This window comes from Rugamonas sp. GW822-FHT03B10 (genome assembly GCF_058801745.1).
In genome coordinates, this window is record NZ_JBXANP010000001.1 from 454473 (window position 1) to 510311 (window position 55839).

General features: G+C 66.6%; 51 protein-coding genes and 1 tRNA gene (2 of these 52 running past the window's edge). 39 read left to right on the top strand and 13 right to left on the bottom strand.

Going from position 1 to position 55839, the window contains the following annotated elements; genetic code table 11:
- From AC1RQG_RS02085 to msrQ, 5 genes are all read left to right on the top strand, one after another.
- Positions 1-415: the 3' portion of a c-type cytochrome gene (locus AC1RQG_RS02085; RefSeq protein WP_493127788.1), read on the top strand. The gene continues 266 nt to the left of window position 1, outside the view; only the last 415 of its 681 coding nucleotides appear in the window; its start codon lies beyond the left edge, outside the window; its stop codon occupies positions 413-415.
- Positions 416-559: 144 nt separating this feature from the next.
- Positions 560-2641: a cytochrome c biogenesis protein ResB gene (locus AC1RQG_RS02090; protein WP_493127790.1), complete on the top strand. Its 2082-nt coding sequence runs from the start codon at positions 560-562 to the stop codon at positions 2639-2641.
- 25 nt (positions 2642-2666) lie between these two features.
- Positions 2667-3830, top strand: coding sequence for a c-type cytochrome biogenesis protein CcsB (gene ccsB / locus AC1RQG_RS02095; RefSeq protein WP_493127793.1), 1164 nt, complete (start codon positions 2667-2669; stop codon positions 3828-3830).
- Between the two features lie 91 nt (positions 3831-3921).
- Positions 3922-4899: a protein-methionine-sulfoxide reductase catalytic subunit MsrP gene (gene msrP, locus AC1RQG_RS02100; protein WP_493127795.1), complete on the top strand. Its 978-nt coding sequence runs from the start codon at positions 3922-3924 to the stop codon at positions 4897-4899.
- Between the two features lies 1 nt (position 4900).
- Positions 4901-5557, top strand: a complete 657-nt coding sequence (gene msrQ / locus AC1RQG_RS02105) for a protein-methionine-sulfoxide reductase heme-binding subunit MsrQ (protein ID WP_493127797.1) — start codon at positions 4901-4903, stop codon at positions 5555-5557.
- 103 nt (positions 5558-5660) lie between these two features.
- On the opposite strand, the gene lysA is transcribed toward msrQ, so the two are convergent.
- Positions 5661-6938, bottom strand: a complete 1278-nt coding sequence (lysA, locus tag AC1RQG_RS02110; protein WP_493127799.1) for a diaminopimelate decarboxylase — start codon at positions 6936-6938, stop codon at positions 5661-5663.
- Between the two features lie 3 nt (positions 6939-6941).
- Positions 6942-7136, bottom strand: coding sequence for an LPS translocon maturation chaperone LptM (lptM, locus tag AC1RQG_RS02115; protein WP_493127801.1), 195 nt, complete (start codon positions 7134-7136; stop codon positions 6942-6944).
- A gap of 29 nt (positions 7137-7165) precedes the next feature.
- On the opposite strand from lptM, the gene cyaY reads away from it, so the two are divergent.
- Positions 7166-7507 carry an iron donor protein CyaY gene (cyaY, locus tag AC1RQG_RS02120; protein WP_493127803.1) on the top strand — a complete coding sequence of 114 codons (342 nt, stop codon included), beginning with the start codon at positions 7166-7168 and terminating at the stop codon, positions 7505-7507.
- Positions 7508-7558: 51 nt separating this feature from the next.
- Here cyaY and AC1RQG_RS02125 read toward each other — a convergent pair whose 3' ends face one another.
- On the bottom strand, positions 7559-9904 hold the full coding sequence (locus AC1RQG_RS02125) for a penicillin-binding protein 1A (RefSeq protein ID WP_493127805.1): 2346 nt from the start codon (positions 9902-9904) through the stop codon (positions 7559-7561).
- Positions 9905-10252: 348 nt separating this feature from the next.
- On the opposite strand from AC1RQG_RS02125, the gene AC1RQG_RS02130 reads away from it, so the two are divergent.
- The 9 genes from AC1RQG_RS02130 (at position 10253) to AC1RQG_RS02170 (ending at position 20917) form a co-directional block, all read left to right on the top strand.
- On the top strand, positions 10253-11329 hold the full coding sequence (locus AC1RQG_RS02130) for a pilus assembly protein PilM (RefSeq protein WP_493127807.1): 1077 nt from the start codon (positions 10253-10255) through the stop codon (positions 11327-11329).
- A complete protein-coding gene (locus tag AC1RQG_RS02135; protein ID WP_493127809.1) occupies positions 11329-11994 on the top strand; it encodes a PilN domain-containing protein in 666 nt (221 codons plus the stop codon). The genes AC1RQG_RS02130 and AC1RQG_RS02135 overlap by 1 nt, the downstream gene beginning before the upstream one ends.
- Positions 11995-12008: 14 nt before the next feature.
- The gene (locus AC1RQG_RS02140) at positions 12009-12668 is read left to right on the top strand and encodes a type IV pilus inner membrane component PilO (RefSeq protein ID WP_493127811.1); all 660 of its coding nucleotides are present in this window, start codon (positions 12009-12011) and stop codon (positions 12666-12668) included.
- Positions 12665-13219: a pilus assembly protein PilP gene (locus AC1RQG_RS02145; RefSeq protein WP_493127813.1), complete on the top strand. Its 555-nt coding sequence runs from the start codon at positions 12665-12667 to the stop codon at positions 13217-13219. The genes AC1RQG_RS02140 and AC1RQG_RS02145 overlap by 4 nt, the downstream gene beginning before the upstream one ends.
- Complete coding sequence (locus AC1RQG_RS02150; protein WP_493127815.1) at positions 13216-15432, top strand: type IV pilus secretin PilQ; 2217 nt, start codon at positions 13216-13218, stop codon at positions 15430-15432. The genes AC1RQG_RS02145 and AC1RQG_RS02150 overlap by 4 nt, the downstream gene beginning before the upstream one ends.
- Positions 15433-15489: 57 nt before the next feature.
- Positions 15490-17733, top strand: coding sequence for a beta strand repeat-containing protein (locus AC1RQG_RS02155; RefSeq protein WP_493127817.1), 2244 nt, complete (start codon positions 15490-15492; stop codon positions 17731-17733).
- A gap of 12 nt (positions 17734-17745) precedes the next feature.
- Positions 17746-19392 carry a bifunctional shikimate kinase/3-dehydroquinate synthase AroKB gene (aroKB, locus tag AC1RQG_RS02160; RefSeq protein ID WP_493127819.1) on the top strand — a complete coding sequence of 549 codons (1647 nt, stop codon included), beginning with the start codon at positions 17746-17748 and terminating at the stop codon, positions 19390-19392.
- Positions 19392-20528: a deoxyguanosinetriphosphate triphosphohydrolase gene (locus AC1RQG_RS02165; RefSeq protein WP_493127821.1), complete on the top strand. Its 1137-nt coding sequence runs from the start codon at positions 19392-19394 to the stop codon at positions 20526-20528. Before aroKB ends, AC1RQG_RS02165 begins: the two co-directional genes overlap by 1 nt.
- A gap of 92 nt (positions 20529-20620) precedes the next feature.
- Positions 20621-20917, top strand: a complete 297-nt coding sequence (locus AC1RQG_RS02170) for a hypothetical protein (RefSeq protein WP_493127822.1) — start codon at positions 20621-20623, stop codon at positions 20915-20917.
- Here the strand turns inward: AC1RQG_RS02170 and mutY are convergent.
- The 3 genes from mutY to mutM are packed head-to-tail and all read right to left on the bottom strand — an operon-like array spanning position 20914 to position 24883.
- Entirely contained in the window at positions 20914-22074 is a 1161-nt protein-coding gene (gene mutY, locus AC1RQG_RS02175) for an A/G-specific adenine glycosylase (RefSeq protein ID WP_493127824.1), read from the bottom strand. The two genes, AC1RQG_RS02170 and mutY, sit on opposite strands and share 4 nt — an antisense overlap.
- Positions 22075-22082: 8 nt before the next feature.
- Positions 22083-24011, bottom strand: a complete 1929-nt coding sequence (locus tag AC1RQG_RS02180) for a dynamin family protein (protein WP_493127826.1) — start codon at positions 24009-24011, stop codon at positions 22083-22085.
- 38 nt (positions 24012-24049) lie between these two features.
- Entirely contained in the window at positions 24050-24883 is an 834-nt protein-coding gene (mutM, locus tag AC1RQG_RS02185) for a bifunctional DNA-formamidopyrimidine glycosylase/DNA-(apurinic or apyrimidinic site) lyase (protein WP_493127828.1), read from the bottom strand.
- Between the two features lie 192 nt (positions 24884-25075).
- On the opposite strand from mutM, the gene AC1RQG_RS02190 reads away from it, so the two are divergent.
- The 7 genes from AC1RQG_RS02190 (at position 25076) to pth (ending at position 31102) form a co-directional block, all read left to right on the top strand.
- Positions 25076-26797, top strand: coding sequence for a tetratricopeptide repeat protein (locus tag AC1RQG_RS02190; protein ID WP_493128224.1), 1722 nt, complete (start codon positions 25076-25078; stop codon positions 26795-26797).
- Positions 26798-26803: 6 nt separating this feature from the next.
- Positions 26804-27409, top strand: coding sequence for a lipoprotein insertase outer membrane protein LolB (gene lolB / locus AC1RQG_RS02195; RefSeq protein ID WP_493127830.1), 606 nt, complete (start codon positions 26804-26806; stop codon positions 27407-27409).
- 67 nt (positions 27410-27476) lie between these two features.
- The gene (ispE, locus tag AC1RQG_RS02200) at positions 27477-28355 is read left to right on the top strand and encodes a 4-(cytidine 5'-diphospho)-2-C-methyl-D-erythritol kinase (protein WP_493127832.1); all 879 of its coding nucleotides are present in this window, start codon (positions 27477-27479) and stop codon (positions 28353-28355) included.
- A 76-nt stretch (positions 28356-28431) separates the two neighbouring features.
- Positions 28432-28508, top strand: a tRNA-Gln gene (locus tag AC1RQG_RS02205).
- Between the two features lie 156 nt (positions 28509-28664).
- The gene (locus tag AC1RQG_RS02210) at positions 28665-29615 is read left to right on the top strand and encodes a ribose-phosphate pyrophosphokinase (protein ID WP_493127834.1); all 951 of its coding nucleotides are present in this window, start codon (positions 28665-28667) and stop codon (positions 29613-29615) included.
- Between the two features lie 161 nt (positions 29616-29776).
- The gene (locus tag AC1RQG_RS02215) at positions 29777-30403 is read left to right on the top strand and encodes a 50S ribosomal protein L25/general stress protein Ctc (protein WP_493127836.1); all 627 of its coding nucleotides are present in this window, start codon (positions 29777-29779) and stop codon (positions 30401-30403) included.
- A gap of 114 nt (positions 30404-30517) precedes the next feature.
- A complete protein-coding gene (gene pth / locus AC1RQG_RS02220) occupies positions 30518-31102 on the top strand; it encodes an aminoacyl-tRNA hydrolase (RefSeq protein WP_493127838.1) in 585 nt (194 codons plus the stop codon).
- A 66-nt stretch (positions 31103-31168) separates the two neighbouring features.
- Here the strand turns inward: pth and AC1RQG_RS02225 are convergent, their stop codons facing one another.
- Both AC1RQG_RS02225 and AC1RQG_RS02230 read right to left on the bottom strand, forming a co-directional pair.
- Positions 31169-33010: a DUF885 domain-containing protein gene (locus AC1RQG_RS02225; RefSeq protein ID WP_493127840.1), complete on the bottom strand. Its 1842-nt coding sequence runs from the start codon at positions 33008-33010 to the stop codon at positions 31169-31171.
- A 51-nt stretch (positions 33011-33061) separates the two neighbouring features.
- Entirely contained in the window at positions 33062-33487 is a 426-nt protein-coding gene (locus AC1RQG_RS02230) for an acyl-CoA thioesterase (protein WP_493127842.1), read from the bottom strand.
- Positions 33488-33677: 190 nt separating this feature from the next.
- On the opposite strand from AC1RQG_RS02230, the gene ychF reads away from it, so the two are divergent.
- Positions 33678-34769, top strand: a complete 1092-nt coding sequence (gene ychF / locus AC1RQG_RS02235) for a redox-regulated ATPase YchF (protein WP_493127844.1) — start codon at positions 33678-33680, stop codon at positions 34767-34769.
- Between the two features lie 173 nt (positions 34770-34942).
- Here ychF and AC1RQG_RS02240 read toward each other — a convergent pair whose 3' ends face one another.
- The gene (locus tag AC1RQG_RS02240) at positions 34943-36640 is read right to left on the bottom strand and encodes an MORN repeat-containing protein (protein WP_493127846.1); all 1698 of its coding nucleotides are present in this window, start codon (positions 36638-36640) and stop codon (positions 34943-34945) included.
- Between the two features lie 279 nt (positions 36641-36919).
- On the opposite strand from AC1RQG_RS02240, the gene AC1RQG_RS02245 reads away from it, so the two are divergent.
- The 3 genes from AC1RQG_RS02245 (at position 36920) to AC1RQG_RS02255 (ending at position 40857) form a co-directional block, all read left to right on the top strand.
- Positions 36920-38566 (top strand): NYN domain-containing protein, encoded by a 1647-nt coding sequence (locus tag AC1RQG_RS02245; RefSeq protein WP_493127848.1) that lies wholly within the window; start codon positions 36920-36922, stop codon positions 38564-38566.
- 137 nt (positions 38567-38703) lie between these two features.
- The gene (locus AC1RQG_RS02250; RefSeq protein WP_493127850.1) at positions 38704-39558 is read left to right on the top strand and encodes an MOSC domain-containing protein; all 855 of its coding nucleotides are present in this window, start codon (positions 38704-38706) and stop codon (positions 39556-39558) included.
- Between the two features lie 129 nt (positions 39559-39687).
- On the top strand, positions 39688-40857 hold the full coding sequence (locus AC1RQG_RS02255) for a GGDEF domain-containing protein (protein ID WP_493127852.1): 1170 nt from the start codon (positions 39688-39690) through the stop codon (positions 40855-40857).
- Between the two features lie 21 nt (positions 40858-40878).
- On the opposite strand, the gene AC1RQG_RS02260 is transcribed toward AC1RQG_RS02255, so the two are convergent.
- Positions 40879-42858: a monovalent cation:proton antiporter family protein gene (locus AC1RQG_RS02260; protein ID WP_493127854.1), complete on the bottom strand. Its 1980-nt coding sequence runs from the start codon at positions 42856-42858 to the stop codon at positions 40879-40881.
- Between the two features lie 119 nt (positions 42859-42977).
- Here AC1RQG_RS02260 and AC1RQG_RS02265 point away from each other — a divergent pair, with 119 nt between their 5' ends.
- From AC1RQG_RS02265 to AC1RQG_RS02325, 13 genes are all read left to right on the top strand, one after another.
- A complete protein-coding gene (locus AC1RQG_RS02265) occupies positions 42978-43985 on the top strand; it encodes a KpsF/GutQ family sugar-phosphate isomerase (RefSeq protein ID WP_493127857.1) in 1008 nt (335 codons plus the stop codon).
- Entirely contained in the window at positions 43985-44524 is a 540-nt protein-coding gene (locus tag AC1RQG_RS02270; protein ID WP_493127859.1) for a KdsC family phosphatase, read from the top strand. The genes AC1RQG_RS02265 and AC1RQG_RS02270 overlap by 1 nt, the downstream gene beginning before the upstream one ends.
- Positions 44525-44533: 9 nt before the next feature.
- Positions 44534-45127 carry an LPS export ABC transporter periplasmic protein LptC gene (lptC, locus tag AC1RQG_RS02275; protein ID WP_493127861.1) on the top strand — a complete coding sequence of 198 codons (594 nt, stop codon included), beginning with the start codon at positions 44534-44536 and terminating at the stop codon, positions 45125-45127.
- Positions 45128-45144: 17 nt separating this feature from the next.
- The gene (gene lptA / locus AC1RQG_RS02280) at positions 45145-45717 is read left to right on the top strand and encodes a lipopolysaccharide transport periplasmic protein LptA (RefSeq protein WP_493127862.1); all 573 of its coding nucleotides are present in this window, start codon (positions 45145-45147) and stop codon (positions 45715-45717) included.
- A 2-nt stretch (positions 45718-45719) separates the two neighbouring features.
- Positions 45720-46475 (top strand): LPS export ABC transporter ATP-binding protein, encoded by a 756-nt coding sequence (gene lptB / locus AC1RQG_RS02285; protein WP_182217570.1) that lies wholly within the window; start codon positions 45720-45722, stop codon positions 46473-46475.
- 17 nt (positions 46476-46492) lie between these two features.
- The gene (locus tag AC1RQG_RS02290) at positions 46493-47968 is read left to right on the top strand and encodes an RNA polymerase factor sigma-54 (protein ID WP_493127865.1); all 1476 of its coding nucleotides are present in this window, start codon (positions 46493-46495) and stop codon (positions 47966-47968) included.
- A gap of 74 nt (positions 47969-48042) precedes the next feature.
- Positions 48043-48399 (top strand): ribosome hibernation-promoting factor, HPF/YfiA family, encoded by a 357-nt coding sequence (gene hpf, locus AC1RQG_RS02295; protein WP_493127867.1) that lies wholly within the window; start codon positions 48043-48045, stop codon positions 48397-48399.
- A gap of 307 nt (positions 48400-48706) precedes the next feature.
- Complete coding sequence (locus tag AC1RQG_RS02300; RefSeq protein ID WP_493127869.1) at positions 48707-49039, top strand: metalloregulator ArsR/SmtB family transcription factor; 333 nt, start codon at positions 48707-48709, stop codon at positions 49037-49039.
- Complete coding sequence (locus AC1RQG_RS02305; RefSeq protein ID WP_493127871.1) at positions 49036-49467, top strand: YeeE/YedE family protein; 432 nt, start codon at positions 49036-49038, stop codon at positions 49465-49467. Before AC1RQG_RS02300 ends, AC1RQG_RS02305 begins: the two co-directional genes overlap by 4 nt.
- A gap of 10 nt (positions 49468-49477) precedes the next feature.
- A complete protein-coding gene (locus tag AC1RQG_RS02310; RefSeq protein WP_493127873.1) occupies positions 49478-49888 on the top strand; it encodes a DUF6691 family protein in 411 nt (136 codons plus the stop codon).
- Positions 49889-50013: 125 nt separating this feature from the next.
- The gene (locus AC1RQG_RS02315) at positions 50014-51345 is read left to right on the top strand and encodes a DUF6861 domain-containing protein (RefSeq protein ID WP_493127875.1); all 1332 of its coding nucleotides are present in this window, start codon (positions 50014-50016) and stop codon (positions 51343-51345) included.
- A gap of 12 nt (positions 51346-51357) precedes the next feature.
- On the top strand, positions 51358-52113 hold the full coding sequence (locus AC1RQG_RS02320; protein WP_493127877.1) for an Imm52 family immunity protein: 756 nt from the start codon (positions 51358-51360) through the stop codon (positions 52111-52113).
- Between the two features lie 89 nt (positions 52114-52202).
- Positions 52203-53288: an enoyl-CoA hydratase/isomerase family protein gene (locus tag AC1RQG_RS02325; RefSeq protein ID WP_493127879.1), complete on the top strand. Its 1086-nt coding sequence runs from the start codon at positions 52203-52205 to the stop codon at positions 53286-53288.
- Here the strand turns inward: AC1RQG_RS02325 and AC1RQG_RS02330 are convergent.
- The 3 genes from AC1RQG_RS02330 to rapZ all read right to left on the bottom strand — a co-directional run.
- Positions 53239-54327, bottom strand: a complete 1089-nt coding sequence (locus AC1RQG_RS02330; protein WP_493127881.1) for a GlxA family transcriptional regulator — start codon at positions 54325-54327, stop codon at positions 53239-53241. The two genes, AC1RQG_RS02325 and AC1RQG_RS02330, sit on opposite strands and share 50 nt — an antisense overlap.
- Positions 54328-54389: 62 nt before the next feature.
- A complete protein-coding gene (locus tag AC1RQG_RS02335) occupies positions 54390-55559 on the bottom strand; it encodes a DJ-1/PfpI family protein (RefSeq protein ID WP_493127883.1) in 1170 nt (389 codons plus the stop codon).
- A gap of 107 nt (positions 55560-55666) precedes the next feature.
- Positions 55667-55839, bottom strand: the 3' end of a protein-coding gene (rapZ, locus tag AC1RQG_RS02340) for an RNase adapter RapZ (RefSeq protein ID WP_493127885.1). Its footprint extends 691 nt past the window's final position; only the last 173 of its 864 coding nucleotides appear in the window; its start codon lies off the right edge, out of view; it ends in the stop codon at positions 55667-55669.

The window sequence follows — 55839 nt, forward strand, 5'->3', positions numbered from 1 at the left end:
CAAGCAGCTGACCGATTTCACCGGTCCCGCGCGCGTCCAGGCCATCATGTCGACCTACGCCAAGGCCATGACGGACGAGGACAAGAAGAACGTCGCCGCCTATCTCGCCGCCCAGACCCAGAAGCCGGGCGCCGCCAAGGACAAGGACACGGTCGACCTGGGCAAGAAGATCTATCGCGGCGGCATCGCCGAGAAGAACGTGCCGGCCTGCGCCAGCTGCCACGGCGCCGGCGGCGCCGGCGTGCCGGTGCAATACCCGCGCATCGGCGGCCAGCACCAGGACTACACGGTGGCCCAGCTGGACCTGTTCCGCACGGACGCGCGCAAGAACAGCCCGCAGATGAGCACCATCGCCAAGCGCATGTCGGCCGACGAAATCAAGGCCGTGGCCGATTACATCGCCGGCTTGAAATAATCGATTGTTGTCCCGCGCCGGCATCCATATCGGGTGCGGTGACGGACACGGAAGTGAAAAAAGGGCGGCAGCGTAAGCGGGCTGCCCTTTTTGTTGGTATGCTGCCTGCTTCCGACCCCGCTCCTCCCTTTTAGACTGACGCGCATGAGTAGCCCGAGCACCACCGGTATCACACTGAAAACCCGCCGCCCCGTGGTGGCCGAAGTCGTCGAGCTGATCTCGTCGATGCGTTTCGCCATCGCGCTGCTGACGCTGATCGCCATCGCCGCCATGATCGGCACGGTGATGAAGCAGAACGAGCCCATGCCCAACTATGTGAACCAGTTCGGCCCGTTCTGGTTCGACGTGTTCGACAAGCTCAGCCTGTACTCCGTCTATTCGGCCTGGTGGTTCCTCACCATCATGGGTTTCCTGGTCGTGTCGACCTCGCTGTGCATCGTGCGCAACACGCCCAAGATGCTGCGCGACATGCGCAGCTGGCGCGAGCACGTGCGCGAGCAGTCGCTGCACAACTTCCACCACAAGCACCAGTGGCGGACGCCGCTGGCGCGCCAGGCGCTGGCCCGGCAGACCATGGACCGCCTGCACGACGCCGGCTACCGCAGCAAGGCCGTGGAAAAGGACGGCGCCACGCTGGTCACGGCCAAGAAGGGCGCGGCCAACAAGTTCGGCTACATCTTCGCCCACTCGGCCATCGTCATCATCTGCATCGGCGGCCTGCTCGACTCGGACATGCCGATCCGCGTGCAGGAATGGTTCCTGGGCAAGACCCCGTTCGCCGGCAACGGCGTGATCGCCGAGATCCCCAAACAGCACCGTCTGGGCCTGGGCAACCCCACCTTCCGCGGCAACACCATGATCCCGGAAGGCTCGGCCAGCGACGCCGCCATCATCCCGCGCGCCGACGGCGTGCTGATCCAGGACTTGCCGTTCACGATACAGCTGAAGAAATTCCACATCGAGTTCTACACGACCGGCATGCCCAAGCTGTTCGCCAGCGACGTGGTGATCCGCGACCACGACACGGGCGCCACGTTCCCCGCCACCATCGAAGTGAACAAGCCGCTGATCTACAAGGGCCTGGCCGTGTACCAGTCGAGCTTCGAGGATGGCGGCAGCAAGCTGCAACTGACGGGCTACCCGATGGCCGGCGGCAGCCAGCAGACGTTCAAAATCAATGGCGAAGTGGGCGCCAGCACCGCCATGGGCGACGCCTACACGGTCGAATGGTCGGGTTTCCGTCCGTTCAACGTGGAAAACCTGGCCAGCAACGACACGCGCGCCGTCACCAAGGGCCAGAGTTTCAACGAGCAGTTCGCCAAGGACCTGGACAAGCACCTCGGTTCGGCCGCCAAGAACGCCAACAACAAGGACTTGAAGAACGTCGGCCCGAGCGTGCAGTACAAGCTGCGCGACAAGACCGGCCAGGCCCGTGAATACCAGAACTACATGCAGCCGGTGACGGTCGACGGCGCCACCGTGTTCCTGGCCGGCATGCGCGTGAACCCGGGCGACCCGTTCAGCTACCTGCGCATCCCGGCCGACGACGCCCACAGCGTGACGGAATGGATGCGGCTGCGGGCCGCCATCCACAACCCGGCCCTGCGCTCGGCGGCGGCCCAGCGCTACGCCCAGCACGCCATGCCCAACGGCACCGACGCCCTGCGCGCCCAGTTGCAGCAATCGGCCGAGCGCAGCATGGCCATCTTCGCCGGCGACGACAAGCAGGCCGGTTTCGTCGCCATTTCCCGCTTCCTCGAGAAGGTGCCGCAGGCCGAGCAGGAAAAGGCGGCCGACATCTTCATGAAGATCCTCAACGGCGCCCTGTGGGACTTGTGGCAGGTGGCGCGCGCCCAGGACGGCGTGGCGCCGGCCCCGGCCGACGAGGCCCACGGCCGCTTCCTGCAGCTGGCCACCAACGCCCTGTCCGACAGCTTCTTCTACGGCGCCCCCGTCTACCTGCAGCTCGACGACTTCACCGAGGTGAAGGCGTCCGTGTTCCAGGTCACGCGCTCGCCGGGCAAGGCCGTGGTCTACTTCGGCTGCCTGCTGCTGGTGCTGGGCGTGTTCGCGATGTTCTACATCCGCGAGCGCCGGGTCTGGGTCTGGATCAAGGAGGCGGGCGGCGGCACGGATGCCGTGATGGCCATGAGCACCCAGCGCAAGACGCTCGATTTCGAGCACGAATTCACGAGTCTGAAAGAAAAACTGCCGCAATCGGCGTAAGCTGTCAAAAAAGCCGGAGATAGAAATGGAACTGTCGCACAGCACTACCCCCCCCACCACCTACAGCCAGGCGCCTGGCTATTTCAGGCGCCTCGGCCTGCTCGACTGGCTGTTCGCGGCCGGCCTGCTGGCCGCCGCCCTGTACGCGCTGAACCGCTTCGGCAACTACATGGACGTGTATGAAAAAGGCATCCTGCTGGCCGCCGCGCCCACCTTCGCGGCGCTGGGCTGGCACTGGAAGCCGGTGCGCTGGCTGATGCCGCTGGTGGCCCTGCTGGCGCTGTGGGCCATCTCGCTCTACGGCGGCGAACTCGACATGGGCACCAAGAAATTCCTGCTGCGCAACATGCTGTCGAGCCAGTCCGCGATCCTGTGGATGAGCGTGATGTTCTTCCTGTCCACCTTGTTCTACGGCATCGGCCTGGCCGCGCGCTCGGCCACCGGCGCCGCCATCGGCTCCAAGCTGTGCTGGACCGCCGTCGTGCTGGGCCTGACGGGCTTGATGGTGCGCTGGTACGAGTCCTACCTGATCGGCGCCGACGTCGGCCACATCCCCGTCTCCAACCTGTACGAAGTGTTCATCCTGTTCTCGCTGATCACGGCCATGTTCTACCTGTACTTCGAGCAGCGCTACGCGACGCGCCAGATGGGCGCCTTCGTGCTGCTGGTGATCTCGGCCGCCATCGGTTTCCTGCTGTGGTACACGGTCAGCCGCGACGCCTCCGACATCCAGCCGCTGGTGCCGGCCCTGCAAAGCTGGTGGATGAAGATCCACGTGCCGGCCAACTTCATCGGCTACGGCAACTTCGCGCTGGCGGCCATGGTGGCGGCCGCCTACCTGCTCAAGAGCTCGGGCCGTCTGGCGGACCGCCTGCCGTCGCTGGAGGTGCTGGACGACGTGATGTACAAGGCCATCTCGGCCGGCTTCGCCTTCTTCACCATCGCCACCATCCTGGGCGCGCTGTGGGCGGCCGAGGCGTGGGGCGGCTACTGGTCGTGGGACCCGAAGGAAACCTGGGCCCTGATCGTCTGGCTCAACTACGCGGCCTGGCTGCACATGCGCTTGATGACGGGCCTGCGCGGCCGCGCCGCCGCCTGGTGGGCGCTGACGGGCCTGATCGTCACCACCTTCGCCTTCCTGGGGGTGAATATGTTCCTGTCCGGTCTGCACTCCTACGGCAAGCTCTAAGCCAGCCCTAAGCACGGTCAACGACGGAATGGTGTAAGGTTTGCGCTTGGTGGACAGACCAAGCCTTACACCCGACCTCTCTGGAGTTGCCATGCTGATCAAACGTTCCCCCAACGGCCTCGATGTGCCGTTCCCCTCCGAAATCACGCCGCGCGCCGTGTTCGAATCGCGCCGTCATTTCATGAAACAGTTGGCGGCCGGCACCCTTGGCAGCGCCGCCCTGCTGGAACTGGCCAGCCGCGAAGCGTTCGCCCAGGGCGTCAACCCCAAGCTGGCCGGCGCGCGCAATCCCGCGTATTCGGCCATGGACAAGCCCACGGCCTACAAGGACGCCACCAGCTACAACAACTTCTACGAATTCGGCACCGACAAGTCGGACCCGGCCCAGTACGCGCACACGCTCAAGCCGCGCCCGTGGACCGTCACCATCGACGGCGAGGTGAAAAAGCCGCTCACGCTGGACCTGGACGCGCTGCTCAAGCTGGCGCCCATCGAGGAGCGCGTGTACCGGTTGCGCTGCGTGGAAGGGTGGTCGATGGTGATCCCGTGGATGGGTTACTCGTTCTCCGAGATCATCAAGCGGGTCGAACCGACCGGCAACGCCAAATACGTGGAATTCACCTCGCTGGCCGACAGGAAGCAGATGCCGGGCGTGGGCAGCCGCGTGCTCGAATGGCCGTACGTGGAAGGCTTGCGGCTGGACGAGGCGCGCCACCCGCTGGCGCTGCTGACGCTGGGCATGTACGGCGAAACCCTGCCCAACCAGAACGGCGCGCCGGTGCGCATCGTGGTGCCGTGGAAGTATGGTTTCAAGTCGGCCAAGTCGATCGTGCGCATCCGCTTCGTCAAGGACCAGCCGCGCACGGCGTGGAACGTCGCCGCGCCGCAGGAGTATGGCTTCTACTCGAATGTGAACCCGGAAGTGGACCACCCGCGCTGGTCGCAGGCCAGCGAGCGCCGCATCGGCGAGGACAGTTTCTTCACCCGCAAACGCAAGACGCTGATGTTCAACGGCTACAACGACGTGGCATCGCTGTACACGGGCATGGACCTGAGAAAGTATTTCTGACATGGACTTCCACCCCAACCCCCGCCAGCTCGGCTGGATCAAGGGCGCCATCTTCGCGCTGGCGCTGGTGCCGTTCGCGCGCATGGTGTACCTGACCGTGACCGGGCAACTGGTCGAACCGCTGGAATTCATCACGCGCGGCACCGGCGACTGGACGCTGTACTTCCTGTGCATCACGCTGGCCGTCACGCCGCTGCGCAAGCTGAGCAAGTGGAACTGGCTGATCAAGCTGCGCCGCATGCTGGGGCTGTACGTGTTCTTCTACGCGGCGCTGCACTTCACCACCTTCCTGTGGTTCGATCATTTCTTCGACGTGCAGGAGATGTGGAAGGATGTGCTCAAGCGGCCGTTCATCACGGTCGGTTTTGCGGCCTTCGTGCTGCTGGTGCCGCTGGCCGTGACCAGCACCAACGGCATGGTGCGCCGCCTCGGCGGCAAGCGCTGGCAGTGGCTGCACCGGCTGGTGTACATCGTGGCGCCGCTCGGTATTCTGCACTTCTGGTGGATGAAGGCGGGCAAGCACAACTTCGCGCAGCCCATCCTGTTCGGGGTGATCGTGGCGGTGCTGCTCGGGGTGCGGCTGCTGTGGCGTCAAAAGCAGGCGCGCGCGCAGCAGGCTTGTTCCTGCGCCATGCCGGCGGCGAAAGTGCGCGTTTGACCGGTGGTCCGCTCCCTGGTTGGTGGACGGGAGCGGGGTGGAGCGCTAAACCAGGGTCTGACCCGAGGGGCAGACCCTTTCCTGCTGCGGACGTCGCGGGCGGTTATTTGATGACCGATTCCAGCGCGTACAGCTCGGCCGGCGTCTCGCGCCGGCGCACCAGGTGGCAGACGTCGCCATCGACGATCACTTCGGCCGCGCGGCCGCGCGTGTTGTAGTTCGACGCCATCGTCAGGCCGTAGGCGCCGGCCTGCATCATGGCCAGCAAGTCGCCCGGCTGCACGGCCAGGTGGCGGTCGCGCGCCAGCCAGTCGCCCGATTCGCAGATCGGACCCACCACGTCGTAGGTCTGGGCCGGCGTGGCGCCGGGCGCCACGGCCTGCATGTCCATCCACGCCTGGTACAGGGCGGGGCGCATCATGTCGTTCATGGCCGCGTCCACCACGCAGAAGTTCTTCTCCTCGCCATGCTTGAGGAATTCGACCTTGGTCAGCAGCACGCCCGTGTTGCCGACGATGGAGCGGCCCGGCTCGAAGATGACCTTGATCGGCGCGCCGTGGTGGCGCGCGGCGCGCCACGCGTCCACCTTGGCGAACAGGCGGCCCAGGTAGTCGGCCACGGCCACCGGCGGCGCTTCGCCCGCCTCGCCGTAGTTGATGCCGATGCCGCCGCCGATGTCGAGGTGGTGCAGCACGATGCCTTCGGCGCCCAGCGTGTCGATCAGTTCGATCAGGCGGTCCAGCGCCTCCAGCAGCGGCGCGTCGTCCAGCAATTGCGAGCCGATGTGGCAGTCGATGCCCGTCACCTCCAGGTGCGGCAGCCGGGCCGCCGTGCGGTAGGTGGCCAGCGCGTCGTCGAAGGCCACGCCGAACTTGTTGGCCTTCAGGCCGGTGGCGATGTAGGGGTGGGTCTTGGGATCGACGTTGGGGTTCACGCGCAGCGAGATGCGGGCGCGCTTGCCCATGCCGCCGGCCACCTCGTTCAGCCGGTGCAGCTCGGGGATCGACTCGACGTTGAAGCACAGGATGTCGTGCTCGAGCGCCAGCCGCATCTCGTCCACGGTCTTGCCGACGCCCGAGAAGATCACCTTGCGCGGGTCGCCGCCGGCCGCGATCACGCGCAGCAGTTCGCCGCCGGACACGATGTCGAAACCGGCGCCCTGGCGCGCCAGCAGGTCGAGGATGGCCAGGTTGGAATTGGCTTTCATGGCGTAGCACACCAGCGCGTCGCGGCCACGGCAGGCGTCGGCGTAGGCGGCGAAATTGGCCAGCAGGGCGGCCTTGGAATAGACGTAGGTGGGGGTGCCGAACTGGGCGGCGATGGCGCTCAGCGGGACGCCTTCGGCGTGCAGCACGCCATTATGGTAAGCAAATTGCGACATGGATTAGTGTTCGATGGCAGGGGTGGTGGGGGCCGGTGCGGCGCTTGCCTGCCCGTTGCTCGTGGCGGGCTTGGCGGGTGCCTTGGGCAGGTACAGCGGGCCGGGTTGGCCGCAGGCGCTCAGCAAGGCGGACAGGCACAGGATGGTGCCTAAAATAAGGGGAATGCGCGCGACGGAGGACTTCACGATTAAAATCATGGTTTGACTAGAGAAGATGGGAGTGTAGCATGGGCGAATCGGAATTCCTGGCGCAGGCGGAAAGCGCATTGAGCGCCATCGAGGCGGCGCTGGACCGCCTGAACGACGAGGACATGCTCGACGTCGAGTGCAGCCGCAGCGGCAACGTGCTCGAGATCGAGTTCATCAACAACGGCTCCAAGATCATCGTCAACAGCCAGGCCGCCATGCAGGAACTGTGGGTGGCCGCGCGCGCCGGCGGCTTCCACTACAAGCAGCGCGACGGCCAGTGGCGCAACACGCGCGACGACTCGGAACTGTACGCGTCGCTGTCGGAACTGGTCACGGCCCAGTCCGGCTCGCCCGTCGTCATCTCGCCCGACGCGGACTGAGCCGGCGGACCGGGCCGGCATTGAACGGCGCGCCGCGCGCCGCGGCGCCCGTCAGAACAGCTCGTTCTTGACGGTGTCCCTGGCCTTTTCCTCGGCCGGCGTGCCGTGGCCGGGGCCGTCGAGGCTGTGCACGCCGGTGCCGGGCGGGTTCTCCGCGTAATAGTATTCGTCGCCGACCAGCACCATGCCTTCCGGCACGGCCCGTTCCTCGATCGGGATGCTCTTCAGCGCCTTCTGCATGTAGCCGATCCAGATCGGCAGCGCCAGGCCGCCGCCGGTCTCCCGGTTGCCCAGGTTCTTGGGCTGGTCGTAGCCGATCCAGGCGATGCCCACCAGCTTGGGCTGGTAGCCGGCGAACCAGGCGTCGATCGAATCGTTGGTGGTGCCCGTCTTACCGGCGATGTCGGGCCGTTTGAGCACCAGCGCCTTGGTGGCCGTGCCGTAGCGCACCACGTCCTTGAGCATGGAATCCATCAGGAAGGCGTTGCGTTCGTCGATCACGCGGTTCTTCTCGTCGCCGGCCAGGTCGGGCGCGGCCTGCGACAGCACCTTGCCGTCCGCGTCCGTCACCTTGGCGATCAGGTAGGGGCTGATCTTGTAGCCGCCGTTGGCGAACACGGCGTAGGCGCCGGCCATCTGCAGCGGCGTCACGTTGCCCGCGCCCAGCGCCAGCGTCAGGTAGGGCGGGTTCTTGTCGGCGTCGAAGCCGAAGCGGGTGCTGTACTCCTGGCCGTACTTGGCGCCGATCTTGTGCAGGATGCGGATCGAGATCATGTTCTTGGACTTGGTCAGGCCGCGGCGCATGGTCATCGGCCCCTCGTACTTGTTGTCGTAGTTCTTCGGTTCCCACGCCTGGCCGCCGGTCTGGCCGGCGTCGAACGAGATCGGCGCGTCGTTGATGATGGTCGACGGCGACAGGCCGCGCTCGAGCGAGGCCGAATAGATGAACGGCTTGAACGACGAGCCGGGCTGGCGCCAGGCCTGGGTCACGTGGTTGAACTTGTTGCGGTTGTAGTCGAAGCCGCCCACCATGGCCTTGATGGCGCCGTCCTGGGTGCTGGCCGAGATGAAGGCCGATTCGATCTCCGGCATCTGCGTCACCAGCCAGTCCTTGCCCTCCTGCATCACGCGGATCACGGCGCCGCGGCGGATGCGCTTGTTGGGCGGGGCCTTGTCCGACAGCCACGCGCGGCCCATCTCCAGGCCCGCGCCCGTGATCGCGATCTCCTCGCCCGAGGCGGTGACGGCCGTGATCTTCTGCGGCGAGGCCTGCAGCACCATGGCGGCCACGATGTCGTCGCTGTCGGGGTGGTCGGCCAGCTCGGTCTCGATGGCGTCGTCGGCCTCCTCCTTGTTGCCGGGGATGTCGATGTAGGCTTCCGGGCCGCGGTAGGCGTGGCGCTTCTCGTAATCCATCACGCCGCGGCGCAGCGCCAGGTAGGCCGCGTCCTGGTCGGCCTTGGTGATGGTGGTGAACACGTTCAGGCCGCGCGTGTAGGTGTCCTCCTTGAACTGCTCATAGACCAGCTGGCGCGCCATCTCGGCCACGTACTCGGCGTGCACGCCGAACTCGCTGCTGTCGGTCTTGACCTTGAGCTGCTCGGCCCTGGCCTGCTCGAACTGCTGGTCCGTGATGTAGCCGAGCTCGTGCATGCGCTGCAGGATGTACTGCTGGCGCGCCCGCGCGCGCTTGGGGTTGACCACCGGGTTGTAGGCCGACGGCGCCTTGGGCAGGCCGGCCAGCATGGCCGCCTCGGCCACGGAGATGTCCTTCAGGTTCTTGCCGAAATAGATCTGGGCCGCCGACGAGAAGCCATAGGCGCGCTGGCCCAGGTAGATCTGGTTCATGTAGACCTCGAGGATCTGGTCCTTGCTGAGGTTCTGTTCGATCTTCCACGCCAGCAGCGCCTCGTAGGCCTTGCGCTTGAGCGTCTGCTCGCTCGACAGGAAGAAGTTGCGCGCCACCTGCTGGGTGATGGTGGAGGCGCCCTGGCGCGCGCCGCCCGTCAGGTTGTGCAGGGCCGCGCGCGCGATGCCCATGTAGTCGATGCCGCCGTGCTCGTAGAAGCGGTCGTCCTCGATGGCCAGCACGGCCTTCTTCATCACGTCCGGGATGTCCTTGAAGCGCACCAGGTTGCGGCGCTCCTCGCCGAACTCGCCGATCAGCACGTTGTCGGCGGAGAAGATGCGCAGCGGCATCTTGGGCCGGTAGTCGGTCAGCGTGTCCAGCGCCGGCAGGTTGGGGTAGGCCAGCGCCAGGCCCAGCACGACCAGCAGCACGGCGCCCACGCCCAGGCCGACCATGGCGAGGGCGGCCATCAGGAGGAAGCGGCGGGGTTGGCCGCCCTTGCCGGCGGGCGGATTGTTGGCGGGGGGCGCGGTCGGAGTGGAAGTCATGCGTGCGTTCGCTTTCGGTGTCAGGTGCGGGCCATTATAAGCGAGCGGCCATGGCGGCGGCGCGATGCTGGCGCGGCACGGGAAATTTCTCCGTGAACAACAAAACAACTTAGTTATCCGGGGTGCCACAGCGTGGCGCGCGAGTGTGGCGCGACGGGCACACACGGCCAATTGTGCACAATAGAAATACCTTTACACTTATATTGCCAGCATTTAATGTACCAACTTATGTTCGCAGTCTAAACGCTGGTTTTACAACGAGTTCCCTATGCAAACAGTTCCAGTGCACGTCAGGCAGCGCAGCGGCGACGTCGGCCGTGCCGCCATCCATGACCGCGGGGGGCGGCGATGATCGATCTGCAAAACCTGCTGGGCCAGGGCACGCCGCCGCTGGTCGGGATCGACATCAGCACCTCCGGCGTGCGCCTGGTGGAACTGGCGCCGGCCGGCAAGGACGGCATCCGGCTGGAGCGCTACGCGGCCGAGCCGCTGCCGCGCGGCGCCGTGGTGGACGGCAACATCGAGAACATGGACCAGGTGGTCGACGCCGTGCGCCGCGTGTGGAAGAAGAGCGGCACGCGCGCCCGCCATGCGGCGCTCGGCATGCCGCCGGCGTCGGTCATCACCAAGAAGATCATCCTGCCGGCCGGCCTGTCGGAGGACCAGCTCGAAGTGCAGGTGGAGTCCGAGGCCAGCCAGTACATCCCGTTCGCGCTCGACGAGGTCAGCCTGGACTTCGACGTGATCGGCCCGGCCGCCGGCTCGCCCGAGGACATCGAGGTCATGCTGGCCGCCTCGCGCCGCGAGAAGGTCGAGGACCGGGTGGCCATCGCCGAGGCCTCGGGCCTGAAGGCGCTGGTGATGGACATCGAATCGTACGCCGCGCGCGCCGCGCTCGACCGCGTGATGGCGCTGCAGCCGGACGCCGGCGCCGGCCAGGTGGTGGCGCTGTTCCAGATCGGCGCCCAGGCCACCCACATCTCCGTGCTGCTCGACGGCGCCACCATCTACGAGCGCGAACAGGCGTTCGGCGGCAACACGCTGACCCAGGACATCGTGCGCGCCTACGGCATGGCGTGGGACGAGGCCGAGGCGCGCAAGAAGTCGGGCGAGCTGCCCGACAACTACCGCGACGACCTGCTGACGCCGTTCCTGGAGAGCGCCGCGCTGGAGGTGACGCGCGCGATCCAGTTCTTCTTCACGTCCACGCCCTACACCAAGGTCGACCAGCTGTACCTGGCCGGCGGCTGCGCGCTGATCCCCGGCCTGCTGGACCTGGTGGCCAGCCGCACCAAGATCTCCAGCGCCGTGGTGTCGCCGTTCAAGGGCATGACGCTGGCGCCGTCGGTGCGTGAATCGCAGTTGCGCACCGACGCGCCTGCCTACCTGGTCGCCTGCGGCCTGGCCTTGCGGAGGTTTGGCTGATGATACGGATTAACCTGCTGCCCCACCGCGAGGAAAAGCGCAAACAGAAGAAGGCCGCCTTCTTCGCCCTGCTGGGCCTGGGCGCCATCGCCGGCGCCGCCATCGTGCTGCTGGTGGGCGCCTACAACGCGCGCCGCATCTCGATCCAGAACGAACGCAACCAGGTGATCAAGGCCGCCATCGTCTCGCTCGACAAGAAGATCGCCGAGATCGCCACCCTGAAGCAGGAGATCGCCGCGCTCAAGGCGCGCCAGCAGGCCGTCGAGGATCTGCAGGGCGACCGCAACCAGCCGGTCTACCTGATGGACGAGCTGGTCAAGCAGACCCCGGCCGGGGTCTACCTGAAGGCCTTCAAGCAGGATGGCCAGAAGGTCGCCGTCAACGGCTACGCCCAGTCGCAGGAACGGGTGTCCGAGCTGCTGCGCAACCTGGCCGGCGCCTCGCCGTGGCTGGAGCGGCCCGACCTGATCGAGGTGCGCTCGACCGGCCTGGGCCAGGGCAAGACGGCCAAGAAGGTGGTGGAGTTCAACCTGACCGTCAACATCAAACGGCCGCGCGACAAGGACCAGCCCGCGCCGGGCGCCAAGCCCGGCGCCAACGCCGGCGCCCATCCGGCCGGCGTGGCCAGCGCGCCGGCGACCGGCTTGCCGCCGGCCAAGCCTTGAACACAGGAACCGACATGGCCGATCTGAAATTAATGGGGGAGTCGCTGGCGGCGCAGTTCCGCGGCCTGAACGACCGGCATCCGGGCCAGTGGCCGCTGGCGCCGCGCCTGCTGTGCGCGCTGGGCGTGCTGGCCGGCGTGGTGGCGCTCGGCTACTTCGCCTACTGGGACAGCCAGTTCGAGGAGCAGGACGCCGGCGCCCAGACCGAACTGAAGCTGCGCGACGAGTACCGCTTCAAGGCCGGGCAGGCCGTCAACCTGGACGCCCTGCGCGCCCAGAAGGTGCAGGTGGACCAGTACGTGGAGCGGCTGCAGAAGCAACTGCCGAGCAAGGCGGAGATGGCGGCCCTGCTGTCGGACATCAACCAGGCCGGCCTCGGGCGCGGCCTGCAGTTCGAGCTGTTCAAGCCGGGCCAGGTGGTGGTCAAGGATTACTACGCCGAGCTGCCGATCGACATCAAGGTCACCGGCAGCTACCACGACATCGGCGCGTTCACGGGCGACATGGCCAACCTGCCGCGCATCGTCACGCTCAACAACATGGCCATCACGGCCGGCAAGGATGGCGGCCTGACGCTCGACGCCGTGGCCAAGACCTTCCGCTACCTCGATCCGGAAGAGGTGGCGGCCCAGCGCAAGGCCATGGCCGACAAGAAGAAGGCGGCGAAGAAATGAAGACTGAGCTCCCCAAACAGCTGGCCATGCTGGCGGCGCTGGGCGCCACGCTGGCGCTGGCCGGCTGCGGCAACAGCGACGAGCAGGAAGTGCGGCAGTGGATGAAGGAGGTCGACGGGCAGGCGCGCGTGGCCGTGCCGCCGCTGACCCCGCCCAAGACCTTCATCCCCTTCGTGTACGCGTCCAACGACGCGGTCGACCCGTTCAATCCGAACAAGCTGCTGGTCGAGCTGGCCAAGGCCGCCAACCGCGGCGGCGGCGTGCGGCCCGACATGGAGCGGCGCAAGGAGTTGCTCGAGAGCTTCCCGCTCGACACCGTCAAGATGGTGGGCACGCTGCAGAAGGGCGGCGTGATCTACGCCCTGCTGCAGATCGACCGCTCGGTGTACCAGGTCAAGCCCGGCCAGCACGTGGGCCAGAATTTCGGCCTGATCACCAGCGTGACGGAGGGCGCCGTCAATATCAAGGAAATCGTCCAGGATGCGACCGGCGACTGGGTCGAACGCATGTCGAAGTTGGAGCTGCAGGAAAGCAAGGAGACCACCAAATGAGCCCATTCCTCCCCACCTTGGCCGCGCGCGCGCGCCGGGCCGGCCCCGCGCTGGGCCTGGCGCTGGCGCTGGCCTGCGGCGCCGTCTGGCCGGGCGTCGTGCTGGCCCAGCCGGCGGCCGCCGCGGCCGCCGCCGCCAACGCGATCGAGTCGGTCACGGCCAACCAGCAGGGGGCCAACGTGATCGTCAAGATCGCGCTGCGCAACGCGCCCGACAAGCTGCCGATCGGCTTCGCCATCACCAACCCGCCGCGCATCGCGCTCGACTTCGGCGCCACCGTCAACGCCACCGGCAAGACCACCCAGGAACTGAACCTCGGCGATCTGCACAGCGTGAACGTGGTGCAGGCCGGCGAGCGCTCGCGCCTGGTGTTCAACCTCAAGCGCAGCCTCAACTACGCCACCGCCATCGACGGCAACGCCATCATCCTCACCATCGACGGCTCGGGCGGCGTGGCCACGGCCGTCGACGCCAGCGGCCTGCCGGTGGCACCGCCCAAAACCGCCGCCACCCCGGCCGCCGGCAGCGGTCGTCAGCTGCTGCGCGACCTCGACTTCCGCCGCGGCGCCAACGGCGAGGGCCGGGTGGTGGTCGACCTGCCCAACAGCCAGGTGGCCGTCGACGTGCGCCAGGTGGCCACCGGGGTGGTGGTCGACTTCCTCAAGACCGGCCTGCCCGAATCGCTGCGCCGGCGGCTCGACGTGGGTGACTTCGGCACCCCCGTGCACCTGATCACCACCGTGCCCCAGGGCGAGAACACGCGCATGACGATCGAGGCGCGCGGCCTGTGGGAGCAGAGCGTGTACCAGAGCGAGACGCAGCTGGTGATCGACGTCAAGCCGATCAAGGAGGACCCCAACAAGCTGACCCAGGGCACCCAGGGCTACCGCGGCGAGAAGCTGTCGTTCAACTTCCAGAACGTGGAGGTGCGCGCCGCGCTGCAGGCCATCGCCGACATCTCGGGCCTGAACATCATCACCAGCGACAGCGTGTCGGGCAACCTGACGCTGCGCCTGAAGGAGGTGCCGTGGGACCAGGCGCTCGACGTGGTGCTGCAGGCCAAGGGCCTCGACATGCGCAAGAACGGCAGCGTGCTCTGGATCGCGCCCAAGGATGAGCTGCTGACCAAGGAGAAGCTGGAGCTCGAGCAGAAGGCCCAGATCGCCGACCTGGAGCCGCTCAAGTCCGAGATCTTCCAGCTCAACTACCAGAAGGCCGAGGCCTTCAAGACCGTGTTCGGGCTCGACGGCGGGGCCGGCGGCGACAAGAACCGCATGCTGTCCAAGCGCGGCAGCGCCATCATCGAGCCGCGCACCAACCAGCTGTTCGTGACCGACATCGCCTCCAAGCTCGACGACATCCGCAAGCTGATCGCCAAGACCGACATCGCCACCAAGCAGGTGCTGATCGAGGCCCGCATCGTCGAGGCCAGCGACACCTTCACCCGCAACCTGGGCGCCAAGCTCGGCTTCGCCGACCTGCGCACCATGCGCGGCGGCGACTCGGGCTACCAGATCGGCAACAGCAACACCCGCGTCGCCATCGGCGGCAACATCACGGGCGTGGGCCAGGTGACGGGCCAGACCCCGGACAAGGGCGACGGCTACACCAACAGCCAGTTGATCAACCTGCCGGCCGCCAACATCAACGGCGTGTCGGCCGGCAACCTGGCCGTCAGCCTGTTCTCGTCGGCCGCCAACCGCTTCCTGAACCTGGAACTGTCGGCGCTGGAGGCCGACGGCACCGGCAAGATCATCTCCAGCCCGCGCGTGATCACGGCCGACAAGGCGGTGGCCCTGATCGAGCAGGGCATCGAGCTGCCGTACCAGGTGGCCACCAGCAGCGGCGCCACCTCGATCGTGTTCCGCAAGGCCAACCTGCGGCTGGAGGTGACGCCGCAGATCACGCCCGACGGCAACGTGGTGGTGGACGTGGACGTCAACAAGGACAGCGTGGGCCAGGAGACCCGGGCCGGCTTCGCCATCGACACCAAGCACGTCAAGACCCAGGTCATGGTCGAGAACGGCGGCACGGTGGTGCTGGGCGGCATCTACCAGCAGGTCGAGCGCAAGGAGGTCAGCAAGGTGCCGTTGCTGGGCGACGTGCCGTTGCTCGGCTACCTGTTCCGCACCACGGGCCGCACCAATGACAAGACCGAATTGTTGGTATTTATTACGCCGAAGATTGTCGCCGAGCGGCTCTCGACGCGATAATGACAACGTTGCGCAGCAAACAAGGGTAATGCGATGATCACTACAGGAAAAAGCGTCATGAACAAATTCACCGGATGGCTGGCGCTGCTCGCCTGCTCCACGCTGCTGGCCGCCTGCGGCGGCGGCGGCGGCTCGCCCGGCACCAACAGCAACGGCGTGGCGCCGTCCAAGGCCGCCAGCGTGGTGCTGATCGCCAGTGCCAGCACCATCGACTCGTCCGGCATCGACGGCACCGAGGTGACGCTGACGGCCATCGTCAAGGACGCCAACAGCAACGTGCTGCCCGGCGAGACGGTCAGCTTCTCGGCCGATTCGGGCAACATCACCAACACCGTGCGCCAGACCAATTCCAGCGGCGCCGTGGTCGAGAAACTCAACACCAAGGGCAACAGCACGCCGCGCGTGATCACCATCACGGCCAGCGCCGGCAACGCCACCTCGGCCCCGGTCAAGGTGACCGTGGTGGCCGCCAGCCCGACCCTGGTGCTGACCGCCGATTCGGGCGTGCTGCAGTCGGCCGGCGCCTCGGGCAACGAGGTCAACCTGGTGGCCCTGGTCAAGGACGCCAACAACTCCGTCATGGCCGGCGTCAAGGTCGACCTGTCGGCCGACTCGGGCAGCCTGACGCTGACCAACCGCACCACCGACGCCAACGGCAAGGTGACCGAGAAGCTGAGCACGGGCGGCGACCCGACCTCGCGCACCATCACCGTCACGGCCCGCACGCCGGGCGCGAAGGACGCCACGGCCATCGTCAACGTGGTCGGCAACAAGCTGGTCATCAACAACAGCAGCACCGTCAAGGTGGGCGCCAGCACCGACGTCACCGTCAAGCTGGTCGACTCGGCCGGCAACGCGCTGGCCGGGCGCGCCGTCACGTTCACCTCGGGCGCCAACGCGCTGACCGTCAAGGGCGGCGGCGCGGCCGTCACCAACACGGCCGGCCAGCTGGTGCTGAGCTACTCGGCCATGACGGCCGGCGCCGACACCATCGTCGTCAAGGCCATGGGCGAGACGGCCACCTCGAGCATCAACATCAGCTCGTCCAACTTCAATGTGGCGGCCGTCGACGGCGCCGGCAACCCCGTCACCAGCGCCAACACCAACACCTGCCAGGCCGTGGCTATCCACTACGACGTGGCCGGCGTGCCGCAGGCCGGTTCGGTGGCCCTGAGCGCCTCGCGCGGCACCATCTACAGCGACCCCGGCTGCGGCGCCGTCCTGAACGCGCCGCTGACCCTGGTCAACGGCAACGCCACCGGCTACGTGTCGGCGCTCAGCCCCGGCGTGGCCACGCTGACGGCCAACGCGGGCGGCGTGACGGTGCAGGGCACGCTCGAATTCCTGGCGCCGCTGACGGCCAGCGCCACCATCAGCGTGCAGGCCGATCCGGCCGTGGTGGGCGCCAACCTGCCGGGCAGCACCGTGCAGCAGACCACGCTGCGCGCCATCGTGCGCGACGGCACCGCCGAGAACAACCTGGTCAAGAACGCCCAGGTGGCGTTCTCCATCGTGACCGACCCCAGCGGCGGCAGCCTGACCCAGCCGTCCGTGGTCACCACGGGCAGCGACGGCTCGGCCTCCGTCAGCTACATCGCCGGCACGGCCGACACCAAGCTCGACGGCGTGACCATCAAGGCCCAGCTGCAAGGCGCCTCCACCGCCAGCGCCCTGGCCACACTGACGGTGGCCAAGAAGTCGCTGTTCATCAGCGCCGGCACCGGCGCCACCATCGGCACGCCGAACTCGGCCACCTACCAGCTCGACTACGCCGTGTTCGTGACCGACGCGGCCGGCAACGCCGTGCCGGGCGTGAACATCACCGGCTCCGTGCGTCCGCGCAATTACTACAAGGGCCAGCTGTACTTCCTGGGCATCCAGGGACCGTGGGGCATCAGCACCGACGTCGACAAGATCCCGACCTCCTGCCTGAACGAGGACACCAACAGCAACGGCATCCTGGAATCGGGCGAGGACGTCAACGGCAACGGCCGCCTCGACCCCGGCATCCCGATCACCGTGACCTCCAGCGGCACCACGGACGCCAACGGCCAGGCCATCGTGTCGCTGATCTACCCGCGCGACCGCGCCAACTGGCTGGACGTGGACCTGACCATCCGCGGCCAGGTGTCGGGCACCGAGGCCCGCTATGTCGGCTACGCCAAATTGCCGGGCCTGGCGTCCGACTACACTTCCGTGACGACCACGCCGCCGGGCCGCTACAGCCCGTACGGCACCGTGCGCACCGGCGACACTTATAATGGCGTCGTCGTGGCCAACGGCTGTACGATCAACAATTAAGTTCGGAAGTCAATGCAAAATGTGTTCTTAGTGGGGCTGATGGGGGCGGGCAAGACGACGATAGGCCGCATCCTGGCCCGCAAGCTGGGTTTGAAGTTCATCGACTCGGACCACGAGATCGAGGCCCGCACCGGCGCCTCGATCCCGTGGATCTTCGAGATCGAAGGCGAGCAGAGTTTCCGCCGCCGCGAGGCGGAGGTGATCGGCGAGCTGACGGCCCAGCAGGGCATCGTGCTGGCCACCGGCGGCGGCGCCATCCTCAACGCCGACAGCCGCGCGTTCCTGAAGGCGCGCGGCACCGTGATCTACCTGCGCGCCAGCGTCAACAGCATCCTGGCCCGCACCGCCCACGACAAGAACCGGCCCCTGCTGCAGACGGCCGATCCGCGCAAGAAGCTCGAGGAATTGATGGCCCAGCGCGACCCGCTCTACCAGCAAGTGGCGCACATGGTGATCGATACGGGCCGACCTAACGTACAATCGATGGTTCAGACCATTTTGACCGAGCTGGACGGCCTGGCATGCCAGGCCGCGCCCGATTGCGTCACACAAGCCGAGCCATCGATGAGCGAACAAACCACCATTCTTTTAAACGTAGACCTGGGCGAGCGCAGCTACCCCATTGCGATCGGTCCCCGATTGCTGCACGACGGCGCGCTGCTGGCGCGCCACGTGGGCGGCCGCAAAGTGGCCATCGTCACCAACACCACCGTCGCGCCGCTGTACCTGGCGCGGATCGAGGAGCAGCTGCGCGCGGCCGGCAAGGACGTCACGTCCATCGTGCTGCCGGACGGCGAGGAGCACAAGAACTGGTCCAGCCTGATGCACATCTTCGACACGCTGCTGGCCAACAAGGCCGACCGCAAGACCACGCTGGTGGCGCTGGGCGGCGGCGTGATCGGCGACCTGACCGGCTACGCGGCGGCCAGCTACATGCGCGGCATCGACTTCATCCAGGTGCCGACCACCCTGCTGTCCCAGGTCGACTCGTCGGTGGGCGGCAAGACCGGCATCAACCACCCGCTGGGCAAGAACATGATCGGCGCGTTCTACCAGCCGCGCGCCGTGATCGCCGACACGGCCACGCTGGAGACGCTGCCCGACCGCGAACTGTCGGCCGGCCTGGCCGAGGTGATCAAGTACGGCGCCATCATCGACGCCCCGTTCTTCGACTGGATCGAGGCCAACATCGGCAAGCTGGTGGCGCGCGACAAGGTCGCGCTGGCCTACGCCATCGCCCGTTCGTGCGAGATCAAGGCCGACGTGGTGCGCCAGGACGAGCGCGAGGGCGGCCTGCGCGCCATCCTCAATTTCGGCCACACCTTCGGCCACGCGATCGAGGCGGGCATGGGTTACGGCCAGTGGCTGCACGGCGAGGCCGTCGGCTGCGGCATGGTGATGGCGGCCGACCTGTCGCACCGCATGGGCCTGGTGGACGCGGCCACGGTGGCGCGCGTGCGCGCGCTGGTGGCGGCGGCCGGCCTGCCCGTCAAGGCGCCCGACCTGGGCGTGGCGCGCTGGCTGGAGCTGATGGAGGTCGACAAGAAGAACGAGGGCGGCGCCATCAAGTTCATCCTGCTCAAACCGCTGGGCGCGCCCAGCATCACCAACGCGCCGCAGGAACTGCTGCTGGCCACGCTGGCGGCCTGCGTGCAGTGATGCATCCGGAAGCGCACCTGGCCCCGTACGCCGCCCACAGCGAGGGCGGGCTGGGGCGGCGCTATCCGGAGACGGCGCACGCCTCGCGCAGCCAGTTCCAGCGCGACCGCGACCGCATCATCCACAGCTCGGCCTTCCGCCGGCTCGAATACAAGACCCAGGTCTTCCTCAACCACGAGGGCGACCTGTTCCGCACCCGCCTCACCCACAGCCTCGAGGTGGCCCAGATCGGCCGTTCGCTGGCGCGCAACCTGCGCCTGAACGAGGATCTGGTGGAGGCGATCTCGCTGGCCCACGACCTGGGCCACACGCCGTTCGGCCACGTGGGCCAGGACGTGCTCAACGAATGCATGAGGGACCACGGCGGCTTCGAGCACAACCTGCAAAGCCTGCGCGTGGTGGACGAGCTGGAGGAGCATTACGGCGCCTTCAACGGCCTGAACCTGATGTTCGAGACGCGCGAGGGCATCCTCAAGCACTGCTCGCTGGCCAACGCCCGTTTGCTGGGACCGGTGGCCGAACGCTTCATCCAGCGCACCCAGCCCTCGTTGGAGGCGCAGCTGACCAACCTGGCCGACGAGATCGCCTACAACAGCCACGACATCGACGATGGCTTGCGCTCTGGCCTGATCACCATCGCCCAGCTGGAACAAGTCGATTTCTTCGCCCGATTGTGGCGCGACGTGCAGGCCACGTATCCGGGCCTGTCCGGCCGGCGCGCCATCTACGAAACGCTGCGCCGCCTGATCACGGCGCTGGCCGACGACCTGATCGTCACCTCGGGCCAGTTGCTGGCCGACGCGGCGCCGGCCGACATCGCGGCGGTGCGCGCCGGTCCGCCGCTGATCCGCTTTTCCGATGGCATGCGCAAGGATGCCACCGAGCTCAAGCGCTTCCTGCGCGCCAACCTGTACCAGCATTACCAGGTCAACCGCATGCGCGTGAAGGCCAGCCGCATCGTGCGCGAGCTGTTCGAGGCCTTCATGGCCGAACCCGTGCTGCTGCCGCCCGATTATCAGGACCAGTCGGGCGACGCCAACAAGCGAGCCCGCAAGATCGCGGACTACATCGCCGGCATGACGGACCGTTACGCGATCCGCGAACACCGCCGCTTGTTCTCGCTCGAGGAATTGTAAGCCCGCCTGACACCGCGCAAAGTCCTCCCGTGCGCCGCTTGATCTTTGTCTCGTTGTGGACAAAGATGAAAGTCTCGGACGGGGAGATAGCCATGGATGAGCAGACCAGCGGGCGTATCTATGCGATGGGGGAGCGGCTCAGCACGGTTGAAACCGAGGTGGCCGTGATCCAGTCCAACTACGTCAAGCGGGATGAGTTTGCCGAGACACGCAACGAAATCAGCGAATTGCGTGCTGATATGGCAGAGAATTTCCGCGCTGTCGAGCGACGGTTCGGCGATGTGCGTGTCGAAATCAAGGAACTCGGCAACAGCATGCTGAGGTGGATGGTCGCCACCCACCTCGCCTTCTTCGTCGCCATTGTCACCGTCGTCCACTACATGCGCTAGAACATGCGTTGCTGCGCCGCAGTCGCACTCCCCATTAATTCCACCAACAGTTTCTTGACCGGCGCCGGCAGCGCCGCTTCGGCCAGCGTGGCGCCGTCGTGCCACTGGTGGCCCGCGCCGGCCGTCAGCGCGTGGCGCCGTGCCAGCGTCACGCGGTAGGGCGCGATGTGCAGTTTGTAATGCGTGAACACGTGGGTGATGGTCGACAACCGTTCATGCGACTCCATCTCACCGAACGGCGCCACGGCCCGCATCAGGTCCGCGTCGGCGGCCGGCGCCACATTGTCGTCCTCGGCCGGCGTGTGGCCATCGAGTTCCGGCAGCGACAGCAGGCCGCCCCAGATCCCGCTGGCAGGCCGCTGCTGCAACAGCACCTGGCCCTGGTCGACGATGGCCAGCAAGGTCGCGTGTTTTTCCGGACTGGCCTTCTTCGGCTTGCGCACTGGCAGTTCGGCCGTGCGGCCCGTGGCGAACGCCACGCAGCGCGCTTGCAGCGGACAGCGTTCGCACGACGGGCTGCTGCGCGTGCACAGCGTGGCGCCCATGTCCATCAAGCCTTGCGTGTACGCTTCGATGCCCTGTTCCGGTAGCAGCGCCTCGGCGCGTCGCCACATGGCGTCCTCCACCTTCTTCTCGCCCGGATAAGCGTCGATGCCGAACGCGCGCGCGAACACGCGCTTGACGTTGCCGTCCATGATGGCGGCCCGCGCGCCGCTGGAAAACGCGGCGATGGCGGCCGCCGTCGAACGGCCGATGCCGGGCAGTTCGGCCAGCAGGCGCGGGTCGGATGGGAACACGCCGCCGTGCTCGGCCACCACGCGCTGCGCGCACTTGTGCAGGTTGCGGGCGCGCGTGTAGTAACCGAGGCCGGCCCACTGCGCCATCACATCCTCCACGGGCGCGGCGGCCAGGTCGTGCAGGGTAGGGAAGCGCTCCAGGAAGCGCGCGTAATACCCGAGCACGGCGCTCACCTGCGTCTGCTGCAGCATGATCTCGGACAGCCAGATCAGATAGGCGTCGCGCGTGTTCTGCCACGGCAGCGCGTGGCGGCCGTGCTGGCGCTGCCAGGCGATGATGGCGTCGGAAAAAGTGGGATCGGAGAGGGCTTCCAGATCCGCCGCGCCGGCCGGCGCGGGCGGGTGTTTCAAACGTGTCATGCTGTTCCTCAGGCGGCCGCGTCGAGCGCGACGAACTCCGCGTTGATCGCGATGCTGATATTGCCCGCCAATTCGTTGAGACGCGCCTTGCGCTGCTCCAGCTCGCGCTGGCCCGCTTCGAACGCCTCGATTTTCTGTTCCAGGCTGTCGGTCGCATCGTGGATGCGCTGGATCGACGCCAGCCGGTGTTTGAGCTGATCCTTGTGCTGCCGGATCTGCGCCTCCAGCGGCGCCATGATGACCTTGAGCCACGCGTCCGCGTCGGCGTTGGCGGCCTTGAAGCAGGTCCGCACGCGCGAGGCGATGGTGTCGAAGAATTTCTCCATCAGCACCACGCGGCTGGTGGTGAGCAGGGTGGCCGTGCCGAACTGGCGCGCGTACACGGCCTCGATGGCCGCCACCTCGTCGCGGTAGCGCTGCAGCGAGAACGGCATCGGCATGGCCAGCGTGAGCCCGTGCTCGTTGGAGAAGCGGCGGTACATCACGCCCATCATGTCGGCGATCTCCACCGTCTTGGCGTCGGCCGCGTCCAGGCTGGCGCGGATGCGCTCGAAGTACTGGCGCACGGCCTCGCGCACGCCGGTGAAGAAGCGGCTGCGCTGCATCTGCTCGCGCACCTGTTCGATGTCGTCGCGCACCAGGTCCATGCCCATGCAGGTGTACAGCTCCGTGGACAGGCGGGTGAACACGGCGCGCGTGGCCTGCAGCTTGAACAGGCTGGCGTCGAACTCCTTCTTCTCCACGTCGATGCGGCGCATCATGTGCGAGATCACGCTCTGGTTCTTGCCGCGCAGGCTTTTCAGTTCATGCAGCTGCTCGACGAGGTCGCGGATGCGGGTGGTGATCATCGACAGCTGGGCCGCGCTCAGCGCGTGCAAATCGGCGCTCAGCTGCTTGCGCACGATGTCCTTCTTGGCCGGGATCAGTTCGTTGAACAGCGCCTGTTCCAGCGCCGGCAAGCGGCTCCTGCCCAGCAGCGCCTGGTCGCCGTTGATCTTGGCCACCAGCGCCTTCTGGGCCGAGACGGGAAACACCTGGCGCGGCTCCAGCCCCAGCATGTGGGCCGCGTGCGTCTGCTGGCGCGCGATCTCGGCGTTCACCTCGGCGTCGCTGCGCAGCTCGTCCCACATGCTGTCGATCTTGTTGAGCACCACCAGCCGGCCCGCGCCGGCGCCGATGTGCTGGCGCCACACTTCGATGTCGCTCTTGGTCACGCCCGTGTCGGCGGCCAGGATGAACAGCACGGCGTGCGCGTTGGGGATCAGGTTCAGCGTCAGTTCCGGCTCGGTGCCGATGGCGTTCAGGCCCGGCGTGTCGAGGATCACCAGGCCCTGCTTGAGCAGCGGGTGGGGGAAGTTGATGATGGCGTGGCGCCACAGCGAAATCTCGACCATGCCCTCCTGGTCCAGCGTGACGGGCATGTCGGGGTCCTCGTCGTCGTACAGGCCGTAGCGCTTGGCCTCGGCCACCGGCACGTGGCGCGTGCGGCTCACCTGCTTGAACGCCTCGTGCATGTCCTGGCCCGCGTCCAGGTTCAGCGGGATCACGGTCCACGCGCCGGGCTGGTCGCGGTAGTCGCTGGTGGACAGGTTCTCGGCCCGGGTCTCGATCGGCAGCAGGCGGATCGACGGCGGCCAGGCCGGGTCGTACATCAGCTCCGTGGGACACATGGTGGTGCGGCCGGCGGCCGAGGGCAGGATGCGCTGGCCGTAGTCGGCGAAGAAGATGGCGTTGATCAGCTCCGATTTACCGCGCGAGAATTCGGCCACGAAGGCCACCGACAGCTTGTCGTCGGCCAGCCGCGCCAGCGTGCGCGCGATGCGCTGCTCGGCGGCCTGGTCGGCCAGTTCGGCGCTGTTGACCCAGGCCTGGTAGTTCCTCAGGGCCGTGACCACGCCTTCGCGCCAGGCGCTGTATTGTTGGAAATCCCGCACCATGATGCTCCCTTTGCCCGGCTGGTCCGTTGTTGTTTTGGCTATTTCTGGCATACGACGCAATAGAAGGTGGAACGTTGTCCCTGCTTGATCTGGCGCACCGGCGTGCCGCACACCCGGCACGGCACCCCAGCACGATCATAGACGAAATACGACTGCTGGAAATAACCGGACTGGCCGTTCACGCTAATAAAGTCGCGCAGCGTGCTGCCGCCCTGGACGATGGCCTCGGCCAGCACGGCGCGCACGGCGGCGGCCAGCCGCTCGTAGCGGGCCAGGCTGATGCGGCGGGCCGGCGTCTTCGGGTTGATGCCGGCCCGGAACAGGCTTTCCGACGCGTAGATGTTGCCGACCCCGACCACGATGTCGCCGGCCAGCAGCACCTGCTTGACGGCCGCGCCGCGCCCGCGCGTGTGGGCGTACAGCAGCTGGCCGGAGAAGCCATCCTCGAGCGGCTCCACGCCCAGGCCGCGCAGCAGCACATGTCGCGCCAGTTCGCCATCGTCGAGGCCATGCCACAGCACGGCGCCAAAGCGGCGCGGGTCCGTCAGGCGCAGCACCTGGCGCCCGTCGGGGCCGTCGACGACGAGGTCGAAATGGTCATGCTTGCCCGGCGCCACGCCCTCCGGCAGTACGCGCAAGTGGCCCGACATGCCGAGGTGGATGATCAAGGTGCCATGGTCGAAATGCAGCAGCAGATACTTGCCGCGCCGGCCCGTGGCGCGCACGGTGTGGCCGGGCAGCGCGTCGGGCAGCTGGGGCGGGAATGGCCAGCGCAAGCCGTCGCGGCGCTGCACCACGGCCCGCACGGTGCGGCCCTCCAGATGGGGCGCCACGCCGCGGCGGGTGACTTCAACTTCTGGCAATTCTGGCATCGGGCATCAGGTCTCGCTGTTGAGGGGGAAAGCGGGCATGGACGGGTGGAATATTTCGTTACACGGGGAGCAGACGCGGGCGCCGCGTTGAGCGTAAAATCTGACACTAGCGCCACCCTCAGCCCGTTCCGTCCGACCTGCCAGGATTTCCCTTTGAAAAACGCTTTCGCCATTGTAACCCTGTCCGTCCTCATGTCGGCGTGCGCCGTCGCGCCGCGCGCCCCGGTGGAGGGGGCCGCGCCGCCGTCGCCGGAACCGGCCGCGCCCGCCGCCGCCCCGGCCGAGGACGCGCTGCCCGGCGTGGAGCTGACCAGCGACATGTTGTACAAGCTGACCAAGGCGGAACTGGAGTTCAAACGCGGCCAGTGGCAGGGCCCGTACATGACGTTGATGACGCTGGCCCAGCAAACGCGCGACCCGCGGCTGGCCAAGCGCGCGGCGGAAATGGCGCTCACGGCCAAGCAGGGCCCGGAAGCGCTGGCCGCGATCCGCCTGTGGCGCGAACTGGCGCCCCATTCGGAGGAAGCGGTGCAGTACTTCCTGGGCTTCGCCGTCGTCAACGACGACCTGTCGGAGGCGGAGCAGATCTTCGCCCAGCGCCTGCAGGCGGCCGCGCCGGCCGCGCGCGGCCTGGCCATGTTCCAGATGCAGCAGTTCCTGCTGCGCGCCAAGGACAAGGCGGCCGCCTACGCGCTCACCGAACGCGTGCTGGCGCCGTATGGCGACATGCTGGAAGCCCACCTGATCCTGGCCCAGAGCGCCTTCGCCAACAACGACAGCGAGCGCGCCCGCGCCGAGGCGGCCGCCGCGTTGAAGTTGCGGCCCGACTCCGAGCTGGCCGTACTGACCCAGGCCCAGGTGGCGCCCGACGTGGAAGGCGCGGTCAAGGTGCTGACAGGCTTCCTGGCGCGCCGTCCGGGCGCGCGCGAAGTGCGCGCGGCCTACGCCCGCATCCTGGTCGACAACAAGCAGTACGACGAGGCGCGCAAGCAGTTCCTAGTGCTGCTCAAGGACCAGCCCGACAACCTCGCCACGTTGTACGCGCTGGGCGTGACGGCCATGCAAAGCCAGGACCTGGCCGGCGCCGAGGATTACTTCAAGCGCTTCATGGCCGTGCTGGGCGACCATCCGTCCGATGAGCGCGACCCGTCCAAGGTGCTGATGATCCTGTCGCAGCTGGCCGAGGAGCGCGGCGACTTCGACGCCGCCGCGCAGTGGCTGGAGAAGGTGGAGACGAACGACAGCCGCGTCTACCTCACGGCCCGCCTGAAACGGGCCCAGCTCACGGCCCGCAAGGGCGAGGTGGACGAGGCCCGCAAGCAGCTCGACGCGCTGCAGACGTCGGACCCCGTGGAGCAGGCCCAGATCATCCAGACCGACGCCCAGATCCTGCGCGACGCCGGCGACAGCCGCACCGCGTTCACGGTGCTGAAGAACGGCCTCAAGCGCTTCCCCGACAACGCCGACCTGCTGTACGACTTCGCGCTGGCGGCGGAAAAACTGGGCGAGCTCGATGTGATGGAAAAGAGCCTGCGCCAGGTGATCGAGACGGTGCCCGACAACCACCACGCGCTCAACGCGCTCGGCTATTCGCTGGCCGAGCGCAACGTGCGCCTGACGGAAGCGTTCGCGCTGATCGACAAGGCGCTCAAGATGGCGCCCGGCGACCCCTTCATCATGGACAGCATGGGCTGGGTGCAGTTCCGGCTTGGCCATCTGGAGGAGGCCGAGCAGATGCTGCGCCGCGCCTACGCGCTGCGCAACGATCCCGAGATCGCCGTCCACCTCGGTGAGGTGCTGTGGGTCAAGGGCGACCAGGCGGGCGCGCGCAAGATGTGGTCGGAAGCCAAGGCCAAAGACCCCAAGAACGACGCGCTCAGGAACACGCTGGCGCGCCTGAACCAGAACCTGTAAGCACCGATGATCGAACTTCGCCTCCCGCTGGCCGCGCTGGCCGCATGCGCCGTGCTGGCCGGCTGCGCCACGCCGTCCGCGCCGCTGTCGACCGCCGCCGTCGCGCCTTACCGGGCCGCCATCGAACTCAATGGCCGCCTGTCCGTCAACTACAGCAAGGATGGCAAGCGCGAAACGCTGTCGGGCAAGTTCAACTGGCTGCAGACGGCCGACCGCACCGACGTCAGCCTGGCCTCGCCGCTGGGCTCGACCATCGCCACCATCACCGTCGCGCCCGGCTACGCCAGCCTGACGGAGGCGGGCAAGGCGCCGCGCGTGGCCGACGACATCGACAGCCTGAGCGCGCAGGCGCTGGGCTGGACCTTGCCCGTGTCCGGCCTGCGCGACTGGCTGCAAGGCCACGCCACGGCCGCCGACGGCCGCCGCTACACGGCCAGTCCCGCGCACAGCAGCGTGACCACGCGCGACGGCTGGCGGCTCGACTACGTGTCGTGGCAGGACGACGGCGCCGCCGTGCCCCGGCCGCGCCGCATCGACCTGGCGCGCGGCGCCGTGGGCGGCCTGGAGGACATGCAGATCCGCATCGTCATCGACGCCCCCGAAGAGAAATAGGGGACGTCACACATTTTAAAGAATGGTGTGGCGCGCCCGGTTGAACCTATCCGATCCCTCTCAAGACATGCAAAGCCTGAATAATTGCCCGGCCCCGGCCAAACTGAACCTGTTCCTGCACGTGAACGGCCGCCGCGCCGATGGCTACCATCTGCTGCAAACCGTGTTCCAGCTGATCGACCATGGCGACACGCTGCACTACACGCTGCGCGGCGACCACGAGATCCACCGCGTGACGGACGTGGCCGGCGTGCCCGAGCAGCAGGACCTGATCATCCGCGCGGCCTTGCTGCTGCAGGCCGAGGTGCAGCGCCGCACGGGCGCCTTGCCGCCCGGCGTCGACATCGCCATCGACAAGCGATTGCCGATGGGCGGCGGCCTTGGCGGCGGCTCGTCCGACGCGGCCACCACGCTGATGGCGCTCAACCATTTGTGGCGGGCCGGGTTGACGCGCGAAGAGTTGATGGCGCTGGGCCTGCCGCTGGGCGCCGACATCCCGTTCTTCATCTTCGGCCAGACCGCGTTCGCCGAAGGCGTGGGCGAGGCCCTGCAGCCGGTGCGCGCGCCCGATTGCTGGTACGTGGTGATCGAGCCGGGCGTGGCGGTGCCGACCGCGAAAATTTTTTGCTCGGAACATTTGACAAGGGACACGCCGCCCATCATAATAACGGACTTTTCCAGCCACCTCGAAAAACAAACAAGTTTGAAGGGGTACGGAAGAAACGATTTGCAGCAAGTGGCAACGCAGTTGTTCCCGCCGGTAGCCGAGGCGATCGAATGGCTCGCTGCTTACGGCGACGCCAGGATGACTGGCTCCGGAGCTTGTGTGTTTTGTGCGGTCGGCAGTGAAGTCGAAGCGGACGCGGTGCTCAGCAATGTGCCTGCCAAGTGGGTTGCCTGGAAAGCCAAAGCACTGGACAAGCATCCCATCGCCAGCTTGTTGTGAGTAGGAAAAAAGATTTGGCTTAGCGTGAAGTTTCCGGTAGAATGCCGGGCATGTAACGACAAGCAGTCAGTTGCGTAGGGGAATCGCCAAGCTGGTTAAGGCACCGGATTTTGATTCCGGCATACCAAGGTTCGAATCCTTGTTCCCCTGCCATTCATTTTCTCTGCGGTTCTGTCGAGGCGAAGTTGGCCTCCAGCCAGGGGAAAGGCAGATGATACCGCCCACGCGGTTCATTCATAGTACAGCGCCACGCGGACTTGCCGCTGGCGACTTTTCAAAAATTTTCACACTCTATCTCTGGGACTCCCAATGGCTTACGAAAACCTGATGGTTTTTACCGGCAACGCTAATCCTGCGTTGGCAGAAGGAGTCGCAAAAAACCTCGGCATTCCACTCGGCAAGGCGAACGTCTCGAAGTTCTCGGACGGCGAAGTGATGGTTGAAATCAACGAAAACGTCCGTGGCAAGGACGTGTTCGTGCTGCAATCGACCTGCGCTCCGACCAACGACAACCTGATGGAACTGATCCTGATGGTTGACGCTCTGAAACGCGCATCGGCTGGCCGCATCACGGCCGCCATCCCTTACTTCGGTTATGCCCGCCAGGACCGCCGCCCGCGTTCGGCGCGCGTGGCCATCTCGGCCAAGGTGGTCGCCAACATGCTGGAAGAAGCGGGCGTCGAGCGCGTCCTGATCATGGACCTGCACGCGGACCAGATCCAGGGCTTCTTCGACATCCCGGTCGACAACATCTACGCTTCGCCGATTCTGCTGGGCGACCTGCAGAAGAAGAATTACCAGGACCTGCTGGTGGTCTCGCCCGACGTCGGCGGCGTGGTGCGCGCGCGCGCGCTGGCCAAGCGCCTCGGTTGCGACCTGGCCATCATCGACAAGCGCCGTCCCAAGGCCAACGTGTCCGAAGTGATGAACATCATCGGTGAGGTGGAAGGCCGCAACTGCGTGATCATGGACGACATGGTCGACACGGCCGGCACCCTGGTCAAGGCGGCGGAAGTGCTGAAAGAGCGCGGCGCCAAGAAAGTGATCGCCTACTGCACCCACGCCGTGCTGTCCGGTCCCGCCATCGACCGCATCACCAGCTCGTCGCTGGATGAACTGGTGGTGACGGACACCATCCCGCTGTCGGACGCGGCCAAGGCTTGCGGCAAGATCCGCCAGCTGACCTGCGCACCGCTGCTGGCCGAGACGTTCAAACGCATCATCAAGGGCGATTCCGTGATCTCCCTGTTTATCGACTAAGATAGACGACAGCATCAGCAACACCGGCGGCGCCTGGCTTTCGAGCCGGAGCGCCGTTGTGCTTTTCCGGATTCATGAGCGTTTTGCTCATTCTCGAGGCGCCCTGGTCGCGGGGCGCTTCCTAACACGGGGCGCGAGCCCTGTATTTTTTGGAGTATCACATGAAAGTTGTCGCATTCAAACGCGAATTGCAAGGTTCCGGAGCGAGCCGCCGCCTGCGTAATTCCGGCCAGACCCCAGGCATCGTCTACGGTGGCACCGAAGCCCCAGTGACCATCTCCCTGGACCACAACGCCCTGTACCACGCGCTGAAAAAAGAAGCGTTCCACTCGTCGATCCTGGATCTGGAAATCGACGGTCAAGTCCAGCAAGTGCTGCTGCGCGACTTCCAAGTCCACGCATACAAACAACTGGTCCTGCACGCTGACTTCCAGCGCGTTGACGCCAACGCCAAAGTGCACATGAAAGTCGCGCTGCACTTCGTGAACGCCGACGTGTCGCCAGCCGTCAAGCTGCACGGCGCCAACATCAGCCACGTGCTGAACGAGATCGAAGTGTCGTGCCTGCCGAAAGACCTGCCAGAGTTCATCACCGTTGACCTGGCAAACGTGGACGTCGGCCACTCCGTGCACATCGGCGACCTGACCCTGCCAGCCGGCGTGACCGCCGTGACCCACGGTTCGAACCTGACCGTCGCCACCGCTTCCGTGCCAGCCGGCCACGTTGCTGCCGAAGCAGCCGCCGCCCCTGAAGCTGAAGAAAAGCCAGCCGCCAAAGGCAAGAAGTAATCTTTACGCCGCAGCGATGCGGAGGTAAATGAAAAACCCGCCGGCGCGAGCCTGGCGGGTTTTTTTACGGCGCGGCTTCGACGCGCATTGAAACCTGATAACGATAGAAACGCCATGCCCATCCGCCTGATCGTCGGCCTCGGCAACCCCGGCCCCGAATACGAACAAACCCGCCACAACGCCGGCTTCTGGCTGGTCGACAACCTGGCCAACAGCCTGCCCGGCGCGCGCCTGCAGCGCGAAACGCGCTTCAACGCGCTGGTGGCCAAGACCGCCATCGCCGGCCAGGAAGTGTGGCTGCTGGAGCCGCAAACCTATATGAACCGATCCGGCCAGTCGGTCGGCGCGCTGGCCCGCTTCTACAAGATCGCGCCGGACGAAGTGCTGGTCGTGCACGACGAGCTCGACTTGATGCCGGGCGTGGCGCGGCTCAAGAAGGGCGGCTCGGCCGGCGGCCACAACGGCCTGAAGGACATCACGGCCGCGCTGGGCACGCAGGACTACTGGCGGCTGCGGCTCGGCATCGGCCATCCCCGTTCGCTGAGCCTGCAACAACAGGTTGCCGACTTCGTGCTGCACCGCCCACGCCGCGAAGACCAGGAACTGATCGAGCAGGCCATCGACAAGAGCCTGCTGGTGATGCCGCAGATTTGCGAGGGCAAATTCGAGGCGGCCACCATGAAGTTGCATACGGCCTGATACAGCAAGCGCGACAGGAAACAGTCACGTCGTTCCCGCCTGCGCGGGAACGACATTCGACAGCGTCTACTTCGCTTGCTTGGCGGCCGCGATCCAGCGGTCCACCCGCGCCTCCAGGATAGGCAGCGGCAGCGTGCCGTCGCCGATCACGACGGCGTGGAAGGCCGGATAGCTGAACTTGTCGCCCAGTGCCTGCTGCGCGCGATCGCGCAGCTCAAGAATTTTCAGCGCGCCGATCTTGTAGCTGAGCGCCTGGGCCGGCATGGCCATGTAGCGCTCGATCTGGTTGCGGGCATTGCCCTCGCTGTAGCCCAGCGTGTCCATCGCGTACCGGATCGCCTGCTCGCGCGTCCAGCCCTGGGCGTGCATGCCCGTGTCCACCACCAGCCGCACCGCGCGCAGCATCTCCAGGTTCAGGTGGCCGTAGTAGAACTCCGGCTGCTCATACAGGCCGAACTGCTTGCCCAGCGTCTCGCTGTACAAGGCCCAGCCCTCCGTGAACGCCGCGCTGTTCGGGTTCTCCGTGTTGAACTTGCGGAAGTCCGGCAGCGGCAATTCCTTCAGCAGCGCCGCGTGCAGGTGGTGGCCCGGCAAACCTTCGTGCAGGAACAGGCTGACCATGCTGACGGTGCTGTACTGGCGCGCATCGTTCACCACCGGCCAGAACACGCCGGGGTGGGAACCGTCGGCCGCCACCGGCGTGTAGTGGTCCGACGCGGTGGCGCGGGTCAGCTCCGGCTCCAGCTGCAGATCGAGCTTGGCCTTGGGCAGCAGGCTGAAATAGGTGGGCAGCTTTTCCAGCACCTTGTCGTTGAGTTTGCGGTAGGCGTCCAGCACCTGCGCGTCCGTCGTGAACGGCTTGTACTTCGCTTGCGCGCTGACCCATTGCGGCAGGCCGCTGGCGGGGCCGTCGTAACCGAGCTTGGGACCGAGTTCGACCAGTTGCTGCTGGATGCGGGCCACTTCCTTCAAGCCCAGCGCGTGCACCGCGTCCGGCGTCAGCGGCAGGTTGGTGGCGTCCTTGATGCGGGCCTGGTACCAGGCGGCGCCGTTCGGCAAGGCGCTCCAGCCGGTGCTGGCGCGGCTGGCGGGCAGGTAGTCCTTTTCCAGGAAGGTGCTCAGGCGCTCGAGCGCCGGCGCCAGCCTGGTTTCGATCAGCTGGCGGTAGGCCGTGGTCAGGCGTTGCTTGTCGGCGGCGGAGAAATCGGCCGGCAGGTTCTTGATCGGCGTGTAGAAGATGCTCGCTTCCGGCGTGGCGCTGCGCAGTTGCTGGAACTGCGGCAGCATGGCCTGCGTGATCGCCTTCGGCTGCACGACGCCGGTGCGCATGCCTTCACGCATATTGGCGATGGCCTGGTCTATCCAGCCGGGCAGCTGGGTCAGGCGGCTCAGGTAGGCGTCGTACTGCTTCGGCGTGGACAGCGGTTGCGACCCCGTGCCGCCCGCGTAATTGGCCAGCGTGCTGGGGACGTTGTCCATCTGGTCCAGCGGCAGCAGATGCTCGGGGAACGGCGCCAGGTCCAGCGCGCATTGCAGCTCGTAGCCCAGCAGATCGTAGTTCAGTTGATCCTTGTCGGCCAGCGCGGCGCGCGGGATGGCGCGCAATTGCCGCTGCATGCGGTGGTACAGCGCGAACTGTCTGGCGCGCGCCCTGGGCACGATCTTCGTGCCGATCTGGTCGTCGTAGCGGCTGTCGCCGTTGGCCGTCGCATACAGCAGCGGATCGAAGCGGGCGCGGGCCTGGTAGAAGGCGTCGGCCAGCTGGCTCAGCTTCTGTTGCGCGGGCGATTGCGCGGCGGCCGTGGCGGGCGCGGCGGCCAGTGCGGGAACGCTGCACAGCGCGCAGCCGATCAGGCTGGCGAGCAGGGCGGTGGTAGCCAGCTTGGCGCGGGTGGGGGAAAGCGGCATCGGGGATCTCCTGTTTTTGGGTGGCAACAGGATACCCCAGATCGCTCCCCTTTACAGCGTGGCCAGGACGGCCCGCACGTTGTCGGGGATGGTGACGGGCTTGTTGGTGGCGCGGTCCACGTACACGTGCACGAAGTGGCCGGCGGCGGCCGGCACCGGCTCGTCGTTGCGGTAGATGCCGATCTCGTAGCGCACGCTGGAGTTGCCCAGCTTGCTCACGCGCAGGCCCACGTGCAGCAGGTCGGGGAAGGACAGTTGGCTGAAGTAGGCGCACGCGCTGTCGACCACATAGCCGACCAGCTGGTCGTTGTGGATGTCGAGCACGCCCCGTTCGATCAGGAACTGGTTCACGGCCGTGTCGAAATAGCTGTAGTAGACGACGTTGTTGACGTGGCCATATTGGTCATTATCTATCCACCGCGTGGGGATAGTCATGAAGTGGCGGAATTGCTCCCGTCCGGCGTTACGCAAGATCATGCGATTTCCTGTTTGGTGAATAAAACTTTCATTTTAGCGCCCATTGTCGGGTATTTTTTTGAATAGCGCAGTCGTCAGAGTTACAATTGACCCTTGAACGCTGCAAAACAGCACAATTTCCAGCAAACGCCGCCTCGCCGGCCGTTTTTCAGTGCCGCTCGCCGGCATGATTGATAATTAAAGGTTTTTCATGAGTCTCCAATGCGGCATCGTCGGCCTGCCCAACGTCGGCAAGTCCACTCTGTTCAACGCCCTGACCAAGGCCGGCATCCCGGCCGAAAACTACCCGTTCTGCACCATCGAACCCAACGTGGGCGTGGTGGAAGTGCCCGATCCGCGCATGGCCGCGCTGGCCGAGATCGTCAAGCCCGAGCGCATGGTCAACGCCATCGTCGAATTCGTCGACATCGCCGGCCTGGTGGCGGGCGCGTCCAAGGGTGAAGGCCTGGGCAACCAGTTCCTGTCGCACATCCGCGAGACCGATGCCATCGTTAACGTCGTGCGTTGCTTCGAGGATGACAACGTGATCCACGTGGCCGGCAAGATCAGCCCGCTGGACGACATCGAAGTGATCCAGACCGAGCTGGCCCTGGCCGACATGGGCACCGTGGAAAAAGCCATCCACCGCGAGAACAAGAAGGCCCGCTCCGGCGACAAGGACGCGGCCAAGCTGGTGGCCCTGTGCGAACGCCTGATGCCGCACCTGAACGAAGGCAAGCCGGTGCGCACCATGGGCCTGGACGCCGACGAGATGGCGCTGATCAAGTCGCTGTGCCTGATCACGGCCAAGCCGGCCATGTACGTGGCCAACGTGTCCGACACCGGCTTCACCGACAACCCGCTGCTGGACCAGCTGACCAAGTTCGCCGCCGCGCAGAACGCGCCCATCGTGGCCATCTGCGCCGCCATCGAATCGGAGATCGCCGACCTGGACGACGCCGACAAGACCGCCTTCCTGGCCGACATGGGCATGGAAGAACCGGGCCTGGACCGTCTGATCCGCGCCGCCTACAAGCTGCTGGGCCTGCAGACCTACTTCACGGCCGGCGTGAAGGAAGTGCGCGCCTGGACCATCCACACGGGCGACACGGCGCCGCAGGCGGCCGGCGTGATCCACACCGACTTCGAACGCGGCTTCATCCGCGCCCAGACCATCTCCTACGACGACTTCATCGCCTACAAGGGCGAGGCCGGCGCCAAGGAGGCGGGCAAGATGCGCGCCGAGGGCAAGGAATACGTGGTCAAGGATGGCGACGTGCTGAACTTCCTGTTCAACGTCTGATCCGCTTTATGATCGCTGGCGTCACACCGCCGGTACCGCTATAAAAACAAGCCGCGTACGACGCGGCTTGTTTTTTCTTCGGCCAGTATTTTGCCCCATTGGAAAACCCATAAGGTTTACCTGATGAGTCAAGCGCAAGCTGAAGCCATCGCGCGCGACAGCAGGGACGCTGCTTATGCGTCCTTCTCCGTCGCCGGCACGTCCGGCTTGACGCTGTTGCGCGACAGCGTGCCGTCCTCCGTGCGCTCATCCTCGCGGAACAGGCCGCTCCAGCTATCGCCGTTCTTCCACGTCAGCGTGCCCCTGCCGTGGCGCAGGTTGGAGCGCCACTGGCCTTCGTAGCGGTCGCCGTTGGCCCACTCCATGCGGCCGGTCCCGGTGCGGTAGCCGGCCGCCAGGTCGCCCACGTACACATCGCCGTTGGCCCACGATACCTTGCCGTTGCCCGTGTACGTGCTTTGGTTGGCGTCGAGGACGAACGCGCCTTCGATCACGGCGTCGCCAGCCTCCACGCGGATGGTGGGCGCGGTGGCGGCGGCCACCACGGCGGCGGCCGCCGTGCCGGGCAGCGGCGCGTCCGACACATACGTCTCCACCGCGTTCGGATCGACCGTGTTGGCGACGGCGTAGGTGATCGGCCCGTTCGGGTCTTCACCGTTCAGGGCCAGTTGCACGCGCTCGGCATTGCCGCTCTTGTCGGCGTAGGCCATCATCCATTTCATGCGCTCGTCGTCGAACACGAACGCGTTCTGCGCCATCGCTTTCGAGGCCAGCTTGTAGTGCAGCGTGTAGGCGGCGATCGGATCTCCGCCCAGCTTGGCCATGCGGTCGATCGCCCACTGGTCGGCCATGTAGAAGCCGGTGCCGGCCACCCATGACACGCCGCTCAGGCTATCGCGGAACACGCTGGCGGCCTTGAGCGAATCGATGGCGACCGATTGCGCCTGGCTGCGCGCCACCGTCAGCAGCGCGTTCTGCGCCTTGGCCCGCAGCGAGGCGGCCGCCTCGTCCGCCGCCACCTTGGCCGCCGCCTGCAGCGCGGCCTGGCCGGCGGCGCGGCTGGCCTGGGCGCTGGCCGCCGCCGCCGCGGCCGCGTTGGCCGAGTTGGCGACGGCGCCCACGCCGCTCACCACGCTGGCGAGGGTGATGCCGGTTTTGACGATCTTCATGCCGTAGTGGTAGACCTTCATGCGCGCGCCCGCCTCCTCGGACAGGCCCTGCGTCCACAGCACCATCCACAACGCCTCGTCGGCGCTCAGGTCCTGCGTGTACAGGTCCAGCGGGTGCGTGCTTTGCAGCCAGTGGTAGCTTTGCGCCTCGGTGGCCTCGGGCGCGGCCACGTTGACATGGCCCCGGCACACCTCGACCGGCGTGACGGTGATCTTGCGTCCGCCGGCCAGGGTGAGCTTGAACGGGCGGCCGTCGTCGCGCAGGCTGTTGAGTTCTTCCAGCATCTTGGCCGTGTCGGCCTTGGAATAGCCGTCCACTTCCTCGATGTGGTCGCCCAGCGACAGGCCCGAATCGCGCGTGGCCGCGATCACGGTCAGGCGCTCGTCCACGCGCAGCCCGCGCACCCACGCGATCTTCTTTTCCTTGGGCAGGTTGTACGACGACGCCGTCACGAACGGCAGTTCGTACTGCGTGCTGCACTCCTTGTCCTTCAGTTCGGCCGTCTTGATGATGCCGGGGCGCAGCGCCTGCTGGCCCTTGCCATAGGTGCGGATGCGGGCCAGCAGTTTTTCGTCGACCGGGCTGCCGTCGTCGACCGTGTAGGTGGTGCCGCAACCGGCCAGCAGCGCGGCCAGCGGCAGCATGGGCGCCAAGGCGCGCAAACGCGGCGGACGGACGGGGGGAGTGTGGGAATTGCGCATGCCATTCTTCTCTGGATAAGGTCAGCGGGTGGATAACATGGAGGCATGGTAAGCGAAGGGCGGGATTGCCAAAATGGCTTACTAGTACGCCAAGTTAATTTCTACGTGGGAATTTATACGAGCTGTGGTTTAAAAGCAATTGTCCACTTACGGTGATTGTTTTGCCGGCCAAGGACCGCATACCCCAACACCGCCAGGCCAGTTCGGTATAATCGCCGCATCGTCATAGGCGCGACGCTGCGCCGGCCCCACTCTCCTCACTAGAAAAACACATCCCACATGGCTTCCCCCAACGATAACGTCAGCATGGCGCTGTTCTGCGATTTTGAAAACGTGGCGCTCGGCGTGCGCGACGCCAATTACGACAAGTTCGACATCAAGCCGGTGCTGGAACGGCTGCTGCTCAAGGGCAGCATCGTCGTCAAGAAGGCTTACTGCGACTGGGACCGTTACAAGGGCTTCAAGGCCCCCATGCACGAGGCGAACTTCGAGCTGATCGAAATCCCCCACGTGCGCCAGTCCGGCAAGAACTCGGCCGACATCCGCATGGTGGTCGACGCGCTCGACCTGTGCTACACCAAGTCGCACGTGGACACCTTCGTCATCATCTCGGGCGACTCCGATTTCTCGCCGCTGGTGTCGAAACTGCGCGAGAACGCCAAGAAGGTGATCGGCGTGGGCGTCAAGCAATCCACCTCCGACCTGCTGGTGGCCAACTGCGATGAGTTCATCTTCTACGACGACCTGGTGCGCGAAAGCCGCCGCGCCGCCAAGCGCGATTCGCGCGATGCGCAGCCGGCCGTCAAGCGCACGCCGGAGGAGGAGACGCGCCGCCGCGAGGACATGGAAAAGCGCCGCAACCAGGCCATGGAGATCGTGGTCGGCACCTTCGACGCGCTGGTGTCCGAGCGCGGCGACAGCGGCAAGATCTGGGCCTCCGTGCTGAAGGAGGCGATCAAGCGCCGCAAGCCCGACTTCAGCGAGTCGTACTACGGCTTCCGCACCTTCGGCAACCTGCTGGAGGAAGCGCGCGCCCGTGGCCTGCTGGAATTCGGCCGCGATGAAAAATCGGGTGCCTATGTGTACCGCAGCAGCGGCGCCGCCAACGGCCACGCGCTGGCGGAGGGCGCCGGCGCGGCCGAGGCCATGCCGGCGGCGGACGCGGGGGAAGCGCCGCGCCATGAAGGCCGTCAGGATGGCCGCCGTGGTCGCGGCCGTGGCCGTGGCCAGTCCGGCCGCCATGCCGAGCGCGCCGAGCGCGCCGACGAAAGCGCCTCGGAACTGGTGATGGACGCCGAGCCGGAAGTGCTGGACGCGGAACCGTTCGACACGGTGGACGTGGTGGAAGTGGTGGAGCTGGTCGAAGTGCTGACCTCCGCCGACGCGGACGACGTGATCGACGAAGCCGACATCATCGAGGCGGAAGTGGTCGAGCCGCGCCAGGAAGGCCGTCATGGCCGTGGCAAGCGCGGCGGCCGCAAGCAGGCCGAGCGCAAGGGCGGCAAGGCAGCGGCCAGCGCGGCGCTCGACGCGGTGGCGGCCCATTCGCCGGCACTGGCCGAAGATGCGGCGGCGCCGGTGCAGCAGGCCGCCGAGGTGGTGGACGCGCCATCGGCCCAGCCGATGACGGACGCCAGTGCGGAGCAGGCCGGCGAGGCCAAACCAGCCAAAGCCGCCAAGCCGGCCAAGGGGGCCCGTGCCGCCAAGGCCGCCGCCACCGGCAAGAAGCCTGCGGCCAAGGCCAAGGGCAAGGCCAAGCCAGCGGCGGAGGTGGTGGAGGTGGCGGCACCGGCAGCCGAAGTCCAGTCCGCGCCGGACGCGCCAGCGGCCGCCGCGCACGAGGCGGAAGCGCCCGCCAAGCCAGCCCGCAAACCCCAGCCGCGCGGCCGTCGTCCGCGCAAGCCGGACGCCAAGTCCGAAGCGTAAGCATCCGCGTTCCGCCGCCCCGGCGGAGCAAGGTAGTCCGGGTGTCGGGCCGCACGGTCTGACACCTCGTGCGCTTTCTGCCATACTTCACTTTTGCACAACTTTGCCGCAGCGCGCGCCGCGCTGCCACCTTCCGTATGCCGACGCTGACCGCCATCACCCTCTATCCGATCAAATCCTGCGCCGGCCTGCCGCTGCAGGAGGCGACGCTGACCGAGTCGGGTCTGATGACCCAGCACATCTACGACCGCGAATGGATGGTGGTCGATGGGGAAGGGCGCTTCATGACCCAGCGCGAGCATCCGCGCATGGCCCTGATCGTGCCGCGCCTGAAGGGCGACACGCTGGAGCTGCGCGCGCCCGGCATGCTGCGGCTGGAGATTCCGCTGGGCCTGCCCCATCCCGACGACGCCGTCGCGCGCACCGTGCAGGTGTGGGACGACAGCGTGCTGGCCTACGACTGCGACGCGCTGACGGCCGCCTGGTTCAGCAACGCCATCGGCGTGCCGTGCCGCCTGGTGCGCTTCCACGCGGACGCGCTGCGCAAGGTCAGCGAGAAATGGACCCGGGGCGTGGCCGCCACCACGCTGTTCTCGGACGCCTACCCGGTGCTGGTGGCCGGCGCCGCCTCGCTCGACGACCTCAACGCGCGCCTGGTGGCGGCCGGCCGTGACGCCGTGCCCATGAACCGCTTCCGTCCCAACCTCGTCATCGCCGGCCTTGAAGCGTTCGAGGAGGACTACGCGGCCGCCTACCGGCTGGGCGAGGCGGAGCTGCGGCCCGTCAAGCCGTGCTCGCGCTGCCCGATCCCGTCCGTGGACCAGGACACGGCCGAGATCGGCCCCGACCCGGTGGACCTGCTGCGCAGCTACCGCGCCAAGCCCGAGCTCGACGGCGCGATCTGCTTCGGCATGAACGCCATCGTCGTGGCCGGCGCCGGCCAGCGCATACGGCTGGGCCAGGAAGTCGATGTCGAATTGGCGTTTTTGTAACTGAATTTACTTTTTAGCATTTCCAACCTCCCTTTCTTGGCGTAATGTTGTAACTTGCTGGATGAGTATATTCGCAACGATCCGGCATGGTCACCGGACGTAGTCGCTATCGAGTAAGGGTTGGTTTTTATGACGCACACTGTCACCGGCGCGATGCCGTCCCACGCTGATCCGGCCACGCGGGCCAGCGAGCTGGCGGCGGAGAACCAGGCGCTGCGCGCGCGCATGGCCTATCTGCTGGAGCAGGCCGAGCGCAACCACGCCATCATGTGCCGCCACCAGGCGTTCGACCTCGACATCGTGGGCGCCGCCACCTTCCCCGAACTGGTGGGCACCATCTTCCGCAACCTGCCCGCGATCTCCGAGCTCGAAAGCGTGACGCTGACGCTGATCGACGAGGATGCCGACATCCGCACCGTGATGGGCAAGCTGGACGTGGTGTTCGCCGATTTCCCCGAGCTGATCTTCGTCGAGCAGGTCGACGAGCTGGGCTTCGACCTGGGCCGGCGCAACGCCGCCACGCCGGCGCCCAAGCCGCTGCTGGGCATGTACGATCCGGTGCGCCACGCGCTGCCGTTCCCCAACGCGCCGGCCGCCCTGCAAAGCGTGGCGCTGGTGCCGCTGATGCGCAACAAGCGCATCATCGGCTGCCTCAACCTGGGCAGCGTGGACCCGACCCGCTTCACGCCCAGCCTGGGCACCGACTTCATCGAGCACATGGCCTCGATCATCGCCATCTGCCTGGAGAACGTGATCAGCAACGAGATGCTCAAGTACATCGGCCTGACCGATTCGCTGACGGGCGTCTACAACCGGCGCTACCTGGACCGGCGGCTGCTGGAGGAGATCGCGCGCGCGCGGCGCCAGCGCTACCCGATCTCGCTGATGTTCATCGACATCGACCACTTCAAGCGCGTCAACGACACCGTCGGCCACCAGGGCGGCGACGACGTGCTGCGCGAGGTCGCGGGCCGCATCAAGGACGAGCTGCGCCTGTCGGACGCGCTGGCCCGTTTCGGCGGCGAGGAATTCGTGGTGCTGCTGATCGACGCCGAGCTCGACAGCGCAGCCTTCGTGGCCGAGCGCATCCGCGCCAGCATCGCCGGCACCCTGATCAGCCTGACGCAGGAGGTGCGCCTGTCCGTCACCGTGTCGATCGGCGTGGCCTGTCTCGATCCCGGGCAGGCAGCGGGCGAGCCGGAGCTGGTGGCGCGCGACCTGCTCGCGCGCGCGGACGGCGCCCTGTACCAGGCCAAGGCGGCCGGGCGCAACCGTGTGATCCGGCACCTGCCGGCGTAGGCGCGGCAAGCGCCGCGCCGCTCAGCGCAGCAAACGGTTCTCCGCCCGGGTCACGGCGTCCGCCGCGCCGCGCACCACCACCACGTCGTCGGGTGCCAGGATGGTCTGCGGTTCCACGTCCAGCCGGCCCATGCCGCGCCGGATGCTGGCCACCTCGGCGCCCGTGTCCTCCAGATGGAGCTCGCCCAGCGACTTGCCGATGGCGGCCGCCCCTTCGCCCAGCGTGACCGAATGCAGGCGCACCAGGTCGGCCTCCTCGCCGCTGTCGCTGGCGCCGTGGAAGTAGCCGCGCAGCGAGGCGTAGCGTTCCTCGCGCGCCGTCTGCACCCGGTGCACCACGCGCCGCAGCGGCACGCCCAGCATCACCAGCGCGTGCGAGGCCAGCATCAGGCTGCCCTCCATCAGTTCCGGCACCACCTCGGTGGCGCCGGCCGCCTTCAGCCGGTCCAGGTCGGTGTCGTCGTGGGCGCGCACGATCACGGGCAGGGTGGGCGCCAGCTCGTGCACCAGGTGCAGCACCTTGAGCGCCGACGGCGTGCTGGCGTAGGTGATGACGACGGCGCTGGCGCGGTAGATGCCGGCCGCCACCAGGCTCTCGCGCCGGGCCGCGTCGCCGTAGGACACGTTGGCGCCGGCCGTCTGCGCCTCCTGCACCCGCTCCGGGTCCAGGTCCAGCGCGTGGTAGGCGATCTTCTCCTCGCCCAGCAGCGTGGCCAGGCTCTGGCCGCTGCGCCCGAAGCCGGCCAGCAGCACGTGCTTCTGGGTCGACATGGTGCGGCTGGCGATCTTGGTCAGCGCCAGCGACTGCATCATCCATTCATTGCTCGACACCTTCATCACGATCTGGTCCGACTTGGCGATGATGAACGGCGCGGCCAGCATCGACAGCACCATCGACGCCAGCACCACCTGCATCACGTCGGGCGCCAGCAAATGGCTTTCGCCGGCCAGGTTCAGCAGCACGAAGCCGAATTCGCCGGCCTGGGCCAGCGCCAGGCCGGTGCGCAGGGCCACGCCGTCGGTGGATCCATACAGCTTGGCCAGCCCGGCGATCAGCGCGAACTTGAGCAGCACCGGGCCCACCAGCAACAGCAGCACCAGCCACCAGTTCTCGAGCACCAGGCGCACGTTGAGCAGCATGCCGATGGTGATGAAGAACAGCCCCAGCAGCACGTCGCGGAACGGCTTGATGTCCTCCTCCACCTGGTGCTTGTATTCGGTCTCCGAGATCAGCATGCCGGCCACGAACGCGCCCAGCGCCAGCGACAGGCCGGCCCGCTCCGTGATCCAGGCCGCGCCCAGCGTCACCAGCAGCAGGTTGAGCATGAACAGTTCCTGCGAGCGCCGCTTGACGACGATGGTGAACCAGCCGCGCATCAGCTTCTGGCCCAGCAGCAGCAGCAGCGCCAGCACGACCACCGCCTTCACCGCGGCCCAGCCCAGCGTCTCGAGCAGGCGGTCGGGCTGCTCGGTCAGCGACGGGAGCAGGATCAGCAGCGGCACCACGGCCAGATCCTGGAACAGCAGGATGCCGATGATCTTGCGGCCATGGGCGCTCTCCAGCTCCAGCCGCTCGGTCAGCATCTTCGAGACGATGGCGGTGGACGACATGGCCATCGTCGCGCCCAGCGCCAGCGCGCCCTGCCAGCCCAGGTGCAGGCTGGCCGGCAGCACGTGGCCGATGGCCCAGCCGAATCCCATGGCCAGCGCGATGGTCAGCCCCACCTGCGCCATGCCGAGTCCGAACACGATATTGCGCATGGCCATCAGCTTGGCGGTCGAGAATTCCAGCCCGATCGAGAACATCAGGAACACGACGCCGAACTCGGCCAGCGTCTGGCTGGCCTCGTTCTGCTCTGCCAGTCCCAGCGCGTGCGGGCCGATCAGGATGCCCACGGCCAGATAGCCGAGCATGGGGGGCATGTGCATCATCCGAAACGCGACCACGCCGAGCACGGCCGCGCCCAGCAGCAAGAGAGTCAGTTCCAGGGATGAGAACATTTAATTCCGTATCATGGGTAGGGGATTCCGTTGTTTGTCAGCCTTTGTTACCACTGGCAAGTTTTTTGCTTACCCAATTCGGCTATACTTTCGGCATGAGTGTAACCCATGAAAAAACAATGCTGAAAGCTTTTGATCGAATTGACCCCGCCACCGCCAGCCGGGCGCTGGAACTGGCCCGCGCGACGCTGCAGATCGAAGGCGACGCCATCGCCGCCCTGCACGCGCGCCTGGCCACGGACGACAGCGTGGGCCGCGCGGTGTCGCTGCTGCTCAACTGCAAGGGCAGGGTCGTCGTGTCCGGCATCGGCAAGTCCGGCCACATCGCGCGCAAGATCGCCGCCACGCTGGCCTCGACCGGCACGCCGGCCCTGTTCGTGCACCCGGCCGAGGCCGCCCACGGCGACCTGGGCATGGTGACGGCCGACGACGCCTTCATCGCCATCTCCTACTCGGGCGAAAGCTCGGAACTGATGGCCATCCTGCCCGTCGTCAAGCGCATGGGCAGCGCCCTGATCTCGATGACGGGCAAACCCGGCTCCAGCCTGGCGCAACTGGCCGACGTGCACCTGGACGTGTCGGTGGCCAAGGAGGCGTGCCCGCTGAACCTGGCCCCCACGGCGTCGACCACCGTCACGCTGGCGCTGGGCGACGCGCTGGCCGTGGCGCTGCTGGACCTGCGCGGCTTCAAGGAGGAGGATTTCGCCCGCTCGCATCCGGGCGGCGCGCTGGGCCGGCGCCTGCTGACCCACGTGCGCGACGTGATGCGCAGCGGCGCCGACGTGCCGCGCGTGACGGCCGACGTCAAGCTGACCGACGCGCTGCTGGAGATCACCCAGAAGGGCATGGGCATGACGGCCATCGTCGACGCCGACGAGCGCCCGATCGGCGTGTTCACGGACGGCGACCTGCGCCGCATGATCGAGAAGGTGCAGGACTTCACCCGGGTCGTGATCCGCGACGTCATGCATCCGAACCCGCGCACCATCACGGCCGAGAAGCTGGCGGTGGACGCGGTGGCCGTGATGGAGCAGTTCCGCATCAACCAGATGCTGGTGGTGGACGAGCAGGGCAAGCTGGTGGGCGCGCTGCACATCCACGACCTGACCCGCGCCAAGGTGATCTGATGAAGGAAGCCTACAAACTGGAGAACGTGGCCCGCGCCGCCAAGGTCAAACTGATGATCTTCGACGTGGACGGCGTGCTGACCGACGGCAGCCTGCACTACGGCGCCGACGGCGAGGCCCTGAAGACCTTCAACGTGCACGACGGCCTCGGCATCAAGCTGCTGCAGGAGTCGGGCGTGCAGACGGCCATCATCAGCGCGCGCGTGTCGCCGCAGGTGGTCAAGCGCGCGGCCGACCTCGGCATCGCCTTCCTGCACCAGGGCGGGCACGACAAGCTGACCCCGTTCAACGCGCTGCTCGAGAAGACGGGCTTGACGGCCGACCAGGTGGGCTTCATCGGCGACGACGTGGTCGACCTGCCGATCCTGACCCGGGTCGGTTTCGCGGTGGCCGTGCCCAATGGCCGCGCCGACGTGACCGGCCGCGCGCACCACGTGACGGAGGCGGCCGGCGGCCGTGGCGCCGTGCGCGAAGTGTGCGAATTCCTGCTGCGGGCGCAGGGCAACTACGACAAGATCATGGCCCAGTTCCTGGTCTGAGGCGGCATCATGCACAAGAAAACGGCATACCGCTGGCGCATGACCCTGATCATGCTGTTCGGGGTGGCGTTCGCGCTCGGCACGTTCTGGCTGGTGCAGGTGGTCAACCAGGCGGGCCGCCAGGCCGAGGCCGACAGCCACCGCAACGAGCCCGATTACATCATCGAGCGCTTCAGCTTCGTGCGCCTGGACCAGGCGGGCCAGCCCAGCTACATCATCGCCGGCGACAAGCTGACCCACCACCCGGCCGACGATTCGTCCGACGTCGAGCGCCCGACCGTGCACAGCCTGTCGGGCGACCAGCCGCCGATGAACGTGCGCGCCGAGCGGGCGCGCGTGGACCAGGACAACAGCCGCGTCAAACTAAGCGGCGACGTGCGGGTCGACCGTCCGGCCACGGCCACCAGCCAGGCCATGCGGATGAACACGTCCGCGCTGACGCTGTACCCGGACGACGAGAAAATGGAAACGGACCAGCCGGTCACCCTGCAACTGGGCGCCTCCAGCGCCAGCGGCACCGGCATGAAGGCCGACAACGCCACGCGCCAGATCCAGCTGGGCGGCCGTGGCCAGATCCACGTGCCGCCGCGGGCGGCGCATTGACATAGAACGGACTCGCAATGAACAAATTTATCCTGTCGGCCGCCCTGTTGTGGGCGGCGGCCGGGCTGGCCCACGCGGAAAAGGCGGACTCCAGCAAGCCCACCGAAATCAAGTTCGACCAGCTCGAGGTGGACGACGTCAAGCAGACCAAGACCGCCATCGGCAACGTGATCCTCACGCGCGGCACCCTGCAGATGAAGTCGCCCAAGGCCGTGATGAAGGAAGACCCTGAGGGCTACCAGTACGTGACCATGACCAGCACCCCCGGCACCCCCGCCACGTTCCGCCAGAAGCGCGACGGCGAGGGCGACCAGTGGGTCGAGGGCCAGGCCGACCGCATCGAGTACGACGGCAAGACGGAACTGGTCAAGCTGTTCTCGAACGCCCAGATCCGGCGCCTGGAGGCGGGCAAGCCGAGCGACGAGGTGCGCGGCGAGTTCATCTCCTACGACAGCCGCAAGGAATTCTTCGCCGTCAAGAACACGGCCAGCGGCGAGAGCAAGCCCGGCGCCGGCCGCGGCACCATGGTGATCCAGCCGTCCAACAAGGGCGCGGCCCCGGCCGCGTCCGTGCCGCCGGCGGGGAAATGACGATGGAGACCCAACGCTGCGGCAGTACCCTGATCGTGCGCGGTCTGCAAAAGAGCTACGGCAAGCGCCAGGTGGTGCACGACGTGTCGCTGCAGGTCGAGTGCGGCGAAGTGGTGGGCCTGCTGGGGCCGAACGGCGCCGGCAAGACCACCTCGTTCTACATGATCGTCGGCCTGGTGCCGTCGGACGCGGGCACGATCGACATCTCCGGCGTCGACATCTCGTCGCTGCCGATCCACCGGCGCGCCGTGATGGGCCTGTCCTACCTGCCGCAGGAGGCGTCGGTGTTCCGCAAGCTGACGGTGGAGGAGAACATCCGCGCCGTGCTGGAGATCCAGCAAGTGAACGGCAAGCCTTTATCCAAGGCGCAAATTGATGAACGGCTCAATACCCTGCTGGCCGACCTGCAAATCGAGAAACTGCGCGACAATCCGGCGCTGTCCCTGTCCGGGGGCGAGCGGCGCCGGGTCGAGATCGCGCGCGCACTGGCCACCAACCCCCGCTTCGTGCTGCTCGATGAACCCTTCGCCGGGGTCGACCCGATCGCCGTGATTGAGATCCAGCGCATCGTGCGCTTCCTCAAGGAACGCGGCATCGGCGTGTTGATCACCGATCACAATGTGCGCGAAACGCTGGGCATCTGCGACCGCGCGTATATCATCAACCAGGGCACGGTACTGGCGTCAGGCCGGCCGGACGACATCATCGCCAACGAGTCGGTGCGTCGCGTGTATCTGGGTGAACACTTCCGTATGTAAGGTATGTAAGTCAAGCCATGAAACAGTCATTGCAACTGCGCACTTCGCAGCACCTCGCGCTCACCCCGCAACTGCAGCAATCGATCCGTCTGCTGCAATTGTCCACCCTGGAGTTGCACCAGGAACTGGAACAGTTGTTGACCGATAATCCGCTGCTGGAGCGGCTCGACGATCCGCTCGACCACTCGGTGCGGCTGCTGGCCGACGGCGCCATCAGCCAGCAGAGCGCGCCGGCCGAGGCGGCGCCCGAAGGTCCGCCCGGCCAGCAGCAGGACGCCGCCGCGCCGGCCGAGGCCGAACCGTACGAGGGCGGCGACGGCGACGGCGCGCCCGAGGGCGAGATGGACTGGGGCGAGGCCGGCCGCGCCAAGACCTCCGACGACGAGGACGCCCGGCCCCAGCTCGAGGCCAACCACTGCACGCTGCGCGAGCACCTGATGGAGCAGATGCGGGTGACGGTGCTGGAGACGCGCGACCGGGCGCTGGTGGAGATCATCATCGACGCGCTCGACGAGAACGGCTACCTGGAGGAGCCGCTGGAGGAGATCCTGGCGCGCCTGCCCGAGGAGCTGGCGATCGAGCCCGAGGAACTGCACACCGCCTTGACCCTGCTGCAAAGTTTCGACCCCGTGGGCGTGGGCGCGCGCAACGCGTCCGAATGCCTGGCGCTGCAGATCAAGCGCATGCCGCACGTGCCGCTGGTGACGCGGCGCATGGCGCTGACCATCGTCGAGCAGCACCTGGCCTGGTTCGCCCAGCGCGACTTCAACAAGTTGAAGAAGGCCCTGCAGTGCGACGAGGAGGACCTGCGCGAGGCCCAGGCCGTGATCCGCCAGTGCAATCCGCATCCGGGCGCCGCGTTCGCGTCGGACGTGTCGGACTACGTGGTGCCGGACGTGATCGTCAAGAAGGCCCGCAACGGCTGGCAGGTGAGCCTGAACAACGACGTGATGCCGCGCCTGCGCGTGAACGCCATGTACGCCAACCTGCTCAAGCAGGGCAAGGGCGAGGGCGCCATGGGGGCCCAGCTGCAGGAGGCCAAGTGGCTGATCAAGAACATGCGCCAGCGCTTCGACACCATCCTGCGCGTGGCGCAGGCGATCGTGGAGCGGCAAAAGAATTTCTTCTCGCATGGCGCGGTCGCCATGAGGCCCCTTGTGTTGCGCGAAATAGCTGATACACTGGGACTACACGAGAGCACTATTTCTCGGGTAACAACTCAAAAATATATGCTGACCCCGCATGGCATGTTTGAGTTGAAATATTTCTTCGGTAGCCATGTCGCCACGGAAGCGGGGGGAGAAGCCTCCTCGACGGCGATACGGGCACTGATCGTGCAATTGACAGGAGCAGAAGACCCTAAAAATCCTTTATCCGACAGTAAGATTGCGGACATGCTGGGAGAACAAGGCATGGTGATTGCGCGACGGACTGTTGCCAAATATCGCGAAGCGTTGAAGATCCCGCCAGTCAGTCTCCGTAAATCTTTGTAGTTATCTGGTTCCTGCGCGCCCGGCCGCAATGGGCGCGGCACTAACCGCCAGCGACATCATCTTTAGGAGTGTGTATGAATCTCACCATCAGTGGACATCATCTCGAAGTGACCCCAGCGATCCGCGAATACGTGCAGAACAAGCTGGAGCGCGTCAAACGCCACTTCGATCAAGTGATTGATATTGCTGTCATCCTGACCGTAGATAACCTCACCGAGAAAGAGAAGCGCCAGAAGGCCGAAATCAATTTGCGCATGTCGGGCAAGACCGTGTACGTGGAGAGCCTGTCGCAGGACCTGTACGCCGCCATCGACACCCTGATCGACAAGCTCGATCGCCAGGTCATGAAATACAAAGCCAAAGTTCAGGAACACGGCCACGACGCCATCAAGCATCTGCCGGACACCTTCGAACCCGCCGCCACCGCATAAGACGGTCCCCGGCACACCAAACAAAGGGCGCATCTGGCGCCCTTTTTTGCGCCCCGCGCCGGCGGGCCGATACGATAAAACAATATAAACGGTATAAACCGTATTGCCTCCGGGCGGCGCGCTGCGCGCCACGCAGCCGGCGAACAGCGCCATGGCGATGTTGCCGCCGCCGCCGATCACGCCCACCTTCTTGCCGCGGATGTCGACCACGTCGTCTCGCCTGTTCAAACGGCCACTTGAAATTTTATGCGCACATAATATATATTTAGGTATAATGTTCGCTGTAACCAATCGCAAGGGAGGACGCATGGACGATGCGACCATCGATATCGATCATTTGCGGGCCAAGGCCGGTCAGGCCAGCGGCCTGCTCAAGGCGCTGGCCAACCCGGACCGGCTGCTGCTGCTGTGCCAGATGACGCAGGACGAATACAGCGTCGGCATGCTGGAGGAGTTGACCGGCATACGCCAGCCCACGCTGTCGCAGCAGCTGACGGTGCTGCGCCAGGAGGAGCTGGTGAGCACGCGGCGCGAAGGCAAGCAGATTTTTTACCGGATAGCCAGCCCGGCGGCGCTGGCGGTGCTGCAGGTGCTGTACCAGCAGTTTTGCAATGACGACGGCCAAGGAGCCACATTATGACTATCGCCTGGAATCTCTTCACGCCGTGGGGCGCGCTGATCGGCGGCGCGCTGATCGGGCTGTCGGCGGCCCTGCTGCTGCTGTTCAACGGCCGCATCGCCGGCATCGCCGGCATCGCTGGCGGGCTGCTGCGCCCGCGCGCGGGCGACATCGGCTGGCGCCTCGCGTTCGTGGGCGGGCTGGTGGCCGCGCCGCTGGCCTACAGCCTGGTGGCGGGCCTGCCCGCCGTGCAGATCGACGCCGGCAGCGGCACGCTGATCGCGGCCGGTCTGCTGGTGGGCTTCGGCACCCGCTACGGTTCGGGCTGCACCAGCGGCCACGGCGTGTGCGGTCTGTCGCGCCTGTCGCCGCGCTCGATGGTGGCCACCGGCGCCTTCATGGCGGCCGGTTTCGTCACCGTGTTTATTGCGCGCCACGTGTTCGGTTAAGGGGAAAAGTATGACCATCGCTATCGCATTGTTGTCCGGCCTGATCTTCGGCATCGGCCTGATTATCTCCGGCATGACCAACCCGGCCAAGGTGCTGGGCTTTCTCGACCTGGGCGGCAACTGGGACCCGTCGCTGGGCCTCGTGATGGCCGGCGCCATCGCCGTCGGCATGCTGGCGTTCCGCTACGCCGGCACACATCCGAAGACGCTGCTGGGCGTGGCCATGAGCCTGCCCGGCACCAAGGTGATCGACCGCCGCCTCGTTCTGGGCGCCTTGATCTTCGGCGCCGGCTGGGGCCTGGCCGGCTTCTGCCCCGGCCCCGCGCTGGCCTCGCTCACCACGGGCGGCAGCAAGGTCTTGCTGTTCGTGGGCGCCATGGTGGCCGGGATGGGCATGTTCGAGATGCTCGAGCGGCGCTGAGCGCTGCCTGCGCGGCCCCGCCGCGCCGACGGAGATGGACGGCGGCGGCGCCGTTTGTGCCGTCTCAACACCGCTGATTGATGGGGGCGCATGCTGTGCGGACGTGAACGCACAGCCCGCTTCCCATGAGCAGCTTCCCATTTGACCGCAACGCGTATTACGCCAGCCTGCGGCGGCACAATGACCGCCTGGACGAGGCCATCATCGCGCGCCGCCGCGCCGACTTCCATCACCAATCGAATGACGAACTGTGGCACCGGCAGGGGCAGTTTGGCCTGGGCGTGCGCGCGCAGCGCGTGCGTGAAGCGCTAGGCGCATCCGAAGCGATCGCCTTGCGCGAATTGCGGGCCAAGCTGGGCGGCATCGCCCTGGCCGACGTCTGGCCGGTCTTGCGGGAAATCATCCATGACGTCGCCTTGTACGTCGGCTGTGGTGCGCTCGTTGGGGGCATGATAGGCGGCGGGCTGGGTGTGCTCGCATTTGGCATCGGCGTGCTGCCGGGCGCCTCGGCGGGCGCCATGCTGGGCGCGCAGGGCGGCAACATGCTGCTCGGATTTTTCGGCCTGAAGTCGGTGCTTGGCTACTTGGCCGACAGCCTGCCACGCGTCGCCCGCGATTACGAGGATGGCTTCCGGCTGGCGTGGGGCAAGATGCCCGACCTCAATCCCTATTCCGCCGATGGACCGGGCTACGGCGTCGATTACCCGTGGGCCAGCACTTACCAGGCATCGCATGCGTTCGCGCGTGGCCATGAATTGCTGGCCATCGCGCTGCTGGCGGGCATCGTCGCCTACCTCGGCAGGGGCAAGGAAAAATTGCCGGCGCTGCTGACGGAAGTGCGGCAAAGCGCGCGCCTGGGGCCGAAAATGGCGGGCTGGCTGGAGCAGAACGCAGATAGGCTGAGCAATCATCCGCTGCTGCAGGAGCGGGGCAAGGGCGCGGGCAATGGGGCGCTTCCGGCCCCATCGGCCGGGCAGCCGGCACCGGCCCGGCCGCGTTCAACAGCGAAAGCGCCTCGCCCGGCCGAAGCGACGGGCCAGGTGTTACGTGAGGCCGCGCAAATCGTTGGCAAGTCCGAAGGCGGCCCCGGGACATGGCAGTTGTCGCCAAAACGCACGGGTGGTGAGGCATATCAAGAACAAATCACGGGCGTGCGGCGCGGAATTGAATATGATGTGCCCTGCGCCGGAGTACCATCGGGCAAAGTCAGCTTTGACGGATACGATGCAGAGCGCAAGGTCTTGATTGACGCGAAGGATTGGAGAGGGTATCCACCACAAGATACAGAATTTTGGCAGGAAGACTTGCTCAAACAGGCGCGGAATCAAGTCAATGCATCTGGAGGCATTCCAATTGAGTGGCATGTCAGCACTAAGGAAGCACAGGTCGCCATCGGTAGGGTATTTGCGGATGAGCGTTTAGAGGAAATTGAGCTTGTGTTGACACCAAATCGATAGAACGGATCTTGGATGAATTACTTTTATTTGGGAATTTACTGGTTTGAAAGATCGTTGACTTTGCGCCAGTACGCAGATGCTTCACAAGCATTTCTTTTAGAGCTGGGGCGCATTCATCCAATCTTTCAATCGTTGAGCTGGGTCGGAGACCGACCAAACTCAGCGATCGAGATATCGTCTGGATTAAGCAATCTGGAAGAACTGATCTATCGCCACGCTGGCAGCAAGGAAAACTTGTATGAGTTGGCGAACCCGGATGGAACCCCGTCGTGGCTATCAACCGGCATTTTTGGATATTCGATGCGATATAACACCGGGATGCCCGCGTCTGCGGGAGGGGTTGGGGTTAGCATTCATGCCGGCAGTTACAAATGTCGAACACCAAACGCCGTCACGGTTTCTTTTCCCGCCATTGTTGATGAGCGAGCTTTTCATCGCGAGTTATACGACTATCAATTCTTGAAGAATCTGTTGTGTAAAACAGTTGCCTTATGGGCGCCGATGGAGGGCTTGATTACTCAACACTCGTTCTCTGATGCAATTACCGATGAGAGACTACCTTACGTCGGGTGGTTGACCTACTTGCGCGATCCGCGCGCCGCAGCCCTTCGTAACAGTGCTGCTCTTCGTGATTTGATTTTTGATCAAACGCCCGACGGCGGAACCCTGATTTCGCTCGATACTGCCATCATCTCGCCGGACAACCCAACCCAGGTGGAGAACGCGCGCCGTTTGCGCAGCCTGCTGATCGCTGAAAAACTAGTCTAGTGCCGACGAGCACAAAGCCACTGCGCCAGCCGCGCGCCAAACCGGAAGCCGTTTAGAATACAAGTCCGATCATTCTCAGCATTCCAGCCATGAGCGAATTTGTCCAGACCAGCGTCAGCAACCGTACCGGCTTCATCACCCTCGACCGCCCCAAGGCGCTTAACTCGCTGTCGCTGGCCATGGTGCGCGACCTGGCGGCGGCGCTGCTGGCCTGGCGCGACGACGCGCAGGTGGACGCGGTGGTCATCCGCAGCACCAGCGAGAAGGCGTTCTGCGCCGGCGGCGACATCCGCTTCTTCTACGACGTGGGCCGCGCCGGCCCGCAGGGCGGCAGCGCGCTGCTCGAGGATTTCTTCACCGAGGAATACGCGCTCAACCACCTGATCCACCACTATCCCAAACCCTACATCGCGCTGATGGACGGCGTGGTGATGGGCGGCGGCATGGGCGTGGCCCAGGGCGGCCCCGATTGCCGCGTGCGCATCGTCACCGAGCGCACGAAGATGGCCATGCCGGAAGTGAACATCGGCCTGTTCCCGGACGTGGGCGGCAGCTATTTCCTGTCGCGCGCACCGGGGCAGCTGGGCAACTACCTGGGCCTGACCGGCCTCACCATCGGCGCGGCCGACGCGCTGTACGTGAACCTGGCCGACCACTTCGTGCCGGCGGCGCAGATGGCGGCGCTGGCGGCCTTGATCGAGGCCACGCCGGGCGCGCAGCTGCGCGACGCCATTGCGGCCTTCGCGGCGCCGTTCCGCGCCGACGCGGGCGAGGCCGTGCTGCACACGCAGCGCGCGCTGATCGACCGTCATTTCAGCGCGCCCACCGTGGCCGCCATCATGGCCTCGCTGGCGCAGGACGCCGATCCGTTCGCGCAGAAGGCGCTGGCGGCCATGCAGACCCGTTCGCCGTTGATGATGGCCGTCACCCACGAACTGCTCAAGCGCGGCGCCACGCTGGACGTGGCCGACTGCCTGCGCATGGAGCGCACGCTGGTGCGCCACAATTTCGAGGATGGCGAAGTGCTAGAAGGCGTGCGCGCGCTGGTGATCGACAAGGACAACGCGCCCCAGTGGAAACCTGCCGCGCTGGCCGACGTGACGCCACAGATGGTGGCGCGCTTCTTCACGCCCGTGTGGCCCGACTACGCCCACCCGCTGCGCCATTTGCGTTAACGCCGCCGGCATCAGCACCGGCACCGGCACCGGCACCGGCACCCGCGCTGGCGCGCGCTGTTTGCGCTGCGTGGCGCTGGCGGTACTGGCTGGGGCTCAGCGCCAGCCGCCGCTGGAACACGCGGCGCAGGTTCTGCTCGTCGCCGTGGCCGGTGGCGGCGGCGATCCGCTTCAGCGGCTGGTCGGTCTCCTCCAGCAGCCGGCACGCCGCTTCGATACGCATCGAGGCGACCGTCGTGGCCGGGGTGCGGCCCAGCTTCGCCGCATAGCTACGGGCGAAGGTGCGCGGCGCCATGCCGGCCCGCTCGGCCAGCCGTTCCACCCGCAGGTCGGCGCCCAGGTTGTCCGCCATCCACGCATGCAGTTCGGCGAGGCGTTCGCCTTGCTGCGCCTGCGCCGCCAGCGGGGTGCTGAACTGCGACTGGCCGCCGGCCCGTTTCATGAACACCACCAGCTGGCGCGCCGTCTCCATCGCCACCTTGTGGCCGTAGTCCTCCTCGATCAGCGCCAGCGTCAGGTCGATGCCGGCCGTGACGCCGGCCGAGGTCCACAGCGATCCATCCTGGATGTAGATGCGGTCGGCGTCGATCCGCACGGCCGGATGCAGCGCGGCCAGCCGTTCCACCCATTCCCAGTGCGTCGTCACGCGCCGCCCGTCCAGTTGGCCGGCGGCGGCCAGCAGGAAGGCGCCCGTGCACACGGAGCACAGGCGCCGCACCGTGGGCGCGCGTGCGCGCACCCAGGCGATCAGCGGTGGCGGCGAAAAGTATTCCTGGCCCTGGCAGCCGCCGGGCGCGATGATGGTGTCGATCGCCACGCCGTCCAGCGCCGACAGCGGCGCCGTCATCACCTGCAGGCCGGCGCTGGTCGTCACCAGGCCGCCTTCGGCCGAGGCGACGATGATCTCGTACAGCGGCGGGCCGTTGCCGGAGCAGCGGCGGCTGGCCGTGGCCAGCGCCTGCACGGGGCCGGTCAGGTCGAGCAGGTTCATGTGCGCGTGGGCGAGGACGACGACGCGGCAGGTGGGCTGGACTGGCATGGCGGGCGCGCTGGGCTCCGTGATGGGCGATGGCGCCATCATCCCAGAGTTGGCGCCGCCGTTCAATCGCGATAGCCGGGGTATTCGAGCAGCAGCGCCACGCCGTAGGCATTGGCGTGGCCGTAGCGCCTGGCGATGTCCGCCAGCGCCTGGTCGACGGCCTTGCCCGGCGGCGTGGCGGGGGACAAGTCCAGCACCTCGTCCAGCCCCGCCGTTTCGCCCGCGCTGCGGTCGGGGATCACGCGCAGGCCGTGCCGCGTGCGCAGCGGCGCCACGCTGTCGGCCACCAGGTAGGCATGGCTGCGGCCCGTGCTCGACCAGGCGTCCACGGTCAGCGCCAGCACCGCCTCGTCCACGCCGGGGGCGGCGCGGATGCCGAGCGCGTCGTCGTGGTGGAGCCAGCCGTTGGTGTAGACGGTGGTGGCCAGCGCCGTCAGGTTGTGGCCGAAGCGCGGCTGGAAGGCGTCGCTGTCGTGGCGCGCGCTCCAGTCGGCGATGGCCAGTTCGGCGGCCAGCGCGCCGGCCCGCGCGCGGCCCGCGATCGCCTCCACCAGCGCGATCGAGGTCGGGATGGCGGCGCTCACGCCGGCGCTGGAGACCCAGTTGCGGTCGGCCACGTAGCGCGCGTTCCTGACCCAGCGGATGGCCGGTTGCTGTTCCATGCGCTCCTGTTCCGACGACCAGTGCGCCGTCGCCAGGTGGCCGTCCATCACGCCGCTTTTTGCCACGACCTGCGCGCCGTTGCAGATGCTGACGATGGTGGCGCCCTTGCCGGCCTGCCGCGCGATCCAGGTCCGCAGTTCGGGCGTGTTGCGGGTGGCCGGCACGATCACGTAGTCGGCGCCTTCGGGGTAGCGCGCGTCGAAGCGGGCGAGGGTGGCCTCGGGTTCGATGCGGAAGCCGGGTTTGCCCATGTCGGTGGTGGCGTTGATCGGGCCGTCCGCCGTGGCCAGCGCCATCACGTCGGCCACGCCGGAGCGGGCCAGTATCCCGTACGGCACGAGGTAGTCGCTCAGCTCCGTGCTGGCGTTGTCGCCGACCACGGCGACCAGCGGGCGCTCGCGACCGGGGCGGGCATGGTAGGGCGCGATGGCGCCGTCGCGCAGGCTGGCGCCGTGCTCGCCGCTGCTGGCGCTGGCGTCGATGGCGGCGGGGCCGCTGGCGCAGCCGGACAGCAGGAGGGCGCCGCCGCACAGGGCGGCGCAGGCGAGGGCGTGTTGGATGTGGCGCATGACGATACTCCGGCTCAGGGTGGGACGAGATGAGCGCCAGTATCGGGCAGGCCGTTGCTATGAAAAAGACAAAAAACCGTCAAATCCTGCCAGCCGGTGGCAGGAAGTTACGACTGTTCGCGGTGGCGCAGGACGACCCGTTCGGTCGGATGGAAGTAGGCGGCCAGCCGTTCGGCCATGTAGACGGAGCGGTGCTGGCCGCCCGTGCAACCGAGCGCCACGGTCAGGTAGCTGCGGTTGTCGGTCTTGAACGAGGGCAGCCATTTTTCGATGAAGTCGC

What these genes read in the sequence shown, in the direction of transcription:
- AC1RQG_RS02180 (WP_493127826.1), bottom strand. Translation starts at nt 24,011, where the DNA reads ATGGTGCGGGATTTCCAACAATACAGCGCCTGGCGCGAAGGCGTGGTC.
- AC1RQG_RS02140 (WP_493127811.1), top strand. Translation starts at nt 12,009, where the DNA reads ATGGCCGATCTGAAATTAATGGGGGAGTCGCTGGCGGCGCAGTTCCGC.
- AC1RQG_RS02330 (WP_493127881.1), bottom strand. Translation starts at nt 54,327, where the DNA reads ATGCCAGTCCAGCCCACCTGCCGCGTCGTCGTCCTCGCCCACGCGCAC.
- AC1RQG_RS02260 (WP_493127854.1), bottom strand. Translation starts at nt 42,858, where the DNA reads ATGTTCTCATCCCTGGAACTGACTCTCTTGCTGCTGGGCGCGGCCGTG.
- AC1RQG_RS02210 (WP_493127834.1), top strand. Translation starts at nt 28,665, where the DNA reads ATGGCTTACGAAAACCTGATGGTTTTTACCGGCAACGCTAATCCTGCG.
- AC1RQG_RS02320 (WP_493127877.1), top strand. Translation starts at nt 51,358, where the DNA reads ATGAATTACTTTTATTTGGGAATTTACTGGTTTGAAAGATCGTTGACT.
- ispE (WP_493127832.1), top strand. Translation starts at nt 27,477, where the DNA reads ATGCAAAGCCTGAATAATTGCCCGGCCCCGGCCAAACTGAACCTGTTC.
- pth (WP_493127838.1), top strand. Translation starts at nt 30,518, where the DNA reads ATGCCCATCCGCCTGATCGTCGGCCTCGGCAACCCCGGCCCCGAATAC.
- ccsB (WP_493127793.1), top strand. Translation starts at nt 2,667, where the DNA reads ATGGAACTGTCGCACAGCACTACCCCCCCCACCACCTACAGCCAGGCG.
- lptC (WP_493127861.1), top strand. Translation starts at nt 44,534, where the DNA reads ATGCACAAGAAAACGGCATACCGCTGGCGCATGACCCTGATCATGCTG.
- AC1RQG_RS02150 (WP_493127815.1), top strand. Translation starts at nt 13,216, where the DNA reads ATGAGCCCATTCCTCCCCACCTTGGCCGCGCGCGCGCGCCGGGCCGGC.
- AC1RQG_RS02335 (WP_493127883.1), bottom strand. Translation starts at nt 55,559, where the DNA reads ATGCGCCACATCCAACACGCCCTCGCCTGCGCCGCCCTGTGCGGCGGC.
- lolB (WP_493127830.1), top strand. Translation starts at nt 26,804, where the DNA reads ATGATCGAACTTCGCCTCCCGCTGGCCGCGCTGGCCGCATGCGCCGTG.
- AC1RQG_RS02325 (WP_493127879.1), top strand. Translation starts at nt 52,203, where the DNA reads ATGAGCGAATTTGTCCAGACCAGCGTCAGCAACCGTACCGGCTTCATC.
- AC1RQG_RS02245 (WP_493127848.1), top strand. Translation starts at nt 36,920, where the DNA reads ATGGCTTCCCCCAACGATAACGTCAGCATGGCGCTGTTCTGCGATTTT.
- lysA (WP_493127799.1), bottom strand. Translation starts at nt 6,938, where the DNA reads ATGTCGCAATTTGCTTACCATAATGGCGTGCTGCACGCCGAAGGCGTC.
- AC1RQG_RS02310 (WP_493127873.1), top strand. Translation starts at nt 49,478, where the DNA reads ATGACCATCGCTATCGCATTGTTGTCCGGCCTGATCTTCGGCATCGGC.
- AC1RQG_RS02125 (WP_493127805.1), bottom strand. Translation starts at nt 9,904, where the DNA reads ATGACTTCCACTCCGACCGCGCCCCCCGCCAACAATCCGCCCGCCGGC.
- AC1RQG_RS02290 (WP_493127865.1), top strand. Translation starts at nt 46,493, where the DNA reads ATGAAACAGTCATTGCAACTGCGCACTTCGCAGCACCTCGCGCTCACC.
- AC1RQG_RS02215 (WP_493127836.1), top strand. Translation starts at nt 29,777, where the DNA reads ATGAAAGTTGTCGCATTCAAACGCGAATTGCAAGGTTCCGGAGCGAGC.
- hpf (WP_493127867.1), top strand. Translation starts at nt 48,043, where the DNA reads ATGAATCTCACCATCAGTGGACATCATCTCGAAGTGACCCCAGCGATC.
- AC1RQG_RS02170 (WP_493127822.1), top strand. Translation starts at nt 20,621, where the DNA reads ATGGATGAGCAGACCAGCGGGCGTATCTATGCGATGGGGGAGCGGCTC.
- ychF (WP_493127844.1), top strand. Translation starts at nt 33,678, where the DNA reads ATGAGTCTCCAATGCGGCATCGTCGGCCTGCCCAACGTCGGCAAGTCC.
- lptM (WP_493127801.1), bottom strand. Translation starts at nt 7,136, where the DNA reads ATGATTTTAATCGTGAAGTCCTCCGTCGCGCGCATTCCCCTTATTTTA.
- AC1RQG_RS02240 (WP_493127846.1), bottom strand. Translation starts at nt 36,640, where the DNA reads ATGCGCAATTCCCACACTCCCCCCGTCCGTCCGCCGCGTTTGCGCGCC.
- AC1RQG_RS02255 (WP_493127852.1), top strand. Translation starts at nt 39,688, where the DNA reads ATGACGCACACTGTCACCGGCGCGATGCCGTCCCACGCTGATCCGGCC.
- lptA (WP_493127862.1), top strand. Translation starts at nt 45,145, where the DNA reads ATGAACAAATTTATCCTGTCGGCCGCCCTGTTGTGGGCGGCGGCCGGG.
- AC1RQG_RS02190 (WP_493128224.1), top strand. Translation starts at nt 25,076, where the DNA reads ATGTCGGCGTGCGCCGTCGCGCCGCGCGCCCCGGTGGAGGGGGCCGCG.
- lptB (WP_182217570.1), top strand. Translation starts at nt 45,720, where the DNA reads ATGGAGACCCAACGCTGCGGCAGTACCCTGATCGTGCGCGGTCTGCAA.
- AC1RQG_RS02155 (WP_493127817.1), top strand. Translation starts at nt 15,490, where the DNA reads ATGAACAAATTCACCGGATGGCTGGCGCTGCTCGCCTGCTCCACGCTG.
- AC1RQG_RS02265 (WP_493127857.1), top strand. Translation starts at nt 42,978, where the DNA reads ATGCTGAAAGCTTTTGATCGAATTGACCCCGCCACCGCCAGCCGGGCG.
- AC1RQG_RS02230 (WP_493127842.1), bottom strand. Translation starts at nt 33,487, where the DNA reads ATGATCTTGCGTAACGCCGGACGGGAGCAATTCCGCCACTTCATGACT.
- msrP (WP_493127795.1), top strand. Translation starts at nt 3,922, where the DNA reads ATGCTGATCAAACGTTCCCCCAACGGCCTCGATGTGCCGTTCCCCTCC.
- msrQ (WP_493127797.1), top strand. Translation starts at nt 4,901, where the DNA reads ATGGACTTCCACCCCAACCCCCGCCAGCTCGGCTGGATCAAGGGCGCC.
- AC1RQG_RS02130 (WP_493127807.1), top strand. Translation starts at nt 10,253, where the DNA reads ATGATCGATCTGCAAAACCTGCTGGGCCAGGGCACGCCGCCGCTGGTC.
- AC1RQG_RS02305 (WP_493127871.1), top strand. Translation starts at nt 49,036, where the DNA reads ATGACTATCGCCTGGAATCTCTTCACGCCGTGGGGCGCGCTGATCGGC.
- AC1RQG_RS02165 (WP_493127821.1), top strand. Translation starts at nt 19,392, where the DNA reads ATGCATCCGGAAGCGCACCTGGCCCCGTACGCCGCCCACAGCGAGGGC.
- aroKB (WP_493127819.1), top strand. Translation starts at nt 17,746, where the DNA reads ATGCAAAATGTGTTCTTAGTGGGGCTGATGGGGGCGGGCAAGACGACG.
- AC1RQG_RS02145 (WP_493127813.1), top strand. Translation starts at nt 12,665, where the DNA reads ATGAAGACTGAGCTCCCCAAACAGCTGGCCATGCTGGCGGCGCTGGGC.
- mutY (WP_493127824.1), bottom strand. Translation starts at nt 22,074, where the DNA reads ATGACACGTTTGAAACACCCGCCCGCGCCGGCCGGCGCGGCGGATCTG.
- AC1RQG_RS02270 (WP_493127859.1), top strand. Translation starts at nt 43,985, where the DNA reads ATGAAGGAAGCCTACAAACTGGAGAACGTGGCCCGCGCCGCCAAGGTC.
- AC1RQG_RS02090 (WP_493127790.1), top strand. Translation starts at nt 560, where the DNA reads ATGAGTAGCCCGAGCACCACCGGTATCACACTGAAAACCCGCCGCCCC.
- AC1RQG_RS02135 (WP_493127809.1), top strand. Translation starts at nt 11,329, where the DNA reads ATGATACGGATTAACCTGCTGCCCCACCGCGAGGAAAAGCGCAAACAG.
- cyaY (WP_493127803.1), top strand. Translation starts at nt 7,166, where the DNA reads ATGGGCGAATCGGAATTCCTGGCGCAGGCGGAAAGCGCATTGAGCGCC.
- AC1RQG_RS02315 (WP_493127875.1), top strand. Translation starts at nt 50,014, where the DNA reads ATGAGCAGCTTCCCATTTGACCGCAACGCGTATTACGCCAGCCTGCGG.
- AC1RQG_RS02250 (WP_493127850.1), top strand. Translation starts at nt 38,704, where the DNA reads ATGCCGACGCTGACCGCCATCACCCTCTATCCGATCAAATCCTGCGCC.
- mutM (WP_493127828.1), bottom strand. Translation starts at nt 24,883, where the DNA reads ATGCCAGAATTGCCAGAAGTTGAAGTCACCCGCCGCGGCGTGGCGCCC.
- AC1RQG_RS02300 (WP_493127869.1), top strand. Translation starts at nt 48,707, where the DNA reads ATGGACGATGCGACCATCGATATCGATCATTTGCGGGCCAAGGCCGGT.
- AC1RQG_RS02225 (WP_493127840.1), bottom strand. Translation starts at nt 33,010, where the DNA reads ATGCCGCTTTCCCCCACCCGCGCCAAGCTGGCTACCACCGCCCTGCTC.